The sequence below is a fragment of the Pseudomonas sp. RGM 3321 genome (assembly GCF_022836805.1).
In the GTDB taxonomy this organism is placed as follows: Bacteria; Pseudomonadota; Gammaproteobacteria; order Pseudomonadales; family Pseudomonadaceae; genus Aquipseudomonas.
The window spans coordinates 1-54005 of record NZ_JALHBH010000101.1 but is presented as its reverse complement, the minus strand read 5'-3'; the positions used below and the strand labels follow the sequence as shown (position 1 = coordinate 54005).

Here is a 54005-nt window from a genome sequence, read left to right as displayed (position 1 = left end):
CGGGGGCCGGATGGAACAGGACATCATCAGATTTTTCACAGACTCGCAATTTCTGGGCATTTCGCTCGCCAACTGGATACTGGCTATTTTTGCCTCGACCCTGAGTTTTATTCTGGTCAGGGGCGTGATCGGTTTTGTGCTCAGAAAGATGCGTTCGCGTGCCCAGGCACCCAGCACGCATATGCGATACATCGTGGTTCAGGTGCTGTCGGGCACCAGTAATACGTTATTGCTGCTGGCTTCCATTCTGATCGGCATCGGCATGCTCGATCTGCCGGAACGCTGGCTCGGGCGGGTCAGCAGTCTGTGGTTCGTAGTCGCGGCATTGCAGGTCGGGCTATGGGCGAACCGGGCGATCGCGCTCGCCTTGCAGCGCTATTTCGTGCGTCACAACGCCGGCGGCACCTTTCAGGGCAGTGCGCTGGCCACGTTGAGCCTCTGGGGCGCGAAAGTGTGGCTGTGGGCCACGGTGGTCATGGCGATGCTGTCGAACGTCGGGGTCAACATCACTGCGTTTGTGGCCAGCCTCGGGGTGGGCGGTATTGCGGTTGCGCTGGCGGTGCAGAACATTCTGGGTGATGTGTTTGCCTCACTCTCCATCGCAGTGGACAAGCCTTTCGAAGTCGGCGATTTCATTGTGGTCGGCGCGCTGTCCGGTACGGTCGAACATGTCGGTCTGAAGACCACGCGCATCCGCAGCCTGGGGGGCGAGCAGATCGTGATGGCCAACGCCGACATGATCAACAACACCATTCAGAACTACAAACGCTTGCAGGAGCGGCGCATTGTCTTCGAATTCAGGCTGACGTATGACTGCTCTGTCGATCAGATACGAGAAGTGCCAAAGAAAGTCGAGACGATCATCAACGCGCAGAAACTCGCCCGTTTCGACCGCTCGCATTTCCGTGGTTTTGGCGAAACGTCACTGGAGTTCGAGACCGTCTTTGTCGTTCTCGACCCCAGCTACAACGTCTATATGGATGTGCAGCAGGCGATCAATCTGGACATCATGGAAGCCTTCGCCGAACTGGATGTGCGTTTCGCGTTTCCGTCCCGCACGGTCTATGTGGCGTCCCTGCCACCGGTCAAGACGTCGCGTCCGACTGCACTGGAGGCAGCCGACGCGAGTACCTGAGCCCTATAGCACCGCAATCAGGCAGGAAAGTGCAATGCGTTGGTCAGGTCGCCCATGGGGGCCTGGCCGCGCGCGATCATGGCGTCGTCGCGGCGTTTCAGGCCGTCGAGTTTTTCCAGGTTATGCACACGGGTAATCAGGCGCAGGATCGAGGCCGTGTCGTAAACCGTGTGGTCCACCTTGCCTTTGCGGGCGAAGGGTGAGATGACCAGCGCCGGAATACGCGTGCCGGGGCCGAAGCGGTCGCCTTTGGGCGGTGCGACGTGGTCCCACCAGCCGCCGTTCTCGTCCACTGTCACGACAATTACCATGTTGTCCCATTGCGGGCTCTTGCGCAGCACCTTGATCACCCGGTCTATGTGCCGGTCACCCGCAGCCACGTCGGCATAACCGGCGTGCATGTTCAGGTTGCCCTGGGGTTTGTAGAAGGTCACGGCGGGCAACTTGCCCGCTTCGGCATCGGCGAGGAAGCGGTTGGTGCTCGACTCGTCACCCAAGCCGCCGTCACGCAGACGTTTTTTGCGTTCTTCAGGGTTTTGCGGACCCTGTTGCTTGAAGTAGTTGAACGGCTGGTGATGATATTGAAAGTTAGGGATTTTCGGGATTCCCGTGGAGTCCTTGAACTCGTCCAGCGTCACTTGCCAGGCCCCTGCGTACCAGGCCCAGTCGACGTTCCTTTTCGACAGTTTGTCGCCGATGTGTTCGTGGCTTTGCGGAACCAGCACGTTGGGCAGGTCCGGCTTGGAATAATCAGGGTTCTGCGGGTCGCGCAGCCAGGTTGGCCAGTAGGGCGGGGCCATGGTGTTGACGGCGTAGTTGTCCGGGGTAATGGCGCTGGGACCGAACTGCGGTGGCCCCTCCATTGCGCTGGCAGGCGATTTGTCCAGTGGCTTGAGGCGCGGGTCCTGCGGGTTGAAACTCTGCAGGGTTGCGATCTGGGATTTGGCCGGAGACTCGGCAGCGTTAGGGTAAATCGGCGCGGTGGCTGAAATCAGGTACTGGTGGTTGAGGAACGAGCCGCCGAATGCACCCTGAAAAAAGTTGTCGCACAGCACGAATTCCGAGGCAACGTCCCACAGGCGCAGCGAGTACTGAGTCTGTGCGTAGTTGCCCATAGTCAGTCCGCCAGCGTCGGCCCAAGCGACGAATCGATCATTGCGGCCGTCGTTGATCTGCATCTGATTCTGATAGAAAACGTGCCACAGGTCGCGAGTGACCAGACTCAGCGGCAGGTCTTCACCGTTCGGCCCCTTGAGCGGGAAGGGAGCGTTGGGCAGGTCTTTCTGAAACTGCTCGCCGGCCGGGTAGGTCACGCCGTCAACTGTTTGTGGCCCGACCTGCAATACACCACCCCAAGCTGGCGGCAGTTTGGACAATAGCGTGCCGTCGCGGTCGCGCTGTTCATAGTCGGAAGGTCTGAGCGACGAGAGTGGCTTCTGGACCCCGGGAAAATCGCCGAACAGGTTATTGAAGCTGCGGTTCTCGGCGTAGATCACCACAATGGTCTTCACGTTTTCGCGCAAGGCCCGGTCCAGCGCCGGCCCGGCAAGATGATGATGCTTGTCGTTGTCGGCGGGCTGTTTCTCGTGGGCCGACACGTAGCTGCTCAGCGTGACGCCTGCGCCCAGCGCAGCCATCCCGCCCAGAAAACGACGGCGGCTGGGGTTGTTGTTGGTGTCTTCGTCGTCTGGTCTGTCGCTCATCGCCAAATACTCGTGCTGGTTAATGTATTACCAAAGATTTCAGGCGAGCGTAACTATGGAATATGACGCTATTGCTACACCGCAGATGAAGGGTCACGGGGTCGTGGGCGCGGTGTAGTGATCGATGATTTGCTGAATCTCGCCCGACAGGCGCATTCGCACCAGCGTGCGCAAGATTTTACCTACCGGCAGATCAGGGTCGTTGCGCACCAGGCAGGCCGCAGGCTGCTCGGCGACCATCGATATGGGCTTCAGTCTTTTGCCGACAGGCAGGTTTCGATTGGTCCATTCGAGGATCAGCTGGTTGGTCACGGCGTAGTTGTAGCGTCCAGCCATCAGCTTGCCGAGCGTCTGGTCCTGCGTGCGCGCGTCTTCACGTATAAGTTGATGATTGTCGAAAAGATGCTGCAGGGCAGAGTAGTTGTAGCCAAGTACCGTGCCGACGGTTTCATTATCGAACTGCTCTGGGTATGGGCCCGCAGCCGTTTCGGCTGAAGCGACCAGCCAGTCGCGTTGATAGAGAATCGGCAGGCTCCAGAGGTAATCCCCGGACAGATCGGGATACCAGGCTTGTGAACTGTAGCAATGCATGTCTACTTCTCCGCGCTCAAGCGCCGACTGGATGCGCAGGCGCGGCATCACGTGGTACCTGGCTTCGAGGCCGACATGGTGCGCAACGCTTTGCATAATGTCGAACAGGATGCCGGATTCGGGCCGAAAGTCGGTGATATGCATCATCGGCATGGTCCAGCCTTCGTTGACCGCGAAGTCCAGAGTAGCTTTGGCCGCGCTGACGGTCTGCGTCGACAGCAATAGCATGCACGCCACGGCTGCACGAGGTAGCCGAGGCTCTGCAAACGTCCGTTTAAAGCGTGTCATTAGATTCATTTGCTCAGCTTAGCCACAATAGAGACGCACACCAGATGCAATTTTGCCCCTGCTCGGCTAGCATTGGCGGTCTTCCGCTTACCAGTTGCGACGGTTTTAAATGAGTTATCAGGTTCTTGCACGTAAATGGCGTCCGCGCTCGTTCCGCGAAATGGTCGGCCAGGCTCATGTGTTGAAGGCCCTGATCAACGTGCTGGACAGCCAACGCCTGCACCATGCCTATTTGTTCACCGGCACGCGGGGCGTCGGCAAGACGACTATCGCGCGGATCATCGCCAAGTGCCTGAACTGCGAAACCGGCATTACGTCTACGCCCTGCGGCACTTGCTCGGTGTGCAAAGAGATCGATGAAGGTCGTTTCGTCGACCTGATCGAGATCGACGCCGCCAGCCGCACCAAGGTCGAAGATACGCGGGAACTGCTGGATAACGTGCAGTACGCGCCAAGTCGCGGTCGCTTCAAGGTCTACCTGATCGATGAAGTGCACATGCTTTCCAGTCACTCGTTCAACGCCTTGCTCAAGACGCTTGAAGAGCCGCCGCCCTACGTCAAGTTCATCCTCGCCACCACCGATCCGCAGAAGCTGCCCGCGACCATTCTGTCGCGTTGCCTGCAGTTCTCGTTGAAAAACATGACGCCAGAACGTGTGGTCGAGCACCTGACCCACGTGCTGGGCGTCGAGAATGTGCCGTTCGAAGACGATGCGCTGTGGCTGCTCGGGCGCGCTGCCGACGGTTCGATGCGTGACGCGATGAGCCTGACCGATCAGGCCATTGCCTTTGGTGAAGGCAAGGTCCTGGCTGCCGATGTGCGCGCCATGCTCGGCACGCTGGATCACGGTCAGGTGTTCGATGTGCTGACTGCGTTGCTGGAAGGCGACGCTCGCGGTGTGCTGGAGGCGGTACGTCACTTGGCCGAGCAGGGGCCTGACTGGAATGGCGTGCTCTCGGAAATTCTCAATGTTCTGCACCGCGTGGCGATTGCCCAGGCGTTGCCGGAAGGCGTCGACAACGGGCATGGCGACCGCGACCGGGTGTTGGCGCTGGCCCAGGCATTGCCTGCCGAAGACGTGCAGTTTTATTACCAGATGGGCCTGATTGGTCGTCGTGACTTGCCGCTGGCCCCGGACCCGCGTGGCGGTTTCGAGATGGTTCTGCTGCGGATGCTGGCGTTCCGCCCGGCCGATAACGACGATGCGCCGAGGCAGCCGCTAAAGCCGGTGGGGATCAACCAGGCCACGGTTGATTCCCGAAAAGCAGTGGCCGATGCGACACCTGTTGCGTCGGTAGCTCCCGCAGTTTCAACAGCGCCGGTCATGGCTGCGCCCGATCCGGCCTTCGAAGCGCTGCCGCCCGCAGCTACCCCGATGCCGGCCGCTGCTGCACGAGCTAAGCCCGCTGTACAGCCAGAGTCACAGCCGCAAGCCCAGCCCGAGCCTGTCGAAGAAGTCGATCTGCCGTGGAATGAGCCAAAGGCACCGGTTGCCGAAAAAAACGCTGAACCCGCACCTGGCACTGGCACTGTTGCAAAACAGGTAGTCGAGCCGGTTCTGGAGACTGTCTCCGAACAGCCAGACCTGACGCCAATGCCGGCGCCTGCGCCCGCCAGCCCAGTGCCAGACGCGCCGGAGGCGGAACCTGCGCAGCCGGTTGCCGAGCAGCAGGTTACACCGGCGATGCTTGAAGCCATTCCTGATTCGGCCTATCTGTCCATGAATCCGGATTCGATGTCTTCGGATTCCGGCCCAATGGGGCGCGATGACGAGCCGCCAGCGGATGACGATTACGTCGAGCCGGATATCGACATCGACCCGGCCTCCTATAGCTATCTGGATGAACTGGCCCACGAGAGCGTCGTCGAGCTTGAAGCGGTCGAGCCCGAGCCCGCTCCGGCCGCCAAACCAGCCACCGGCCTTGCTGCCGACTGGCTGGAGGTATTCCCCAAACTGCCGATCTCCGGCATGACCGGCAGCATTGCGGCCAACTGCACCTTGATGGCGGTCGATGGCGATAACTGGCTGCTGCACCTGGACCCGGCGCACAGTGCCCTGTTCAACTCGACCCAGCAGCGCCGCCTGAACGATGCGTTGAACCAGTACCATGGGCGCACGATCAATCTGAGTATCGAGCTGATCAAACCCGAGCAGGAAACCCCTGCCCAGGCTGCTTCGCGACTGCGTGCCGAGCGTCAGCGTCAGGCCGAAGCCTCGATCCAGGCCGACCCGTATATCCAGCAGATGCTGCAGCAGTTTGGCGCTGTTATCCGGGAGGATACGATCCAGCCTGTGGACGCGCCTGCGGTGCAGACTCAATAACTGAAGACAGGGCGCCATTGGCGCCGCGTAAACGAACCATCCATTTTCGAGGAGATATCCCATGATGAAAGGTGGCATGGCTGGCCTGATGAAGCAGGCGCAGCAAATGCAGGAAAAAATGGCCAAGATGCAGGAAGAACTGGCCAACGCGGAAGTCACCGGTCAATCGGGCGCAGGCCTGGTGAGCGTTGTGATGACCGGTCGTCACGACGTCAAGCGCATCAATCTGGATGACAGCCTGATGCAGGAAGACAAGGAAGTGCTGGAAGACCTGATTGCCGCCGCCGTCAACGACGCTGTGCGCAAGATCGAGCAAGCCAGCCAGGACAAGACCGCTTCCATGACCGCAGGCATGCAATTGCCACCGGGCATGAAACTGCCGTTCTGACGGTCACCTGGGTCACGATCAATGCCAGGCCATGTGCCTGGCATTTTTCTGTCTGCTGTCTGGCCGCGCGCCGCCGTTGGGCTTCAGTACAACCATCAGTATTTGGCCTGACCGACTGAATTGAGCGACAATCGTCACCCGCCTCTGGAGTGCCCCATGTCTGAGCCCATTGAAAACCTCACCGTTGACGCCGTGCTGGACGCTGTCGGGCTGTTCTGCCCGGAACCGGTGATGATGCTGCATCAAAAGGTGCGTGACTTGCCTGCGGGTGGCCTGCTCAAGGTGATCGCGACCGATCCTTCCACGCGCCGTGATATTCCGAAATTCTGTGTTTTTCTTGGGCATGAGCTGGTTGCGGAGCAGGCCGAAGAGGGCACGTTCCTGTACTGGATACGCAAAAAGCCCGATTGATTGTTACATCGCTGCAACCCGCGCCGGTTCACGACGCACCTGTTCCCGCTGGGGACCGGTCCCTGTTCGCCAGACCCAGAGAGTCTTCCATGCGCATTGTTGCTGACGAAAATATTCCCCTGCTCGACGCTTTTTTCGCCCATTTCGGTGAGATTCATCGCTTGCCGGGGCGCGCCATAGATCGTGCTGCGGTGGTGAACGCCGACATCCTGCTGGTGCGCTCCGTGACCCCCGTGACCCGTGAGCTGCTCAAAGGCAGCTCGGTGCGGTTTGTCGGCACCTGTACCATTGGCACCGATCATCTGGATCTGGACGGGTTTCAGCAAGCCGGTATCCAGTGGGCCAGCGCACCGGGCTGCAATGCGCGCGGCGTGGTGGATTACGTGCTCGGCAGCCTGCTGACCCTGGCTGAAATCGAAGGCGTCGACCTCGCGCAACGTACTTACGGTGTGGTCGGTGCAGGGCAGGTGGGAGGGCGTCTGGTCGATGTCTTGAAGGCGCTTGGCTGGAACGTACTGGTCTGCGATCCGCCACGCGAATCTGCCGAAGGCGGTGACTTCGTCAGCCTTGACGAGATATTGCAGCGCTGTGACGTCATCAGCCTGCACACGCCGTTGAGCAAGACCGGGGCGTCAGCAACCTGGCACCTGCTCGACGAAACCCGTTTGCGCCAACTCAGGCAGGGCGCCTGGCTGATCAATGCCAGCCGTGGTGCCGTGGTGGACAACACTTCGCTGCACGACGTGCTGCTTGAGCGCGAAGACCTGCAAGCCGTGCTGGATGTGTGGGAAGGTGAGCCGCAGGTCAACGTGGCGCTGGCCGACCTGTGCGTTCTGGGTACGCCGCACATCGCCGGTTACAGCCTTGATGGCAGGCAGCGGGGCACTGCGCAGATCTATCAGGCGCTGTGTGCCTTTCTGGGTCAGCCTGCGGTGATAAAACTGCACGATCTGCTGCCCAAACCCTGGCTCGCGCAGGTCAGCCTCGATGCTGACAGCGATCCGGTCTGGGCACTTAACATGCTGTGCCGTGGCGTGTACGACCCGCGGCGTGATGATGCAGATTTTCGTCGCAGCCTGACCGGTGACACTGCCAGCCAGCGCCTGGCCTTCGATGCGTTGCGCAAGCATTACCCGCCACGTCGGGAAATCGAAGGTCTGAAGGTCCGCGTGGAAGGTGAGTCCGGGGAGCTGACGCAACTCGTGCGGGCGCTGGGGGCCGTACTGGTCTGATCGTCCGGTAAACGCGGGGCATAAAAAACCCGACTCAGGGTCGGGTTTCAAGGCATTTGGCACGGTTCGGTTTTATTTTTCCGGGGTTACCCAGTTCTTGTCGCATTCCTGGCAGGCAGCCTGAACCATTGCTTCAGTGATCAGGACTTCTTGCCCGTGCTCGTCGAGAATTGCACCGCCAACCGGCAGATTGGGCGTGGCTCGAACGACTGGAACTTCGTTGCTGCGCTCTTGCAGGCTCATGGTGTTTCTCCTTTCATCAGGTAACGGCGTTAAATTAACCGCGCTTGATGACCGGTCCGTGACAGGTGCTGTCAGCCGCTCAAACGCGTTCTCAGTGCAACAGAAATGATGCAAATCTGCCAGCAGGCGTTTAGATCGATGTCTTATAGCGGCCTCTGTAAAGCAGTTATAACCTGACCTTTGAAGCCGGGCGCAAGTTCATTCGAAATGATGCACAGCGAGCCGTGCATGACAGGTGTAGGCTTCGCCATTCAGAAAGATCGGGCAAACAGGCAGGCTTCATGATTTCACTGATCACGCGACGTCACCGCCAGGCCCTTCGCCTGGCTGCGAGCTTCATTGCGCCGTATCGCTGGCAAGCGTTCGGAGCATTGTTGGCACTGGTCATTACCGCGGGCATCACGTTGTCGATCGGCCAGGGCATCAAGCTGATGGTCGATCAGGGCTTCATGACCCGCTCGCCGCAGTTGCTCGAGCGCTCTATCGGCTTTTTCATGCTGCTGACGGTCGGCCTGGCCATCGGAACGTTCGCCCGCTTTTATCTGGTGTCATGGATCGGCGAGCGCGTGGTCGCCGACCTGCGCAAGAAAGTATTCGATCACCTGATAGAGCTGCATCCGGGCTTTTACGAGAACAATCGCAGTTCGGAAATCCAGTCGCGGCTGACCGCTGATACCACGTTGTTGCAGTCGGTGATCGGCTCGTCACTGTCGATGTTCCTGCGCAACGCACTGATGGTCATTGGCGGCATCGTGCTGTTGTTCATCACCAACCCCAAGCTCACCAGCATCGTGGTGGTGGCGTTGCCGCTGATCATCGCGCCCATCCTCATGTTCGGACGGCGGGTGCGAAACCTGTCGCGCGAGAGCCAGGACCGGGTCGCCAATGTGGGCAGCTACGTGGCCGAGGCGTTGGGGCAGATCAAGACGGTGCAGGCCTACAACCATCAGCAACAGGACAAGCAGCGTTTTTCGCATACGGTGGAGCAGGCGTTCGAGACCGCTCGCAAACGGATTTTGCAGCGCTCCTGGCTGATCACGCTGGTGATCGTTCTGGTGCTGGGTGCGGTGGCGGTGATGCTGTGGGTCGGCGGTATGGACGTGATCAGCGGCCGCATATCAAGCGGTGAGCTGGCAGCGTTCGTGTTCTACGCACTGATGGTCGGTATGGCGTTCGGCACGTTGAGCGAGGTGATTGGCGATTTGCAGCGCGCCGCCGGTGCCGCAGAGAGGATCGGCGAGCTGCTTCAGGCACGTAGCGAGATTAGCGTGCCTATCACTGACCTGCAGAGCCTGCCGCACCGCATCAGCGGGCGTCTGGCGCTGGAAAACGTCACTTTCGCCTACCCCTCGCGTCCCGAGCGCAATGCGCTGGATAACCTGACCCTGAACATCGAACCCGGTGAGACCCTGGCGCTGGTCGGGCCCTCCGGAGCAGGCAAGTCGACCATCCTCGACCTGCTGCTGCGTTTCTACGACCCGATTCAGGGGCGCATCCTGATCGAGGGCGTGCCGATCGCACAGCTCGATCCGCACGATCTGCGCCGCTGCTTCGCGCTGGTTTCACAATCACCCGCGCTGTTTTTCGGCAGTGTCGAGGACAACATTCGTTACGGTAACGCCACTGCGAGCCTTGAGCAGGTACAGGCGGCGGCGCGCATTGCCCATGCGCACGAGTTCATTCTCGACATGGCCGACGGCTATGGTACGCACCTGGGTGAGGGCGGAGTGGGATTGTCCGGCGGACAGCGGCAGCGTCTGGCGATTGCCCGCGCGTTACTGGTCGATGCGCCGATCCTGTTACTGGACGAGGCGACCAGTGCGCTGGATGCGCAAAGTGAGCACTTGATTCAGCAAGCCTTACCAAGCCTGATGCATGGCCGTACTACGCTGGTCATCGCTCATCGACTGGCCACTGTACAGAATGCCGACCGGATTGCCGTGATGGATCAGGGCCGGCTTGTGGCGGTCGGTACCCATCAGCAACTGATCGCCGGCAACCCGCTCTACGCACGTCTGGCGGCGTTGCAGTTCAATGCTGGCGTCGAATAGAACGGGGCGGGGTGGCAGGTGTGCGGGCAATGTGGGAGGTCAGGCCCCCCACGTGTTCAGTCTCAGCGGTATTCGCACAGGTAAGCGGTATCAACGCTGACCTTGAGCTGGAACTTGCTGTTGGCCGGGACATTGAACTGGCTGCCGGTGGAGAAAGTTTCCCAGTCGGTGCTGTCCGGGAGCTTCACGTTCAACTCACCGGAGATCACGTGCATGATTTCCCGTTGCGCTGTACCGAACTCATATTCGCCCGCCGCCATGACACCGATGGTTGCCTGACCGTCGACCTGGCTGAAGGCGATGGATTTGACGGTGCCGTCGAAGTACTCGTTGACCTTGAACATGGGCGATTCCTTTTGAAAGGGCTGGAAATGGCTCGCCAGTATGCCCAACACGGTAAAACTCGTCACGCCCCTTGCTAGTCGACGCTGAACAAACGACGACTCGCAGTAGCGTTTAGTTAGGCAGTATCAGCGGCAAAAGCCGGGCGGTATTGCGTGCATCAACCAGTGCGCGGTGTTGCTGACCTGTGAATTGCATGCCTGCCAGTTGCAGGGCGCTGTTCAACCCCATCGGCTTTTGCAACTGACGGGCCTGGGCGAATCGCTGTTTGAGATTGACGTGCGGCATGCTCGACAATGCGCTGTCGAGGCGGTGGTAGCGCCATTCCTCTTCCAGTTGCTGGCGGTCGTAATCCCCCCAACTGGCCCAACCCAGCACGCGGGCACGGTGATGGCTCAACCAGCGCTCGAACTGAGGCCACACGGCCGTCAGGGGCGCAGCACTGTCGATACTGCTTTGATTGATGTGGGTGAGCTCTCGGCAAAAATGAGTCAGCACGGGCCTGCGTGCGGGGCGTACGAACCGCTCGAAATGGTCCAGCTCGCGCCCGTCCTGATTGACCAGCGTCGCGCCTATTTCAATGACTTCCATTTCTGCGACCGGCCAGCCACCTTCTTCGGTGGTAGCCTCCAGATCAATCACCAGCCAATGCGGCATCATCAAGCTCCCTTACGATAGTCAATGGCTTCAGCGTAGCCAGATTAGCCTGTTGCGCCCACGCCTGAGGCTGCGCCGACAATATCGTTTTTATAACTGCCCTTACAGTGACCACTGCTAATTGCATTGGTGCCTCACGCGAGTTCATCGCAGCGGTGCACAATAGTAACCACAGTGAGCGACGCTGACGCCGTTGATTTGACAGTTGTTTAAATCATGGAAACCGCATAGCGTGGAGGGCTTTGATTGATGTCGTGTTTTATGAAAATATTTGCAGTATTAATTGATGGCGTCGCGCGGACGTTCGCCACAGGCCTTCTGTTCTTTGTGCCGTTCATGGCAACGTCCCACGTCTTTGCCGCGCAGGTGGTGCGCGTGGCCGCCGTGCATTTTCCTCCGTATATGGTGCGCCCTGAAAAGGGCCAAGACGCCGGTCTATTGCCCAAGCTGATCGATGCTCTGAATGCCGAGCAGGACGATTACGAGTTTGTGATGATTCCCACCTCCGTGCCCCGGCGTTTTCGAGACTTCACGGAAGGGCGTTTCGATGTTGCGATCTTCGAGAACCCTGACTGGGGCTGGAAAGATATTGCGCACGAAACCGTCGACCTGGGCCTTGAAGATGCCGAGGTTTATGTAGCACGGCGGGTCGAAGGGCGTGAGCAGAATTACTTCGATAGCCTGTCTGACAAACGTCTGGCGCTGTTCAGTGGTTACCATTACGGATTTGCCAACTTCAATACCGATCAGAAGTACCTGAGTGAACACTTCAATGTGACGTCCACCTATTCTCACGACAGTAATCTATTGATGGTGGTGCGCGACCGAGCGGATATCGCGCCTGTTACCCGTTCCTATCTGATTGATTTCATGGCGCATAACAAAGATGAAGCGGCGCAGTTAATGGTCTCCGAACGTGTTGATCAGATCTACCGTCAATACGCGTTGTTGCGTCCGAATGGCAACATCGATGTGCCACACTTCAAAGCGCTGTTGGAGAAGTTACGCTCGGACGGGGAGTTGGCGACGATCTTTCAGCCGCTTCACATCAAGGTGCTTCCGGTCAGCGCAGAGATCGGGAAATAGGCCGGGGCAGGTTTTCAGCCTGCCACCCGGACATATTTAACGGTCCTTGGCTTCCTTGGCGTCCATTTCTGCATTGCGCTCATGGACACGCTTGAGCTGTTCTTCGGTGAGGGGCAGTTTCTTGGCTGTATCGCGCAGCATCATCAGACCGCCGACGATCGAGCCGATGGCTACGAGCAGAATTAACCAGGCATACCAGGGCATAGTGCTCTCCTTGTTGTGATACCGGTTTGAGCAGCGAGGCTGCTCAATGGTTCAAGTGTATGCGCCTTGACAGGGTTGCGTGCAAAACGCTTTGCACGCAACCCCGGAAAGTCTCTGGGTTACTGCCCGGTCAGCATCGCGTCGGTCGGTGCATCGGCGCGCGATTTGGCAGTCAGGCTGAAGTAGATAAAACCGATGGCCATCAGCCCGAGGAAAATCAGGCCGATCAGCATGTTGAACCAGGCCATTGCCACCAGGCACACGACTGCCAGAGCCAGCGCAATACCGGGCACCACCGGGTAGCCTGGCGCGCGGAAGCTGCGCTCAAGGTCAGGCTCGGTCTTGCGCAGCTTGAACAGGCTGAGCATGCTCATGATGTACATGACGATAGCGCCGAATACAGCCATGGTGATCATTGCGGCGGTGAGTGTCATGCCGCTCAGGTTGATCAGGCCATCGCTGTAGATGGCCGCGATACCGATCAGGCCACCTGCGATGATCGCCCGGTGCGGTGTCTGAAAGCGTGACAGCCTGGCCAGCGAGGCAGGCAGGTAACCGGCACGGGCCAGGGCGAAGAACTGGCGCGAGTAACCCATGATGATGCCGTGGAAGCTGGCGACCAGACCGAACAGGCCGATCCAGACCAGCATGTGTAGCCAGCCGGAGCTGTTACCGACCACGGCTTTCATGGCTTGTGGCAGTGGGTCGTTGATGTTGGCCAGAGTGCGCCAGTCACCCACGCCACCGGCAAACAGCATGACGCCGATAGCGAGGAATACCAGGGTCAGAATGCCGCTGATGTAAGCCTTCGGAATGGTGCGTTTCGGGTCCTTGGCTTCTTCGGCGGCCATTGCAGCGCCTTCAATGGCCAGGAAGAACCAGATCGCAAAGGGGATGGCGGCGAACATGCCGGCAATCGCTTCCGGCCCGAAGGTCTGGGAACCGGCCCAGCCGTTGAGGGCGAAGTTGCTGAAGCTGAATGCAGGCGCGACCACCCCCATGAACACCAGCAGCTCGGCCACGGCGAGAATGCACACGACCAGCTCAAAGGTTGCTGCCAGCTTTACGCCGACGATGTTGAGCGCCATGAACACGATGTAAGCGCCGACCGCCGCATGTTTGGGGTCCAGCCCCGGGTATTGCACGTTAAGGTACGCACCGATTGCCATGGCAATGGCCGGTGGCGCGAATACGAATTCGATCAGGGTGGCCATACCGGCGATCAGTCCGCCTTTTTCGCCAAAGGCGCGGCGGCTATAGGCAAACGGGCCGCCCGCGTGCGGGATGGCCGTAGTGAGCTCGGTAAAGCTGAAGATGAAGCAGGTGTACATGGTCGCAACCATCAAGGCTGTTACCAAAAAGCCCAGTGTACCCGCCACGCCCCAGCCGTAGCTCCAGCCGAAGTATTCGCCGGAAATCACCAGCCCGACAGCGATCCCCCATAAATGAATCGTGCCCAGCGTTGGCTTGAGTTGCGTGCTCATGGTCATCTCCCTGAGATTCGGTAATCGTTGAAACATCCTGTTGCAGAGGCCGTGCCAGTGCACTGATCATTGTCGTGTTGCTTCAAAACGGGTCGTTTACAGAACGCTGCAGTGAACCGATTCATCGGGTTGTGCAGGTTTGGTGCAGGCCGCCGAAGCAATGGTCGCTGCGAGTGCAGGGGATCATGAGTTTTTACGACGGCGGCTGGCTAAATGCCGATCTACGGGTCCCGTCTGCTCGCCGGTTCGGCTACAATGCGCGCCGATTTCGACTTACCTGAGACCACGCTCATGTCCGCCTGCCAGACTCCTGTCATCGTCGCCCTGGATTTTCCGACCCGTGAAGCCGCCTTGCGGTTGGCTGATCAGCTCGATCCCAAGCTGTGCAGGGTCAAGGTCGGCAAGGAGCTGTTCACCAGTTGCGCGGCCGATATCGTCGAGACCCTGCGCAACAAGGGCTTCGAGGTGTTTCTTGATCTCAAATTCCACGATATCCCCAATACCACGGCGATGGCGGTCAAGGCCGCTGCCGAGATGGGCGTGTGGATGGTCAACGTGCACTGCTCAGGCGGACTGCGCATGATGACGGCGTGCCGCGAAGTGCTGGAGCGGCGCAGCGGTCCTCAGCCACTGCTGATTGGCGTGACCGTTCTGACCAGCATGGAGCGGGAAGACCTTGCCGGTATCGGCCTGGACATTGATCCGCAGGTGCAAGTGCTGCGCCTTGCAGCGCTGGCCGAGAAGGCCGGTATGGACGGTCTGGTCTGTTCGGCGCTGGAAGCGCAGGCCCTGAAAGCGGCTCACCCGTCGTTGCAATTGGTGACGCCCGGCATTCGTCCTGCGGGCAGTGCACAGGACGATCAGCGCCGCATCCTGACCCCACGCCAGGCCTTGGACGCCGGATCCGATTATCTCGTCATCGGCCGCCCGATCAGCCAGGCAGCTGACCCGGCAAAGGCCCTGGCTGCAGTGGTTGCCGAGCTGGCTTGAGTGGACGGACGCACAGCGTCACGCAAGGCACCCCACGCCGAAGCGTGAGGTGTCCGGCCCGCGGGCCTTACTCCACTTTCAAGATCAGCTTGCCCTGGTTCTCACCACTGAACAGCATCTGGAAGGTTTCCGGGAAAGTCTCGAGACCGTCGACGATATGCTCTTTGCTCTTGAGCTTGCCTTCCTTGATCCAGCCCGCCATAACCTGACCGGCTTCAGCGAAGCGCTCGGGGTGGTCGAGTACGATGAAGCCTTCCATGCGTGCACGGTTGACCAGTAGTGACATGTAGTTGGCCGGGCCTTTGATCGCCGTGGTGTTGTTGTACTGACTGATGGCACCGCAGATCACTACACGCGCGCCGACCGCCAACTGGCTGAGCGCCGCGTCCAGAATGTCGCCGCCAACGTTGTCGAAGTACACGTTCACGCCATCCGGACAATGGCGCTTCAAGCCATCCATAACGTCTTCAGACTTATAGTCGATGGCTGCATCGAAGCCCAGCTCCTCGGTCAGCAGACGACATTTTTCCGCGCCTCCTGCGATGCCGACAACCCGGCAGCCCTTGAGCTTGGCGATTTGCCCGGCTACGCTACCGACAGCACCCGCTGCACCGGAAATCACTACGGTGTCACCGCTTTTTGGCTGGCCGACATCCAGCAGCGCCAGGTAGGCAGTCATGCCGGTCATGCCCAGAGCAGACAGATAAAGCGGTAGCGGGGCAAGGCTGGTATCGACCTTGTAAAAACCTTTTGGCTCGCCCACAAAGTAATCCTGAACGCCAAGTGCGCCTTGCAGATGGTCGCCTACGGCAAATTTCGGGTTTTTCGATTCAAGCACTTCGCCCACGCCCAGGGCGCGCATCACTTCGCCCAGCTTTACGGCTGGAATATAGGATTTGCCCTCATTCATCCAGCCACGCATTGCCGGGTCCAGTGACAGGTATTTGTTCCTGACCAGTATCTGGCCTTCGGCAAGTGCGGTGACCGGAGCCTCCTGATAGGTGAAGTCTTCACGGCGCACATCGCCCGACGGACGTTTGGCGAGCAGGAACTGGCGGTTGGAAAGATCAGTCATGGCAGGGGCTCCAGAAAATGGCTCAAAGATGGATTCAAACGCTCGCCGCGTTGCTCAGGCAAGAAGCGATCATCAAGCGAATGCCGTTTGATCCATGTGATTGATAGGAGTCCTTTGCGGCTTTGGCGTTCAGACTGATCTGCGGATGACGCATGCTGACTGCCGATAGGGCTTGAGTCACTTACAGCAGTGCTCTAGATTCATCGCTCTATAAACGCATGGATGACCGTAATGCCAGCTACTTCTACACCGACGCTTCACCCTCAGGTTCTGCGTGCTGGCGACGCCGTGGCGTTGGTGTCGCCTGCCGGGCCGGTTGACTCTGGCAAAATCGACGCTGCGGTCGAAGTACTCAAGGGGTGGGGGCTGCGGCCGCGCGTCTATCCGCATGCACTGGGCAAATACTCATTCTATTCTGGGACCGACGAGGAGCGGCTTGCTGACCTCAACGCCGCGCTGGCTGATCCGGAGATCCGTGCGGTCATCTGCAACCGCGGCGGCTATGGCGTGCAGCGAATTGTCCAGCAGGTGGATATGGACGCTGTGCGTCGTGACCCCAAACTGGTGACCGGCTTTTCCGATATCACCGCGCTGCACGGGGCGCTGTGGAACCATGCGCGTCTAGCTACTGTTCATGGGCCGGTCGCCTCGCAACTGGAACGCGGTGGCCTGTTCGTCAGCGGCATGCACCATGTGCTGATGAGTACCGAGCCGGTATTGCTCAAGGCCGATCCTGGCTCGCCAACGGCGAAGGTCAGAACCGGCGGCATCGCACAGGGCCTGTTGCTGGGCGGCAATCTGTGCATCCTCGATACCTCGGTGGGGACGCCGTTCATGCCCGACATGACCGGTGCGATTTTGCTCATCGAAGAGGTCAACGAACCGGCCTATCGGGTTGACCGCATGCTGACCCATCTGGGTAACTGCGGCATCCTTGCGCGTCTGACGGGTGTCGCGGTGGGCGAGTTCACCCCGGCCGCGAACACCGGCGGCACCATCAGCCCTGCCGATGTGCTGCTGGAACGGCTGGGCAGTCTGGGCATTCCGGTGCTCGGCGGCTTGCCGGTAGGGCATGGAGATCTCAATCAGGCCGTGCCACTGGGAACGCAGGCAATACTTGATGCAGATGCCGGAACCCTGTTGGTATCGGCCACTGCCCGTAGTTGATCGCTCTTTTGCTGTGGGCTTGAGGCAGGCTTATCCAGGCTTGCGTGCATTGAGAATCAGCATGGTCAGCAGGCCCGCAACAATGCCCCAGAATGCCGAACCTATGGAAAACAGCGTCAGCCCCGAGGCCGTCACCATGAAGGTGATCAGGGCAGGTTCGCGTTCCCGGGGCTCGGCCATGGCCACGGTCAGGCCATTGGTGATCGAGCCGAGCAGCGCCAGTGCGGCAATCGAGAGCATCAGTTCCTTGGGGAACGCACTGAACAGACCTGCCAGCGTGGCGTCGAAAATCCCGGCGATTGCGTAGAAAATCCCGGCCCAGATCGCCGCTGTGTAGCGTTTGGACTTGTCTTCGTGGGCATGAGGGCTGGTACAGATAGCGGCGCTGATGGCGGCCAGGTTAATACCGTGGCAGCCGAACGGTGCGGTAAGCAAAGAGGCAAAGCCTGTTACCGATATCAGCGGTGAGGTAGGCGGGTAGTAACCGTCGGCTCGCAACACCGCCACACCGGGCATGTTCTGCGAGGTCATAGCCACCACAAAGAGCGGAATGGCGATGCTGACCGTCGCGGCCCAGGAAAACTCGGGAGTGGTCCAGACCGGCATGGCGACTTGCAGCGCCAGGTCGCTGAAGTTCATTAAGCCCAGCGCACCCGATATCCCGATGCCGACCAGCAGTGCGAGCAGCACCGAATAGCGTGGCGAAAGACGCTTCACCATCAGATACGTAAAAAACATACCCAATACCAGGCTGGTGCGGTGCTGGACGGCGATGAAGATTTCACTGCCGATTCTGAACAGGATTCCCGCCAGCAAGGCCGCAGCCAGCGAGGCTGGCAAACGCCGCACGATACGTTCGAAGCTGCCCGTCACGCCGCACAGAATAACCAGCAGCGCGCTGGTCATGAACGCGCCAATCGCCTGCGGGTATGCCACACCACCCAGACTGATGATCAGCAGTGCGGCACCGGGTGTGGACCACGCGACAGTAATCGGCATGCGGTAGCGCAACGAAAGGCCGATGCTGCACACCGCCATGCCCATGAACAAGGCCCACAGCCAGGAAGAAATCTGCAAGCTGCTCAGACCGGCCGCCTGTCCGGCCTGAAACATCAGCACCAGTGAGCTGGTGCAGCCAGTCATCATGGCAATGAAGCCGGCAACCACCGCAGACGGCGATGAGTCGGTCAGCGGGCGCAATGGTGCCTTGAGGGTTTCGTTCATGCAGGGCGTTCCTTGAAGCGGGCAGGTAGCAAAGGACGCCAAGCCTAAACGCATGACCGCTCGGCTTTACGATACAGCGATATGAGTAAATGCCAGCACAGTTGCGACAGTGGTGTTTATTCGACGTCAGTCCCGATTGGACACGCACCGGATTGCAGTGTCCGGCCCAGCGCCAGGTTGACTGTCATCCAGCCATCCACCGCTTCCTGACCCGCTTCGGCGAACACGCGTTGCAACAGCTTTACCTGTTCACGCCGCAACGCCTGCTCGAAACGTGCACCTTCATCGGTGAGCCCGAGCAGTCGCTTGCGTTTGTCGGTTTCCGGGGCGGTGCTGTGCACCAGGTCCATGCCGATCAGTTGGCGTAACGGGGCATTGAGCGCCTGCTTGCTCACGCCCAATACCGTGAGCAGTTCCTTGACGCTCAGTTCGGGATAGCGAGCGATGAAAAATACAATGCGCTGATGCACGCGACTGAAGCCGCGCTTGGCCAGCATTTCATCAGCCTTGGCAGTGAACGCCTGATAGCCGAAGAAGAAGGCTTCCATGGCCATTTGTTGATTGGCAGGTTTTTTTAAGTCAAGCATGTTGACGTATCCGGGCTGGGCGTCGTAATTTGAGTCAACAAGTTTGACTTATTTTTCTTCGTCTCGGCTACAGGTAAGTGCCATGGCTTTTTCCGAACGCGTTTCCCGTCTGAAAAGTTCTCTGATTCGCGAGATCCTCGCCGCCGCTCAGCGTCCGCAAGTGATGTCATTCGCCGGTGGTCTGCCTGCCGAGTCGATGCTGCCCAAAGTCGAGTGGGCTGACATGCCTGTTTCTCTGGGCCAGTACGGCATGAGCGAGGGCGAACCTGCGCTGCGCGAAGCGTTGGCTGCCGATGCTCGCGCCCTGGGTATTGCTTGCGATGCCAGTCAGGTCATGGTGGTCAGTGGTTCTCAACAGACGCTGGACCTGGCGGCCAAGCTCTACATCGACAAAGGCACCGAGATTCTGCTTGAAGCACCCACTTACCTGGCGGCGCTGCAGATATTTCAGCTATTTGGTGCCGACTGCATCACCGTGCCTCTGCAGGCCGAAGGCCCGGACCTGGTCGCCATGCGTCAGCGCCTGGAGCAGCGCAGGCCCGCTTTCGCCTACCTGATCCCGACCTTTCAGAACCCCTCGGCAGTGCGCTACAGCCAGGCCAGCCGCGATGCGGTTGCGGCGTTGCTTGACGAGTTCGGCGTCACGTTGATCGAGGATGAGCCGTACCGCGAGTTGAGTTTTGACGGTGGCAGTGCAAGGCCGATTGTCAGCGGCCTGAAGAAAGCCAGCTGGATCTATACCGGCACGGTCTCCAAAACGCTGTTGCCCGGCCTGCGTGTGGGTTATCTGATCGCCAGTCCCGATCTGTTTCCGCACTTGTTGCGCCTGAAGCAGTCCGCCGATCTGCATACCAATCGCCTCGGCCAATGGCAGGCCTTGCAGTGGATTGGCACTGAGCACTATCGTGAACATCTGCTGACGCTGTGCGAGTTCTACCGCAGTCGTCGGGATGCATTTGAGGATGCCTTGCAGACGCATTTTTCAGACCTGGCCGATTGGAACAGCCCGCAAGGTGGATTGTTCTTCTGGTTGACTCTGAAACAGCCGCTGGACACCCGTACCTTGCTGGATGCCGCGTTGGCGCAGGACGTCGCGTTCATGCCGGGCGAACCTTTTTTTGCTGACCCGGACGCCAATCACGGCCATCTGCGCCTCAATTTCAGTCATATCGACCCGGCGCGTCTGAATGAAGGCATAAAACGACTGGCGTCCGTGGTCCGTGCGGCACAGAATCTGAAAGCCGCCTGATTCGGTCCGGCAATGCAGGCACATCAAGGGAGCAGGGCGATGTACAAGGTTTATGGCGATTACAACTCGGGCAACTGCTACAAGGTCAAGCTGATGCTTAACCTGCTGGGCAGCGAGTACGAGTGGGTGCCGGTCGATATTCTCAATGGCGAAACCCAGACCCCGGCTTTTCTGGAAAAGAACCCAAACGGCAAGATCCCGGTACTGGAACTGGAAGACGGCACTTGTCTATGGGAGTCCAATGCGATTCTCAATTTTCTGGCTGATGGTTCCAGGTATCTTCCGAGCGAACCGCGCCTGCGCACCCAAGTACTTCAATGGCAGTTTTTCGAGCAGTACAGCCATGAGCCGTCGGTGGCGGTTGCCCGTTTCATCCAGTTCTATCTGGGCTTGCCGGCTGAACGCATGACCGAGTATCGCGCCATGCAGAAGTCCGGTTATCGAGCGCTGGCGGTCATGGAGCAGCAGCTTGATCGCACACCGTTTCTGGTCGGTGAGAATTTCTCCATCGCCGATATCGCCTTGTACGCCTACACCCACGTCGCTCATCAGGGCGGTTTCGATCTGGCACCTTACACCGGAATTCGGCGCTGGCTGGATCGGGTCAAGGCGCAACCGGGTTATGTCGGTATGCTGGATTGATGCACCCATTGGCTGAATAAAAGGAAATTTATGCGCGTTTCAATGGTACTTCTGGCCGCTTTCATCGCGCTGGGTATCGGCTGCTCGGCACAGGCTCAGGATTGTGATGCCAATCAGGCCAGTATGAATCAGTGTGCCGCCAATGAGCTGGCGGCGCTCGATGCCGATCTCAACAAGCAGTACAAGGCGCAGATGACGTGGCTGAAGACGCCGGCCAAAAAGCAGGCGTTCAAGGATGCACAACTGAAGTGGATAGTCCTGCGTGACGCCGATTGCCTGTATCAGGCTGGCAAGCCCGAGGATTCAGGCTCCATCTGGCCGTTGCTGCAGTCGCAATGCCTGGCTGACCAGACCCGCGTGCGCCTCAAGCAGTTGCAAGCCTATGTCGCCTGCCGCGAGGAAGGTTGCCCGCGTTGAGGTACGTTGGGCACGTAGTGTTCAGATCGCGCCGAACCGTTGGTTCAGGTAGTCGATAATCACCTTGGATTCGTACATCCACACGGTTTTGTCGCCTTCTTCGATTCGCAGGCAAGGCACTTTGATTTTACCGCCCTCGTTTAGCAGCGTCTGACGGTCAAGCTCGTTGTTCTTCGCATCGCGCAAAGCAACAGGAACATTGAGACGGTGCAGGGTGCGACGGGTTTTCACGCAGAACGGGCAGGCGTGGAACTGGTAAAGCGTCAGGCCTTGAGCCGCCTCAGCGACAGCCGCCTGGGCCTGCGGATCGCGCTTTTTCTTGCTCGGGCGGGTCAGGAAGTCGATACCAATGACGAGCTGGCCAAGGCCAACTCTTAACGCTTTCATGAACACGGTCATACCTCTTGCGAACAGTGGCGGAAATCGGCCGGGCGTTCAGCGTGCGCCAGGGCACGTGAACGCGGGCTGAACGAGTCACTTGATCAGGCTGAGAAACTCACTGCGAGTGGCAGCGTTTTCACGGAATTCGCCGAGCATCACCGAAGTGATCATGGCCGAGTTCTGCTTCTCGACACCGCGCATCATCATGCACATGTGCTTGGCTTCGATAACCACCGCCACACCCAGTGCACCGGTAACCTGCTGGATGGCCTCGGCGATCTGACGGCTGAGGTTTTCCTGGATCTGCAGGCGGCGGGCGTACATATCAACGATCCGCGCCACTTTCGACAGGCCTAGCACCTTGCCATTGGGAATGTAGGCGACATGTGCCTTGCCAATGAACGGCAGCAGATGATGCTCGCACAGCGAGTACAGCTCGATGTCCTTGACCATGACCATTTCACTGGCATCGGAGCTGAACAGCGCGCCGTTGGTGACTTCTTCCAGCGTTTGCGCGTAACCGCGACACAGGTACTGCATGGCCTTGGCGGCGCGCTTGGGGGTGTCCAGCAGACCTTCGCGCGAGACGTCCTCGCCCAATTGCCCGAGTATGGCGGTGTAATTCTGTTCCAGTGTCACAGGAGTGTGTTTCCGTGTGGGTTTCGATGGGTGCGAGGGCAGGCCCGTCGCCGACGGCGCACATAGTAACTTACGCAAGAGTGCGGGTGCACGGCAGCGCTGTAAATCAACCGGGCGTTATGCATTTTGTATCGTAACGCTTACACGTTGGCGACCAGATCGCTACCCACTTCCCCGGTGCGGCGCTGTCTGAATGTGCAGGTTATTAATCAATTGCCTGTCGAGAGAGTGAATCCGGATGTTGAGTCGAGTAGCAAAAATAGCGTTGTTCGCCATCGTACTGTCGTCGGTTTCCGGCTGCTGGCCGTTTTGGCCAGGCCCGGGCGGACATGGCGGCGGCGGTGGGCATCATGAAGGGGGTGGACCTGGTGGACCTGGTCCGCGCTGAGTAACAGCCGGGCAGCAGATCGCTGTCCGGCAAGAGGGGCGCGAGGAGGATTACTCGTCGCGTCCTTCCATCATGGTGCGTCTGAGTATCACGTACACCGCACCCGCACCGCCATGTTTGGCCAGGCATGAGCAAAAGCCCAGTACTTGCGAATGCTGACGCAGCCAGGTGTTGACGTGGCTTTTGATCATGGGGCGCTTGCCGTCCAGGCGTACCGCCTTGCCGTGGGTAACACGCACGCAGCGTATTTCCAGTCGGGTCGCTTCCGCCAGAAACTCCCACAGCGTCTCACGCGCCACTTCGACGCTCATGCCGTGTAAGTCCAGGCTGCCTTCGAAGCTGATCTGCCCGAGTTTGAGCTTGCGCATCTGGCCTTCCTGCACGCCGTCGCGCGACCAGCTCAGGACATCTTCCGGACCGACATCGATTACGAATTGATCCGACAAACCGTCGACGGTCACCGAATCGGTGCGCACGGTCGCCGACTGACGCAGGCGTGCCAGCATTTTTCGATCGGTCTTGGGTTTGCCGACATCGGCGTGTTCATGCTTGAGCGGCTTTACGCCGCGCGTTTCGCTTCTGAACAGGGAAAAATCGTCGTCTTGCATGGGGCCTCCGCGAAGGAAGCCATTCTAACCGTTCATACGCGAGGGTCAGTTGTGTTTTTTCATCAGGTGCGCAGAGATACTCAAGCCGCTGGCACTGCGCTGACGACGGCAGCGGCGCCATAGCCAGACGCCCACGTACAGCACCAGCAACCCGCCGACAGCGACAAATGCGGCGCCTCCCGGGCTGGCATTCAGCTCGCCAAGCATCTGCGGGTGAATGGTCAGGCTGGATACACCGGCAACGGTCAGCAACACGCCTGACGCCACAAGAAGCAGCGCAATCAGCGTGCCGATGCGTTTGCCCCAGTTGCCCTGACCCCTGGGGCGCAGGCGACGTGCATCGAAACCATCTGACGTTTTCATGCCTTTTCCTCAATAGGTATCGGCTCAATGGAGTATCGGCGCTCTGACCCGGAGAAGGAGGGGTGGTTCCCGCCTCCGGGATGATACGGGCCGGCAAGGGATGGGCGGTTATGTGAATACGCCCACACAACCACTCGTTCCGGCGCAGATCAGATCAGGTCTTTGGTCAGTGCCAGTGTGGCGAAGTTGTCGGCCATGATCGCCATCTCGGTTCTGTGCACCACCTGTGCGCTGACGACGCCGTGCGGGCTCGGCAAGTCGCGGGTTGCGCAGGCGTCGTCGACCAGTGTGCAGCGATAACCGTAGTCCTTGGTAGCGCGAACCGTGGTGCTGATGCTCGAGTGGCTCATGAAGCCGCAGACGATCAGGTCCAGATGACCCAGCTTTTGCAGAAGATCATGCAGGCCGGTGCCATTGAAAGCGTTGGGCAGGCGTTTTTCGACCAGATGTTCGTCGTCTTTTGGTAATAGCTCCGGCACCAGTTGACCGCGCTCGCCCTGTGGGTCGAACAGGCCGCCCACAGTGCCCAGATGGCGAATATGAACAATCGGGCACTTTACCGCACGTGCCTTCTCGACCAATTGGCAGATATTGGCCAGGGCTTCGTCGACGCCGGTCAGGGCCAGCGGGCCGCTGAGGTATTCTTTCTGGGCATCGATGATGATCAGCGTCGCATTGCTCAAATTGGCGGGCGCATGCACCCGGCCGCTGAGTTGGAACATGGTCTTTAAATCGGACATTCACGGGCTCCTTGGTGTGGGGCTTTTGTGACATTGTCCTCTGGCTGAGGCGTTCTGGGAATGGCAACCATCGCAGGCCACGGTTTTTATGGCCTGCAGGGCAGTTGGGGGAGGGTGTGGCTGGCGGTTTGCCTTGATGGCAGTACGCGAATCATGGAAACTTCCACGCCTATCGGGTACGAAGAATGTGCATTGTTCGGAACCAGACTTTTCACCGTGGCTCGTCTTACAGCAGCTCGTCGCCTTTTCAAGGAGTTTGTCCATGATCACTTCCCGTTTGCGTACCGTGCGCGACCATATACGGTGGGCCGTCAGCCGCTTTCACGAGGAAGACGTATTTTTCGGTCATGGCACCGACAATGCCTGGGATGAAGCGCGGCAGTTGGTGCTGGGCGCACTGCACCTGCCTTGGGAAATCGCCGACAGCTACCTGGACTGCCGCCTGGAAGTCGACGAAATATCCGAACTGCAACGCCTGATCAAACGCCGAATCGATGACCGTGTGCCGACTCCATATCTGCTGGGCGAAGCCTGGTTCTGTGGCATGTCGTTCATTGTCGATGACCGCGTCCTGATCCCGCGCTCGCCTATCGCCGAGCTGATCGAAGAGCGTTTCGCGCCCTGGCTGGCCAGCGAGCCAGCCCGGATTCTGGACCTTTGCACCGGCTCCGGTTGCATCGGTATCGCCTGTGCCGATGAGTTTCCGCAAGCTGAAGTGGCGCTGGCTGACCTGTCTTATGACGCGCTTGAGGTGGCTAACCAGAACATCGAACGTCATGGCATGGAGGACCGCGTCTATACCGTGCAGGGCGACGGGTTCGACGGTTTGCCGGGGCAGCGTTTCGACCTGATCGTGTCCAACCCGCCTTACGTGGATGCCGAAGACTTTGCCGACATGCCCGACGAGTATCAGCACGAGCCTGAGCTGGCGCTGGCCTGTGGCAGCGATGGTCTGAACCTGGTACGCCGTATGCTTGCCCAGGCAGCCGATCACCTGAACGAGAAAGGATTGCTGATCGTCGAAGTAGGCAACAGCCAGGTGCACGTGCAGGCGCTGTACCCGGAAGTCGATTTTGCCTGGCTGGACTTCCAGCGGGGTGGTCACGGTGTGTTCATGCTGACTGCAGAACAGTGCCGCAACCATCAGGCGTTGTTCCAGTCGAAGGTTTGATCCAGTCGAAGGTTTGATAGGGAAGACTGAGAGAAGGGGGAGCTGAGATCAGCCCCTTTTTTCATCGGTGGGTCGCGATCCAGATCAACAGTCCCGCCTGAAACACCGCGAAGGTCACCAGGCAGGCAATCGTGAAGCGCAGACCGGCGTCCTCGCGCTTGTACTTGCCGACCCGGTCTTCGTGCTGGCGAATGGTCACTTCCTGTTCGATCAGGTTCTTCTCGGCCTTCTCCAGCATTTGCGAAGCTTCAAGAATTTCGATGATCTGCACCTTGTCGTTGTTCCAGGTGCTGTGCAGGTTGCCGACGTGTACGTCCTTGATGGTGCCTTTCATGTGCTGGGCATCGGCGTACGCCACTTCAAAACCCAGGGTGCGCAGAAAGTGGTCACGGCGCAGGCGTGTGTCTTCGTTCAGGCCGTCCTTGCTCGCCAGCGCTACGCCTTCAATCTTGTAGGATGACCATCTTTTCTGCGCCCAATGCACGGCATGGGCAATCATGAAGCGACCGATGCCACGGTTCCACGGCTCGATCTGCAAGCCTGATTCGGGACCGAAGCGCACAGTACGCTTTTCGTGGTCGGCCCAGACATCCAGATTGTTCTGTTCCTTGCGAACCCGTTGGCCTGGCAGCTGCACATTGATGCGCAACAGGCTCAATTCCTTGCTGTGCCGCTCGGCACGGCCAAACTGCACAAAACGCAAGGGTCGCCCACCCGTGGCGCGGTCGGTGGGCTGTGGTGCCAGACGCAACATCTGAAAGTTCTCGGGCAGAACGTCTTCCCACGGCTGCGGCGGTGCCTGAACCTCGGCTTCTGCGCTTTCGGGTGCTGCAGTGGTTTCAGTCATGATATTCGCGTCAGTCATAATGGTGTCCTTTCCTGGGCCTTGCACCGGGATACTTGCAACGGAACAAAAAGCCAGCAAACTGCTATCGGCCAGATATCCCAAGACTGAAGGGCCTGCAATTATCTGGCGTCAGATTCTTTTTCCGGGTGGTGCAGGGCCTTGATGAAGGCCAGGATCCGCTTGGTCACTTCACTGGCCAGCGGCTGGGTCGGGTTGCGGTAGGACAATAACTGCTGCTGCAGATCGTCGGGCACGATACGCAGCACATGATTCATCCCGTCGATCAGGGCCAGTTCGGCATCCGGTCTGGCTTTTTGCAGCAGCAGGGCATCGCCCACGCCCACCTGAATGTCGTTGCGCCCTTGAACGATCAGCGCCGGAATGTGCACTGCGCCGAAGGCTGCGGCGGGGTCCTGGCGAAACAGCGAGATCAGATACGGCTGGACGCTGGGGCGAAATACCACTTCCAGCTCGGCGGGCACGTTGTCATCGGTCTTGCCTGCCTTGAGTTCATCGAGCAACTGATTGCTTCGTTGCAGCAGGTCCGGTGGCAAGCGCTCCTGAAACTGTTCGCGCAGCACCTGATCGACAGGCCGTCCGGTGCCCGCCACTGAAATCAGCGCCGCTGCACCCACTTTTTCAGCCGCCAGCGTCGCCACCAGCGCACCCTCGCTGTGGCCCAGAAGAATCAGCTGGCCAAGGCGCGGGTTGGCTTTGAGCGCTCTGGCCCAGAGTTGAACGTCGGCAACGTAGCGCTCGACGCTCAGATTGCGTTCATCCGGCGTGACGGCCTTGCTGGCTGCGACGCCGCGTTTGTCGTAGCGCACGCTGGCGATATTGTTTTTGGCCAGAATCACCGCCAGGCGTTTCATGCTGTCGTTGCGTCCACCCTCAGGGTTGTTGCCGTCGCGGTCGGTGGGGCCGGAACCGGCGATGATCAGCACCACCGGGACCGGTTTGTCCGAACGGGGCATCAGCAGCGTGCCGTACAGTTTGCCGTTTTCGGTATCCACCGTGATCGGCCGCTGCACCGCGCTGGGCGCCGCAGCGCTGGCTGTTCCGGCGATAAGGCTCAGGGTCAATGTTATCGGCAGGGCCAGCAGACGCAGCGCGTTTGATACTCGAAGCAGGGAATTACCGGATAACATCGCAAGGCCATCATAGGGAAAGTCTCGCTTGGACGCACGGCGTGACAGAAGGTTCGAGGATGAACTGAACCGCCAGCCTGCGTATACTGGCGCGCTTGGTTTAACGATCTGGTTTTTTGGCTGATTTTTCGGAGCGCCCGCATGTCCGGCAACACTTTCGGCAAGCTGTTCACTGTCACCACCGCCGGCGAAAGCCACGGCCCGGCGCTGGTCGCTATCGTCGACGGCTGCCCGCCGGGGCTGGAGCTGGACCTGCAAGACCTGCAGCGCGATCTGGACCGGCGCAAGCCGGGCACCAGCCGTCACACCACGCAGCGTCAGGAGGCCGATGAGGTCGAGATCCTCTCCGGCGTCTTCGAGGGCAAAACCACCGGTGCCTCCATAGGCCTGCTGATCCGCAACACTGACCAGAAGTCCAAGGACTACTCGGCCATCAAGGACCTGTTCCGTCCGGCCCATGCCGATTACACCTACCACCACAAGTACGGGATCCGCGATTACCGCGGTGGCGGACGCAGTTCGGCACGGGAAACCGCCATGCGTGTGGCAGCAGGAGCGATTGCCAAGAAATACCTGGCAACCCAGGGCATCGTCATTCGCGGCTACATGAGCCAGCTGGGCCCGATCCAGATCCCGTTCAAGACTTGGGATTGTGTCGAAGACAACGCGTTTTTCTGCCCCGACCCTGACAAGGTGCCGGAACTGGAGGCCTACATGGATCAGTTGCGTCGTGATCAGGACTCGGTCGGTGCGAAAATAACGGTGGTGGCCGAAGGCGTAATGCCCGGCCTCGGCGAGCCGATTTTTGATCGTCTGGACGCCGAGCTGGCCCATGCGCTGATGAGCATCAACGCGGTCAAGGGCGTGGAGATCGGTGCCGGTTTCGACTGCGTTGCACAACGCGGCACCGAACACCGCGACGAGATGACCCCACAGGGTTTCCTGTCCAATCAGGCGGGCGGCATTCTCGGCGGCATTTCCTCCGGTCAGCCGATCATTGCGCATCTGGCGCTCAAGCCAACCTCCAGCATCACCACGCCGGGGCGTTCGATCGATACCGATGGCAACGCGGCCGACGTCATCACCAAAGGCCGGCACGACCCGTGTGTCGGTATCCGCGCCACACCGATTGCCGAGGCGATGATGGCCATCGTTTTGCTCGATCATCTGCTGCGTCATCGCGGTCAGAACGCCGATGTGAGCGTCAATACGCCTGTGCTGGGGCAGTTGTAATGCACACTGTCACGGTCGCGGACTGCTAGCGTGACGCAAACATCCGGCGGACAGCTTCCTTACTGGCGGTTGTCCGGCTTTTACGTGTGCTATTTCGCCTTGCTCGGCCTGTCTGCGCCGTTCATGGCCCTTTATCTTCATCACCTGGGGTTTTCCAGCTCACGCATAGGCGAACTGATCGCCATCCCCATGCTGATGCGCTGCGTTGCGCCCAATCTCTGGGGGTGGCTGGGTGATCGCACCGGTTGGCGTCTGACCATTGTGCGTTCTGGCGCCATTTGCACGTTGTTGGCGTTTTCGTTGATTCTGGTCGAAAAAAGCTATACCTGGTTGGCGATGGTCATGGCGCTCTATGCGTTCTTCTGGCACGCCGTCCTTCCGCAGTTCGAAGTCATCACCCTCGCGCACCTGCAAGGCCAGACCTCGCGCTACAGCCAGATCCGGCTGTGGGGCTCGATCGGTTTCATTCTGGCGGTCGTGGTGCTGGGACGGGTGTTCGAATGGTTCAGCCTGGATCTGTTTCCTTACATCGCGCTGGCGGTCATGGCCGGTATCGTCGTCAGCAGCTGGTGGGTGCCGAATGCGCATCCCTCACCGTCGAGCCGTGAAACCGTGTCGGGCGGCTTTCTCAGGCAACTGGCGCGTCCCGGTGTATTGGCGTTCTACCTCAGTGTCGCGCTGATGGTGCTCAGCCATGGGCCGTATTACACCTTTTTGACCCTGCACCTCGAAGCGCTCGGTTACAGCCGTGGCCTGATCGGCCTGCTATGGGCGGTCGGCGTGGTGGCTGAAGTACTGATGTTCATGGTCATGAGCCGGATTCTGCAGCGTTTCTCCGTGCGCCAGGTGCTGTTCGTCAGCTTTCTCCTGGCTGCATTGCGCTGGCTGCTGCTGGGCCTGTTTGCCGATTACCTAACCGCGCTGCTGATTGCCCAGGTGATGCACGCCGCCACGTTCGGCAGCTTTCACGCCGCTGCCATTCATTTCGTGCAAAGTAGCTTTGGCCCGCGTCAGCAAGGACAGGGGCAGGCGCTGTATGCCGCACTGTCAGGCGTGGGTGGCGCGTTGGGTGCTCTGTATTCCGGTTACAGCTGGAACGCGCTGGGGCCAGCCTGGACGTTTGCCATTGCCAGCCTTGCAGCCTTTGCCGCAGCCATCATGATTATCACACCCAAGAAAGAGGAAGGTGTATGAGCCGCGAACAACTTAGCGTGGAAATAATCGAGGCCGGACGCTTCCTGTATGGCCGCGGCTGGTCGCCTGCCACCAGCAGCAATTACTCCGCGCGTCTTTCAGCCACAGAAGCGCTGCTGACCGTATCCGGCAAGCACAAGGGCCAGTTGGGTCCTGACGATGTGCTGGCTACCGATATGGCAGGCAACAGCCTGGAACCCGGCAAAAAACCGTCTGCCGAAACCTTGCTGCATACCCAGTTGTACAGCAGCAGGCCGCAGGTTGGCGCCGTGCTGCACACCCACTCGGTGAATGCGACGGTGCTGTCCAGGCTGACTGCCGCCGATCAGTTGGTGTTCGAGGATTACGAGCTGCAAAAAGCCCTTCATGGCGTGGTCACTCATCAGTCGCAGGTCGTGGTGCCGATTTTCGACAACGATCAGGATATTGCCCGTCTTGCCGCAAAAGTGCAGCCTTGGCTGGACGCCCATCCCGAGTGCGCTGGCTACCTGATCCGCGGTCACGGTCTCTACACCTGGGGGGCAAAAATGAGCGACGCCTTGCGCCAGATCGAAGCGTTCGAGTTTCTGTTCGAATGCGAGCTTAAAATGCGCGCGGTGTTGAACCGTTGAAAACGTCGTATTAAAACCAGCCTGTAAGCCTGACCTGCCTGTAAAAGCCGGAAGGTGGTGCCCCAAACCGAGGATTCATGCCATGAGCAGCCTGTCCGTTTATCACGTTTCAAGCCCTGACACGCCCAACAAGGTGCTGACCCATCTGGAAGATATTGCTTCGACGCTGGCCGAGCACGGCGTGGCGTTCGACCGCTGGGAAGCGGCAGCGCCGATTACTCCCGGTGCCAGCCAGGAAGAAGTGATCAGCGCCTATCGCACCCAGATCGACAAGCTGATGACCGAGCATGGTTATGTCACCGTAGACGTCATCAGCCTTAACAGTGACCACCCGCAAAAAGCCGAATTGCGCGCCAAATTTCTTGAAGAGCATCGGCATGGTGAGGACGAAGTACGCTTTTTCGTCGCCGGGCGGGGCTTGTTCACATTGCACATCGACGACTATGTGTACGCCGTGCTGTGTGAAAAGAACGACCTGATTTCCGTACCGGCCGGCACCCGGCACTGGTTCGATATGGGCGAGAACCCGCATTTCGTTGCCATCCGCCTGTTCAATAATCCGGAAGGCTGGGTGGCGAATTTTACCGGTGAAGACATTGCTGGCCGTTTTCCACGGCTGGAAGACTGACAGGAGCCCGATTCTGATGCCCATCAAAGCTATCCTCACGGATATTGAAGGCACCACCAGTGCAGTGAGTTTCGTTTTCGACGTGCTGTTTCCGTTTGCCAAAAAGCACCTGCCCGGGTTCGTTCGACAAAACGCCGTACAACCGGAAGTGGCGTCGCAGCTGCAAGCAGTACGCACCGAGGCCGGCGAGCCTGATGCCGATGTCGAGCGGGTTATTGCAATACTGCTGGAATGGATTGCCGAAGACCGCAAGGCCACGCCGCTCAAGGCGTTGCAGGGCATGATCTGGGAGCAGGGCTATAGCGCCGGACAGCTCAAGGGCCATGTTTATCCGGATGCTGTCGATGCCTTGAAACACTGGCATCAACAGGGCTACAGGCTTTACGTTTATTCCTCGGGCTCAATTCAGGCTCAGCAATTGATTTTCGGCTGTTCCGAGGCGGGCGATCTGTCCGGTCTGTTCAGTGGTTACTTTGATACGACGTCCGGCCCCAAACGCGAAGAGCAGTCCTACCGGACGATTGCGCAGGCAATCGAGTGTCCTGCCGAGGACATTCTGTTCCTCTCGGATATTGTCGAAGAGCTCGATGCAGCGAAGGCGGCCGGCATGGTCACCTGCGGTCTGGCGCGTGACGGCGGGGTGCTTGCGGGCCACAAATACGTAGGCAGTTTCGCGCTCATCGACCCTGCTTCTTTCTAAACGACGTCAGCCTGTCGTGCGCGGTATTGTCCTGATGCCGCAGCATGCAAATCTGCCTGCCGCAAGGCTTGCACGCTATTTTCTGTAGGGAGCGTCCCGCTTTTGAGTGGGACGTTGCCTGCCTGAAAGTGCGTTGAATCTGTTTGTTCTGCTCGTCATTCTTCAACACGATTATTCGTGTAAGTTCTGCGCCCATCGCCCCCTGAGTCACGGACAACACCTGTACCGATTCACGGGCGCATAAGGAGCGGCAGCGGATGTGCAGTGCCATTACAGAAAGCGCAAGCAGGGACTTATTGATACAGCAGATGGTAAGTACGATCAGCGAACTCGACGGCCAGACAGCCATCGAGAATGCCCTTGAATGGCTAAGACGCGAATGCAGCAGTGAGCGGGCGATGTTCTATCAGTTCAAGGGCCCGATGCTGCTGACGTTTATTACATGCAATGTCGATGATGCCTGGGGCCAGGCTTATCGCCAGCGCGAGTTGATCACCCAGGACCCGGTCATCCGCTGTTATCGCAATCAGTTGGGGTTTGTAAACTGGCAGGATGCATTCAGACAGTATCCGGTGTCAGCGTGTTACAACGAAATCGTTGATACGTGCGAACTGCTTCCGGCCATTTCCTATGGCTACACGAACCATTGCCGTGGCGCCGACAGTGTCACTTCGGTTTGTACGCTGGGTGAAGTGGGGCGAGCGATCTCCGCTGAACAAAAATACCTCATGAGCAGTCTCATGCCAGTGCTGCACAGCGTTGCGCGAGGTTTGAAGTTCTGTTCTCGTGGTTTGACCCATCGGGAGCTGGAGGTACTGCAGTGGGCCAGGGATGGAAAAACTGCCTGGGAGATCTCAATGATCCGCGACGTGTCGGAGTCAACGGTGAAGTATCACCTCAAGACCATCTATTCCAAGCTGGGTGTTGCCAATAGGGCGCAGGCGGTAGGCGAAGCGCTTTGCCGGGGGCTGATCAGGTAGTCAACACCTGAAAATGCGCTCAAAAAATGCGAGCAAAAAAAGCCGCGAGAACAAAGTGTAATCGCGGCAAACAAGGGATGAGAGAGCGTACAGCGGGTGCCACCTGTCAAGGTGGCGGGAAAATCAACGAGTGTGGTAAGTCGGCAGGTCAAAACGATGCTGACTTTGCAGCATCGAAATAGCCGGCAATTCGCTGGCTTGTGCAGCCAGGTCGCGGCGGATAGCGCTGATTACCCATTCCAGTTGGACCGGAGTGTGCAACTGAGCATAAGACACGGAGCGACGGATCTGCTTGCCATCGTGAGTACGCAGTGACAACAGAACACCACCATCAGGACGTGGCTGAGTGGTAACGGTGTAGTCGGAGAATACAGAAGCAAATTTTTCTTGAATAAAAGTCATGTCAGGCGGCTCCATTGCTCATGGGATAATAAGCTTGGAAGTACTATTGCAGTGTCTGTGCCAGTCTTTGCACTTGAATTAAATCCTTTAAAATCAATAGCTTGAAATATTCTCTATTTTAAGCCTTCGTGCATTTTGCATGAACACCCCTCGTGCACCCTGCATTTTGCCGTTTCCTGCACGATGGGTATCGGGCAGAAGAGGGATTGCATGGATTGCAGTGATCAGGAGCAGGCATTGCGCATCCGCATCGATGCTGATCGAACAGCTTGCGAGACTTGAGGTCAGTGTGTGTATCGACGCCGGGTCAACGCATGCCCGGAGTACCGTACGCCAAGGAGTAGTTAATGACCGATACAGATATCAGCGCTTCGAAAACCATGACTGAAGACGAAGCTGCCGAGTTCGCCGAGCAGGTATTCGATGTGGCTCGCCAGGGAAATGCAGTCATGTTGGAGCGTCTGCTTGAAAAGGGCCTGCCCGCAGACTTGCGCAACCACAAGGGCGACACGCTGCTGATGCTGGCCAGTTATCACTGTCATGCGGATGCGGTCCGGGTGCTGCTGAACCACAAGGCTGACCCTGAAATTCGTAACGATAACGGCCAGAGCCCCATCGCTGGCGCAGCGTTCAAGGGGGATCTGGCGGTGGTCAGGTTGCTGGTCGAGGCGGGTGCCGATATAGACGGCGCTTCTGCCGATGGCCGTACCGCATTGATGATGGCGGCGATGTTCAATCGCAACGAAATAGTCGATTACCTGATCAGCCAGGGCGCGGACCCGCATGCCACTGATGCCAAGGGCATCACTGCACTGGGCGCCGCTCAGGCAATGGGCGCAACCGTCACCATCGAGCAGTTGAGCAAAATGGGCGTGCAGCCAGTCCGGTCCTGACAGCAAGGCATGAACACATAGAGGCGCGATGGATTTACCGTTATCTGTAACTGTTCGGGAATGCTCATCTGCGCAAAACAAAGCTCTGGCGTCCTCCACGTTCGCATGGAACCGAATCCGGCCCAGAGTCCACCCAAGCTCCGTACTAGAAACATACCGTCGGAGTGCAATCAGCATGAATAGAGTTTCCGGTAGCTCGTCAGCGACCTGGCAGGCAGTCAACAATCTTGTGGAGCAAGTGAGCGAGAGAACCACGTTGTCCACGACAGGTTATCAGACCGCAATGGGCCGCTTGAACAAACCTGAAAAATCGGATGCGGATGCGCTAATGACTGTGAGGAGGGCGCAACAGTACACGGACAGCGCGAAGCGAACTTATATTTCGGAAACGCTGATGAATCTGGCAAATTTGCAGCAAGGGAAAATCTATCGCACCAACAGTGGAAACTTGCGTGGCGCGATTGAGATGACGCCTACGCAACTCACCGATTGCGTACGGAAGTGTCGCGAAGAGGGGTTCTCCAATTGTGACATACAGGCGCTGGAAATCGGCTTGCACCTTCGCCATAAGCTAGGGATCTCAGATTTCACCATCTACAGCAACCGCAAGTTAAGCCACAATTATGTGGTGATTCACCCGAGCAATGAATTTCCGAAAGGCGCGATTGTAGACTCTTGGACGGGACAGGGCGTGGTGGAGCTGGACTTCAAGACTCGGTTGAAATTCAAGCACCGGGAAGAGAACTATTCAGTAAATGCCAATATGCATGAGTGGATAGAGAGATACGGCCAAGCGCATGTGATTGACTAAATCCTGAATCCACGACATCCCGAGCACTCATGCCGCGAAGTCGTGTGCACGTTGAACTGAACAAGGGTGAGGCATGTAACGCTCGTCTGGCCAAGGTGGTGTTCTCCAGCCGCCTTTGTGCTGTGAGATACGGGCTTCGGGGAGCAGTGAAGCAGAAAGTGCACTTAAGCCCTAAGCCCCGTTCCTGTCCGTAAACCTTTGTGCTGCTTGCTCGGCTCGACAAAACCACCGTTTGATGGACGCTAAAATCATCGGTTTTTCAGTCCAATTTAATCTTGGCCGGTCGCGCTCGATTGCAGGTCGAAGCGCATAGATTCGGGTTAGTTTACAGTCAATGCTGGTTCGCGGGGCCGGATAGACTCAATTAATGCCTGTCGAAAAACTCGATAATTGCAGGTCGAGGCCATTTCGATTGCAGGTCGTTACCGTTATCCTTCGCGCCTCTTTTTTTGCCCGTTATCAGGATCGCTCCCATGAAAGACTCACTGGTCGAATTAATCAGCAAAGTCAGCTCCGGCTGCATGGGCGATGACGAAATCGTGCGTATTGCCGATGAAGCCGCGCAGGCGTATGCCGACCCGCAGGCTTTTCTGGCCGCCAACCCTGAGATCAACTACGACGACACCTTTCCGATTCCGTTGGGCGAATGGGTGGTGGTGGGCAGTCTGCCGGAAACCGTGCTGTTCCAGGCCGACAGCTATATGGACCTGTTCGAGCAGATCGTGCAGTCATTTGGCAAGGACGTGACGTTCAACATCAAGTCGAAACAACTGGCCAAGGTAGAACCACTGGTAGCGCTCAACCGGATTCAGATTCAATTGAGCAGCATGAACAAGGATATGGGCGGCTATGTGCTGATGAACTTCAGCCAGCCGCTGGATGACGAACTGCAAGCGGTGCTGGTATATGGCCGTGACGAGGCGCGGGTGCTTGAACTGGCAGCGTTGGCCGGCATCCATGCCGCACCCGCGCTACAGGCATTGCGCGGTTAACCCAGCGCCGTGTCGAGAAACATCATTACCGCGAAGCCGCCCATCAGGCCGAGCGTCGCCGAGGTCTGATGGCCGTTGCGGTGGGTTTCCGGGATGACCTCATGGGACACCACGAAGATCATCGCACCTGCCGCCAGCCCCATGCTCAGCGGGTAGGCGATGGCAAACCCGCTGGAAATACCCAGGCCCACCAGCGCGCCCAGCGGCTCCATGAGTCCGGAACCGATGGCCACCAGCATCGCCTTGAAGGCTGACAGGCCGGTTGCGCGCAGGGCCAGCGCAATGGCCAGACCTTCGGGAATGTCCTGAATGGCGATGGCGGTGGTCAATGGCAGGCCGACATTCATGTCGCCGCTGGCGAAACTGACGCCAATCGCCATGCCCTCAGGCAGGTTATGCAGGGTGATCGCCAGCACGAACAGCCAGACCCGACTGATTCGTTCTGAATGAGGGCCCTGACGGCCCACGCTTTCATGCTCGTGCGGGGTGAACTTGTCCAGCCCGAGCATTAACAGCACACCCAGGCCTAGACCGGTCACTACCGTCGCAGCTGCCCAGGGGCCGCTGTCGGTTATGCCCCTAGCGGCCTCCAGCCCTGGCAGTATCAGCGAGAACGAGCTGGCAGCCAGCATCATGCCAGCGGCAAAACCGAGCATGATGTCCTGAGCGCGTTGCGAAACGTTGCGCAGGGCGACCGCCATGACTGCACCCAGCGCCGTTGCCAGGAAACCGGCCGTGCCGCCCAGCAATGCATGATTGAAGTTGACCTGGCTGGTGCCATAAAAGGCATTGTAAAGACTGATGCCGCCGAGGCCGACGACGATCAGCAGAGCAAGGGCGAAACCCAGGCTCACCAGCGGGCTGCCCTGAAGATGGTTGAACCATGTCACCCAAGGCGTTCGGGGTTGTGCGGGCGTTGGCATGAAGACGGCTACCTGTGTGAGGGTTGAACGCGATAATGAATGAAAAGCAAAGTCGACCCCGGTTGGGAGCCCGAGAATATAAGGTTGGTTCAACGGAACCCCCGAACGGCGCAACTATCCTAGGAAGGTAAGCATTCAATTAGGGGCAACACCATGGGTTCTAGCTTCAACGGCCTGGTCGGCTTGATCATTCTGGCGCTCGATATCTGGGCCATCATCAATGTCTTGAAAAGCGGTGCCGAGACCGGCAAGAAAATTCTCTGGGTATTGTTGATCGTACTGTTGCCTGTTGTGGGCCTGATCATCTGGGCAATCCTTGGACCGCGTGGCAACGTGCGAATCTGATACGCCGCCAGGTTGTCAACGAACGCTTGATTACCGTGGGTAATCAGGCGTTTTTCGTTCATGGGCCAAGGCATTTGCAAGCAAGACGCTGCACAGAGGTTCGACCTGTCATGTTCCTCGACGTAGAATGCGCGCCTTTGTTGTGGGCGGTCGGCCGTCCTGTCATCAGTACCCAGCGGGAGCTTACCCATGAGCGATTATCAGGAAACGTTATACGAAGGCTACGGCCAGCGCTTTCGTATGGAAAAAATGCTTCACGAAGTGCGTACCGAACACCAGCACCTGGTGATCTTCCAGAATCCGCGCATGGGCCGCGTCATGGCTCTGGACGGCGTCATCCAGACCACTGAAGCTGACGAGTTCATCTACCACGAAATGCTAACCCATGTGCCGATTCTGGCTCACGGCGCAGCCAAGCGTGTGCTGATCATCGGCGGCGGCGACGGCGGCATGTTGCGTGAAGTCGCCAAGCACATGAGCGTCGAACACATCACCATGGTCGAGATCGATGCGACCGTGGTCGAGATGTGCAAGGAATATCTGCCCAATCATTCCAGCGGTGCCTTTGACGATTCACGTCTGAACCTGGTCATCGACGACGGCATGCGCTTTGTCGCGACCACCGAAGAGAAATTCGACGTGATCATCTCTGACTCCACCGATCCGATCGGCCCGGGTGAAGTGCTGTTTTCAGAGAACTTCTACCAGGCCTGCCATCGCTGCCTGAAAGAAGGCGGCATTCTGGTTACCCAGAACGGTACGCCTTTCATGCAGTTGAGCGGTGTACAGACCACGGCCGGGCGTATGAACGGTCTGTTTGCCGACTGGCATTTCTATCACGCAGCCATCCCGACCTACATCGGCGGTGCAATGACCTTTGCCTGGGGCTCGACCGACAAGAGCTATCGCAAACTGCCGCTGGAAACCCTGCGTCAGCGTTTCTCGGGCAGCGGTATTGTTACGCGTTATTACAACCCGGAAGTCCACATCGGTGCGTTCGCCTTGCCGCAGTACGTTCTGCAGGCCGTGGGCAAGGCCAGCAACGACTGATCAATCGATCCGGCGTCACCGGCCGGGTCGCCCTGAACGCTGCCTGAGAGGCGTTCAAGCGCGCAACCGGCGACAGAAATTTCACACTTTTTGTCCCAGAATTGCGCGCGAAGCTGAACAGGCAGGCGTATTCATGGGCCGCCCCGGCCCCTGGCGACCTGCAATCAAGTAATATCTGCGCCCTGTCGTACGCCGCCCGCCCTCGGGGAGGGCGGTGCTGCACCCTGAACCTACCCCTGAATCCACCGGATCCTGACAACCATGGCTAAAACGGACGCCCAGATTCATCGGCAAGCCCGCCTGCTAAACCCGACTGTCAAGTCGCATCTGGCTTATATCCTGCTCAGCGGTTTCGCTTTGATGGTGATGTACACGCTGTTGCGTATCGGTCTGCTGGTCTACAACCGCGAGATGATTGGCGACACGCCAGCCTCGACATTCCTTGAAGCACTCTTCAACGGCACGCGTTTCGACCTGCGCCTGACCGTGTATCTGCTCATTCCGCTGGTGCTTTCGCTGTTCAGCGCCCGGGCCATGGCGGCACGCGGGTTCTTCCGGTTCTGGCTGACCCTGGTCGGCAGCATCACGCTGTTCTTCGGCTTGATGGAAATGGACTTCTACCGCGAGTTTCACCAGCGCCTGAACGGCCTGGTGTTTCAATACGTCAAGGAAGACCCAAAGACTGTCCTGAGCATGCTCTGGTACGGTTTTCCGGTGGTTCGCTACCTGCTCGCCTGGGCAATCGTGACTTGGCTGTTGAGCCTGGTGTTCAAGGGCATCGACCGCCTGACGCGGCCACGCCTCGTGACGACGAAGGGCACCCAGACGGTCAGCACAATTGCGCCGTGGTACATGCGCGTTGGCGTTTTCGTGCTGGTATTGCTGGTTATGGTGGTGTGCATCCGTGGCACCCTGCGCCAGGGCCCGCCGCTGCGTTGGGGTGACGCTTACACCACCGATTCCAACTTCGCCAATCAGCTGGGCCTGAACGGCACACTGACCCTGATTACGGCGGCCAAGAGCCGTATGTCCGAAGATCGCGACAACATCTGGAAAGCCACGCTGCCACAGGCCGAGGCGCAACAGACTGTGCGCGACATGCTGCTGACCCCGCATGACAAACTGGTCGAACCGGATATTGCGGCTGTGCGTCGTGACTTCACGCCACCGGCAGAGAACACCTTGCCGATCCGCAACGTGGTCGTGATCCTGATGGAAAGCTTCGCCGGTCACTCGGTAGGCGCGCTGGGCAACGATGCCAACATCACGCCGTACTTCGACAAGCTGTCCAAGGAAGGCCTGTTGTTCGATCACTTCTTCTCCAACGGTACCCACACCCACCAGGGCATGTTCGCCACTATGGCGTGCTTCCCGAACCTGCCGGGCTTTGAGTACCTTATGCAGACGCCAGAGGGCAGCCATAAGCTGTCGGGCCTTCCGCAATTGCTGAGCGCGGGTCGCAACTACGATGACGTCTATGTCTATAACGGCAACTTCGCCTGGGACAACCAGTCGGGTTTCTTCAGCAACCAGGGCATGACCAACTTCGTCGGTCGCGAGGACTTCGTCAATCCGGTGTTCTCCGATCCGACCTGGGGTGTTTCCGACCAGGACATGTTCGACCGTGGCGCCCAGGAGCTCAAAGCCCGTCAGGACGGCAAGCCGTTCTATGCGCTGCTGCAGACCCTGTCCAACCACACGCCGTATGCGTTGCCGGACCCGCTGCCGGTCGAGCGCGTGACCGGGCACGGCTCGCTGGATGAGCATTTGACCGCCATGCGTTATGCCGACTGGGCGCTGGGTCAGTTCTTCGAGAAGGCCAAAAAAGAGCCTTACTACAAGAACACCCTGTTCGTGGTGCTGGGCGATCATGGTTTCGGCAATGACAAGCAACTGACTGAAATGGACCTGGGTCGTTTCAACGTGCCATTGCTGCTCATCGGGCCTGGTGTACAGGAGAAATTCGGCCAACGCAGCAGCATTGTCGGCACACAGGTCGACGTGGTGCCAACCATCATGGGCCGTCTGGGTGGCCTGAACCGCAACCAGTGCTGGGGCCGCGATCTGCTGAACCTGCCGGAAGGCGACAAGGGTTTTGGCGTGATCAAGCCGTCGGGCAGTGAGCAGGTGGTCGCGATCATCAGCGGCAACCGCATTCTGATCGAGCCGACAGAAATGCCGGCCAAGCTGTTGACCTACACGCTGGGTGCCAAGCCGTCTGCCGAAGAAGTGCCTGACGCACCTGACACGCAGGAGCTCAAACGCAAGCTGGAAAGCTTCCTGCAGACCGCCACCAAGAGCCTTCTGGACAACACGGCCGGTGTCGAGGCCAGCAAGAACCGTAACTGACCATGACTGACTTGTCCGGGTAACCGGCAAGTCGGATCAGCAGCACACAAAAGGCCCTAGGCATCCATTGCGAGGGCCTTTTGTTTTGCCCGTCATCGTGGGCTTTCCGGCGTAATCCGTTGGAACGAATGCGTGAGCCAAAAGGTCCAGATCACATAAGCCAGAGTGCCTGGCTTCGTTCTGGAGGCATTGATGAAACAGTGGGCCATTTCGTATCTGGACAAGGATGGTGTGCAGCAACTCCGTGAGGCTGGTTTTGACGAGCGTCCCAGTGAGGAGGAGGCCGCGCGTTTCCTGCGCAAGGACCTGTATCCAGTCACCGATGAGCTGGATCTCAATGATCTTGACGGGCGCACCGACGAGCCTACGGTGAAAACGCTCAAAGACCATAACAGTGTGCGGATCATTTCCATTACAGAAGTTGCCTGACCTGCGGTGATTCAAAAAGCTTTTCGTGGCAACCACTTGGCATTCGGCCCACGATGGGTCTACTCTGCAGACGAGGCTGTTCAAACGGCCTCTGACATCTCGATACCGACCTGTGCCAAGCCTGGTCTGGTCAGCTACATGCTTGATTTCCCACGCCGGATTATCTGTCGTGCGGCGGCCCCCGATGTTTCGGCGGTCGCTGTGGAAGAGTTGAAACTCTATCTATCGTTGTATAGGAGGATGTTTCATGAGCACAGCCTATCAAGAGGACATCAGCAGTAACGTACTGCGCCGCATGAAAGAAGGCGGTTTTGATTTCGCACGAATCTATCCCATCGAGTTTTACGCCATCTTCCCGGACGAGGAGCGGGCACGGCAGGCCGCAGAGCAATTTCGCGGTGAATCCCTCAATACTCAGGTAAACGTACGTGATGACGGTAACTGGCACTTGCAATTGAGCAAAGTGATGTATGCCACTTATGACGGTATCGGTGATTTCGAGCAGGACTTTCAGATGGTGATTTCACCCATGGACGGTGAGGTCGAAGGTTGGGGTGTCACTCAGGAGATCAGAAGACTGCACGCTTGATGGCTTTTGATTGCCAGGTAACACATTACCGGCTGATTCGGGATACGTTCTGGATCGGCCGGTTCTGTTTTCGGTTCACGCTCATAAACAGTGGTCAAAAAAAAGCCACTCAAACGAGTGGCTCAAAGGGAAGTCTGTTTAAAATCCGCACGCGTTCTTCGCCGCTGGACAAAATAACGGTTAGCGCAAAAACGGCGTTTGGTGCCCTGTTTGCTCGGTTGCTGTGGAGTGTGGCGAACTAATGTTGTTGGCGGAAATCAACTCTGACTATGCTGATCATAGATTTCACGGTTGAATGACGCTTCCGAATGAGGCGCGAAATAATCGGCTTGGGCGTTTAGTGCACAGGAATGGTGCGTAGAACGTCGAGTGTTTACCTAACCTTTTGAAATCAAAGCGTTTATGCCGGTGGCACGGGCTTTGCGATGGTCTTGGTGTCCATGGTGACAAGGAGTACGGCATGATCCGCACCTTTTATGACGAGATGTACGATGCTGGCGGTGTAGTCCGCCCGCACTATCGGGAGTTCGCCCGCTGGCTGGGTGATACGCCTCCCGAGCTTTTGGCTCAACGCAGGCGCGAAGCCGATCTGCTGTTTCACCGTGCCGGTATCACGTTCACGCTCTATGGTGATGAGCAGGGCACCGAGCGGCTTATTCCTTTCGACACCATCCCGCGCAGCATTCCCGCCAGCGAATGGCGCGTTGTCGAGCGTGGCTGTATTCAGCGCGTCAAGGCGCTGAACATGTTTCTGGCGGATCTTTATCACGACCAGCGGATTATCAAGGCCGGGATTATTCCTGCCGAACAGGTGCTGGCCAATGAGCAATATCAGTTGGCGATGCAAGGCCTGAACCTGCACCGCGATCTGTATTCGCATATTTCCGGCGTCGATCTGGTCCGCGACGGTGATGGCACGTATTACGTGCTGGAGGACAACCTGCGAACCCCGAGCGGCGTGAGCTACATGCTCGAAGACCGCAAGATGATGATGCGTTTGTTCCCGGAGCTGTTCTCGGCCCAGCGCATTGCACCGATCGATCACTATCCGAATCTGTTGCTCGACACACTCAAGAGTTCCAGCCATCTGGACAACCCGAGTGTCGTGGTGCTGACGCCTGGGCGTTTCAATAGCGCCTTTTTCGAGCATGCGTTTCTGGCTCGCGAGATGGGGGTCGAGCTGGTTGAAGGTGCCGATCTGTTTGTCCGCGATGACCGTGTGTTCATGCGTACCACCGACGGCCCGAAAGCCGTTGACGTGATCTACCGTCGGCTTGACGATGCATTCCTTGATCCGCTGGCGTTCAACCCTGATTCCATGCTGGGCGTTCCCGGACTTCTGGCAGCGTATCGCTCCGGCAATGTGGTTCTGGCCAATGCAATTGGTACCGGCGTTGCCGATGACAAGTCGGTTTATCCGTATGTCACCGACATGATTCGCTTCTATCTGGACGAAGAGCCGATTCTCAAGAACGTACCGACCTGGCAGTGCCGCAAGCCGGAAGAGCTGTCACATGTGCTGGCCAACCTGGGCGATCTGGTCGTCAAGGAAACCCAGGGCTCCGGGGGCTACGGCATGCTGGTCGGCCCTGCAGCGACCGCCGCCGAGATCGAAGCCTTCCGGGCGCGTCTCAAGGCCAAGCCACACGCGTACATCGCCCAACCCACCTTGTGCCTGTCGACCTGTCCGACCTTTGTCGAAAATGGCATAGCCCCGCGACATATCGATCTGCGCCCGTTTGTTCTGTCCGGTCGCGAAACCCGCGTCGTACCTGGCGGGCTTACCCGAGTGGCCTTGCGTGAAGGCTCACTGGTGGTCAATTCGTCACAGGGTGGCGGAACCAAAGACACCTGGGTGGTCGAGGATTAAGGATGCCTGCCAATGTTAAGTAGAACTGCCTCTGATCTTTTCTGGATGTCGCGTTACCTGGAGCGAGCGGAGAACCTCGCCCGAATGCTGGACGTGAGCTATTCACTGTCGTTGATGCCGCAGGACGGGCGGGGCGACGGGCTGGATGAAATAGCCATGCCGTTGCTGATTACCGGAACGCTGGAAACCTACATCGAGCGTCATGGTGAACTGCATGCCGAGCGCATGCTGCATTTCTTTGCCCTGGACGCGACCAACCCGGCCAGCATCTATAGCTGCCTGGGTGCCGCAAGGTCCAGCGCGCATGCCGTGCGCGGGCGTATTACTGCCGACATGTGGGAGAACACCAACTCCACCTGGCTGGAAATTCGCGGCATTGCTCAACAGGGCCTGACCCGTTACGGCATGAGTCGCTTTTGCGAGTGGGTCAAGGAACGTTCGCACCTGTTTCGTGGTGCGACCTACGGCACTATCATGCGTAACGATGCGTTCCGGTTCATTCGTCTGGGAACGTTCATCGAGCGCGCTGACAACACCATGCGCATGCTCGATGCCCGCTACGAGATGCTTGAACTGCGTGGGCCACAGGCCAATGCCGCAGCGGACAACTCGGCTGCCGGGTACTACCAGTGGAGCGCCTTGTTGCGCGCACTGTCCTCGTTCGAGGCTTACACTGAAGTCTATCGGGATGCGCCAGGTGCGCGTCAGGTTGCCGAATTGTTGCTGCTGCGTGCCGACATTCCGCGCTCGTTGCGCGCCTGTCTGGAAGAGATGGACGTCATTCTGGCCAGTCTGCCCGGCGTCAATGGCCGACCTGCGCAGCGCATGGCCGCCGAGATGGACGCAAGATTGCGCTACACCAGTATCGACGAGATTCTGGACGAGGGCCTGCATGAGTGGTTGAACGAATTCATTCCAATGCTGGCCCAACTGGGTGATGCCATCCACACTTCGTACCTGGAGGCTGCATGAGACTTTCCATAAGCCATGAGACCACCTATCACTACGATGATCAGGTGCGTTCAAGTATCCAGTATCTGCGCCTGACGCCTCACGACAGTGAGCGCCAGCAGGTGCTCAGCTGGCAATTGACGTTGCCGCGCCCGGTGCGCGCGCAGATCGATCCTTTCGGCAATATTCTGCATGTCCTGAGCCTGGAAGAGCCGCACGAGGCGATCATCATCGGCGCGCGCGGGCAGGTGGAAATCGACGAAACCCGCGAAGCCGAGCACGAAAGCCAGTCGGCGTTGCCGTTTTTGCGCGTTACCCGGCTGACCGAGCCTGACGAAGCGATTCGCAGTTTCGCGGCCAGGGAATGTCGCAAGCGCGCTGACCGTAGCGCATTGATCGACCTGATGCAGGCGCTCAACCAGCACATGACCTACACGCAGGGGGCGACCGAAGTCGACACCAGTGCCGCTCAAGCCTTCGCCGGACGCTCGGGAGTCTGTCAGGACCACACCCACGCCTTCCTGGCCTGCGCCCGCAGTCTTGGGGTGCCGGCACGTTATGTGTCCGGTTATCTGTGCAGCGAAGACAGCGAACATTTGTCCAGTCACGCCTGGGCCGAAGCCTGGATAGACGACGCCTGGTACAGCTTCGATGTCACTAACCAGCTGGCCATTCCCGAACGTCATTTGAAGCTGGCGGTAGGGCTGGACTATCTGGATGCTTGTCCGGTGCGCGGCATGCGCCGTGGTGGCGGGTCTGAACAGATGCACGCCAAGGTCGTGGTTTCACCCATGACCGGTACGCCAAAAGTGAAAACCCGAGTGCAGGTCCAGGCGCAGCATCAGTAGCGCGTAAGCACTGATCTGCGCGTCACTGAAATGGCCGGAATTGAATCTCCGGCCATTGCTTATTCAGCGGGGTCGTCGGTGATGCTGTAGAGCGCGTTGTGCAGCTCTTCGTAATTACCGCCATTGATGACGCTGAAATAGCCCGCCGCCCTGAGCTTTTCCTGAGCCTTGTCGGCTTTGCTGTCGGTGCTGCTGAAAATAACGAATACCGCATTGCGGTCGTTGAGCACCTGCTTCATCTGATTAACCAGCCGCCGGTCATCGACCCGTACTGCATTCAATACTGTGCCGGCGTCATAGTCGGTCTGGCTGCGTACATCCATCGCCAGTTTGCCTTCCTTGAGCGCAGCCACCGCTGCAGCCTGATCTACCATGCCCGCGTGGGCTGCGAAGCTGCTGACAAATGCAAAAACAGCAATCCATTGGCGCATAGGCGCATCTCCTTCAGTCGAGTGGAAAGAGTGGCACAGTTACACACTGACCGAAAGCGTGTCAGATCAGCCGAACAACCTGTTCAGGTTAGGCACGATCAATAACAGCGCAGTGGTAAAGAGGATTAATCCCGCCTGACGTACTTTGGAGTGTTTGAACTTGAACATGGCTGACCGCCTTTTGTTGTTATTCCTGTGCGACAGAAGCAGGTCGATTCTGCAACGTAGAGAGTCGACTGCTGGCAAGGTTGCGCGTTGAACAGGTGGGCCCGGTCATTTGACCGCTGGCCCGTGCGCTGAAAGGATTTTGCGCGCTTCCTGTTACAGATTTAACAATAGAGCCGAGGTGCCCCACGCCTTAGAACGGTTGGGAATTTAAACGTCTACTTATCCAACTTAATGTTATCAATCAACCGCTCGCCAGAGGCACAGGCCTTTGCTAGACGCTTCATTCACATCGGTCAGCTTTGCACCGTTCGTCTGGGTCAGACTTTTCCTACGCGCATTAAACCTCCGACAGGGCGCGGGGTGCTGCTTGATTTGCCGAAGCCTTCAAGGCAGGCTCTGCCCGTGCGCTATTGCCTCATCATTGCTTCAGGGCCTCTTTTATGTCTTTACGCATCTGTATTCTGGAAACCGACAACCTGCGACCGGAACTGGTCGGGCAATATCAGGGGTACGGGCGGATGTTCGAATTGCTCTTCGCTCGCCAGCCGATTGCTGCAGTATTGACCGTTTACAACGTGGTGCAAGGGGACTATCCACCTACAGACGAGCAGTTCGATGCTTATCTGGTGACCGGCAGCAAGGCAGACTCATTTGGCACCGACCCGTGGATTCAGACCTTGAAAGCCTATCTGCTGGGGCTGTATCAGCGCGGCGAAAAACTGCTCGGTATCTGCTTCGGCCACCAGTTGCTGGCCTTGCTGCTGGGCGGCAGGACCGAGCGTGCCGTACAGGGTTGGGGTGTCGGTATTCATCACTATCAATTGGCACCCGCCAGACCGTGGATGACGCCAGCAATGGACAAGCTCACGTTGCTGATCAGCCATCAGGATCAGGTGACCTCGCTGCCCGAGAACGCAACAGTGATTGCGTCCAGCGAGTTCTGTCCATTTGCGGCCTACCATATAAATGATCAGGTACTGTGTTTCCAGGGCCATCCCGAGTTCATTCACGAGTTTTCCCGGACCTTGCTTGATCTTCGTCAGGAAGCGCTGGGCGAACAGGTTTACCGGCAGGGTGTTGCCAGCCTGGATCACGAGCATCATGGGGCGACGGTGGCAGAATGGATTATGCGCTTTGTGGCGCACAAGCCGGAAAAACAGTCTGTCTGACCCGGCGCATGGCTGTTTGAACGGTAATGCAGTGGCGGTGCTATAGCCAGCCGGAGCGCTTGAAGCTGGCGAACAGCGCCGTACACCCGCCCAGAATGACGCCCAGCACGATGAAGTAGCCGTATTCCCACTTGAGCTCCGGCATGTTCTCGAAGTTCATGCCATAGATGCCGGCAATTGCGGTTGGAAAGGCCAGAATCGCTGCCCAGCCAGCAAACTTGCGCTGCACGATGCTTTGCCGCGAGGACTCCAGCAACAGGCCGATTTCGATTGTCTGGCTGGCGATGTCACACAGGTTGCCCAGGTCTTCCATCTGCCGCTTGACGTGGATTTCCACGTCGCGAAAGTAGGGGCGCATGTTCTTGTCGATGAACGGGAAACTGAGTCTCTGTAGTTCTTCACCCACTTCCACCATCGGCGCTACATAACGGCGCATGCGTAACAGGTCGCGGCGCAGGGCATGAATGTGCTGGATGTCGGACTCGCGCAACGAACCACCAATGACGCTCTGCTCCAGTTGCTCAAGCTCGGCGTGGATGGCTTCGGTCACCGGCTGATAGTTCTCGGTCACGAAGTCCAGAAGCGCGTAGAGCACGAAGTCTTCGCCGTGTTCCAGCAGCAGTGGCCGTGCTTCGCAGCGCTGACGCACCAGCCCGTAGGACTTGGAGTGGCCGTTGCGCGAGGTGATGACGTAGCCTTTGCCGGCGAAGATATGGGTTTCGATGAACAGCAGCTTGCCATTGTCGCGTACTGGCGCGTAGGTCACGATGAACAGCGCATCGCCAAAGGTTTCCAGCTTCGGACGGCTGTGAACCTCCATGGCATCTTCAAGGGCCAGTTCATGCAGGTTGAACTGCTCTTTCAGGCTGGTCAGTTCCTCGTTGCTGGGCTGTTCCAGACCGATCCAGACGAAATGATCGGGTTTGGCGGCCCAGGCGGCACCCTCATCAAGGGTAATATCGCGGACTTTCTTGCCTTTGCTGTACACCGCTGCTGCAACAACTCGACCCATGGCGCTATCGCTTCTTCAATATGTCAGTGGCGCAAAAAACATGCGCGGTAGCTGATCAGATTGATCAAATGCGTATGAGTTCGCCGGTAAACAAAAGCCCGCACGCGCGGGCTTCGGTTGGGTATCACAGCATGTGTTGCCGATCCTGCTCGATAGCTGCAGCCAGTGTATCGAGCAAGGCTTTTCTGACCTTGAGTTTGGTCTTCTTGTGCGCGCTCATGTTGATCTTCTTCAGCTGTGCAGCGACCGCAAGTGCGGTGCCTTGCAGTTCTTCGACGCTGACCACCTTGTCCAGAAAACCAGCGGCCATCGCTCCTTCAGGGTCGAACATTTCGGCGTTGATCACCGAGCGATTAAAGGCTGATTTACGTAACCGGTCACGCGCCAGTTCGATGCCCGCGTGGTGCATGGTCATGCCGATCTGTACTTCGTTCAATCCGATACTGAATGGCCCTGCGACACCGATTCGATAATCGGCGGACAGCAGCAAAAAGGCACCCTTGGCAACGGCGTGGCCGGGGCAGGCGACAATGATCGGGTAGGGGTGCGACAGCATTCTGCGCGCCAGGGTAGAGCCCTGAGCAACCAGATTGATCGCCGCTTCGGCGCTCGAGGTCATCACCTTGAGATCGTAGCCGCCCGAGAGAATTCCGGGCTGCCCTGTGACGATCACGATTGCCCGGTCCTGTTCGGCCTGATTCAGCGCAGCATTGAACGCAACGATCACGTCCGGGGAAATGGCATTGACCTTGCCGTTGTTCAGGGTCAGCGTGGCGACACCGTCGTCCAGATGGTACGAGACCAGATCACTCATGACGTGATTCCTTTATTGAAGTGAGCAGACGTTACTCACCCATAAGGAACAGGTAAAGCGCTGACTGCTGAGTCAGTCGGTAGATCGCCAATCAATGGCCGATTTACCCTCAAAGGCGGCTCGGGTCACGGCTGGATATCATTGAAGCCGCAATATTCTTCCCAGTCCATGCCCAGCGCCTCGGCGACCTGGCGGTGTGCTTCAAGGCGCATGCTTTGCAACTGCTCGGGCGACTCGGCAATCAGTTCCAGCGCCAGTTCCCAGGTCTCGATGCCCTGGCTCTCGGCTTCGTCTTCAAAAGCCCACTGTAATTGCTGCTTTTGCTCTTTCGGGCTCAACGCGCTGATTTCGTCCTTCAGGGTCGGATGGGTCGCGAGGTATTTCGCCAGCGCGGCCTCGTTCCACTCAAGTGTATTCATGCGGGGTTCCTCAAAACGGTTCGATAGCCCGGCCGCTTTTCAGGGCAGGGGGCAAGACGGCGTGATTGTGAGGGAGCACGTCATTGATGTCAGCACCCGGCCGCAATAATCGCTAGAGTGCTCAGACGAATGTATTGATCCTTCACTCAGGAGCCTATCGAGATGATTAAAGTCAGTGTGCTGTATGCGTATGAAGAGGGTGCCCGTTTCGACCACGATTACTATCGCGACAAACACTTGCCGCTGGTGCAAGAGCTGATGGGCAGTTACTGCAAAGGCTACAGCGTTGACAGAGGTATTGGCGGAGCAACGCCGGGCTCGGCGCCTCGGTACATCGGCATGTGCCACATCTATTGCGATTCCATTGAAGACTTTGAAGCCGGCATGGGGCCGCATTCAAAGCAGATCAATGCCGACATCATCAACTACACCGACCTGATCCCGGAGATACAGATCAGCGAAGTGCGCGCCGATGTGAAAACCGCGCCATAGGTTATCGAGCGGCGTCCTGGCGAGCCGCTTGTTTTTTTGAAGACATGCCACCCGACGGATCAAAGCACTGGCTGTCGTAACGTGGGCTCTGGCACTGCGAAGGGATGTTCGGCGGTGGCGGGCGGTTTCGTTGATACGCCTTGTAGCGTTCCGTCTCGTATACAGTCACATGGGTGCGGCCGCTGATCTTCAGGTATTCAGTGGCCTTGAGATTGGTCTGGTGAACATAATCGAGAGGCTCATCCTCGCGCCGCATGTTTGGCGGGCCCTGGCGCTGCAGCGCGCTCTGTGCAGCGTTGTCACAGGGGATCGACGCATAGCTCACCTGTCCCTGCGGTGATGTGCATTTGAAGATCTCGCCGTACGCCGTGCCTGCACCCAGTAGCGCTGCCACTGCCAGCGTGATTGAAAGCCTTTTCATGGTTCTCTCCTTGCATGGCGCAAGGCTACCATTTGCCTCTGAACGCCGCCATATCCTCTTGCTGCAAGGCCCCGTTCGTCAGACATATCGCACGGCTATGTTGATCCGCTTTCTGACTATCAGGTTCTGAATTTAACCAGTGGAGGCTCATATGACCGGCATCAAGCCAGGCAGCAGCAACGACGACAAGAATGATCCGGGTTTTGACGAAGAGTCACCGAAAACCCAGGACCCGCAAATCGATCCGACCGAGCCCGCCAAGACTCCAGCCAGTGACAAGGGCAGCAAGGATGATTACCCGCCGTACACCCCAGACAAGTAACTGAGCGACTGCCCTCGGTAAACACCGAGGGCGGTTTATCTACCTGTCTGTATTATTTGTTTGCGTCCAGGTATTCGAGCAGGTCTTCCATTCGCTCATCGTTACCCATCCACCACAGTTTCATCCGCGTGCCAGGCACCACTTCGCCTGGGTCCTTGATATACGTGCGCAACTCTTCACGCGTCCAGACCAGTCCCGAGTTTTTCATTGCGTCGGTATAAACGTAGCCTTCCTGTTGCCCTGCCTGACGGCCAATGATGCCGTTAAGGGGTGGGCCAAACGCGCTGCGTGCAGAAGGGCCGATCTTGTGACAGCCGGAGCAGAGGCGGGTAAAGACTGCTTTTCCGGCCTCTGCATCACCTGCGCCGTAAGCCAGCGGTTGCAGTGCCAGCGCCACTATGAATAAGGCAGTTTTTATCATCGATATCCCACAGCGCGTGCGGCCGCCTGGTCAAAAGCGACGAATGTTAGCGCAATTATCGGAGGTTCACTTGCTGGCCGGGATCTGGCTCGACAGTTCGTCGAAGTCACGCTTGTAACTCGCCATCTCTGCGGCACTGACGAAGCTCTGTTCAAGAACCAGTTTCCTCGCTCCTGTTTCGATGGTGTCCAACTGGTGAAGGAAGCGCTTCTTCTTTCTCGCCTCCATCCGTGCGCCAGCCTCATCGATAGCCGTGCGTAGCTCAGTTGCTCGCTGGTTTACGAAATCCTGGCCTCGACGATCAACGGTGAGCCCGTCGTTTTCGACATAGCCCTCCAGCCCGGTTTTCTTCAACACCAGCCAAAGTGCCTGATCCGGCGTGAACGTACCCTTGAATTTCTTGACCTTTCTGCTGCTGTCAGCGCCCAGGTCGACGGTAACCGGGCAGCCGGATCTATGCGCCAGTTGTTGCAGCGCCTCATCCAGGCGTTGTGAAGGCATGTCATACGCCACTGGCGTCATCTGACACGCAGCGAACGCGGGAGCAGCCGCCAGACACGCAACGGCGATGAGCAGTTTTTTCAGGGTATTTTTCATGATTGCAGGGTTTCATCCGGGAGGTAGGGCTTGGAAATCGTTTTCTGTATGATGTTCCCTGTCTGCCCGACGCTTGCTTGAGCAGTCGTGTCCCTGATGTCTCTTGACCCATGCCAGACGCTGCATGCTCAAATCGCAGACAAAGAAAAGCCCGCGATGGGGGGTAGCGGGCTTAAGGTCTTGCTGGGAATTGAGTTAACAATAAACCCGCGAACGTGAAAAAAGCGTGAACTGCCGGATACAATTTACAAACAATTCAAATCAGGGCTCGCCGTCCCAGTAATCGAGGTTTTCCGTGGTCCGCTGGTTGGCAGTGAACACTCGGGTTCCCTGCACTGAAACCATCGCCTGATACTTCCCCGAGTCCGGGTATTCACAGACCTCCGGCGTTTCCCGGGTGCTGATCGACAGGTACTTCAGCGGCGCCTGCGAGGTGTTGATTATCTGATGAGGGTATTCGGAGCCAGCCGGGATAAACACGATGTCACCCGTCCTGATCAACAGCATCTCGCCCGCAACACGCAAACTGCCTTCGCCCTCGATGATCACGAACATCTCTTCCTGCACATGATGAAAGTGATAAGGGCAGGAGCGCTTGCCCGGCGCCACCACGTCAATCGACGCCCCCAGCTTTTGCGCTGCCGTGCCTGTGCCCAGGCGGGCTGCCGAGCTTTCATAGAGAGGTTCACGAACTTCATGTTCGAGTGGAGCCTCATTGAAATTGCGAATCAGACGAGACGCCAGCTCACGTGCGCGTTCATTCATGTCGGTTGAGGCTCGGGGAGTTCAGGAGAGGGTACTTTAGACCAGACGGCGTGATGCGTTGCAGGCAGTTGCCTTGATCAGTAAAAACAGTCCCAGACATTAGCTACAAAAAGCCCCCCGCGCCGCGTGCATCCGTTGCGCAGCTCGGAAACCTATTCGCCTGAAACTCGTCTACACTTCACATCACGATTTGGCCCTTTGCAGAGGACGCACCATGTTTTCAAAACCCGATATTCAACGCGTTCTTGAAACGGCCTTTCTACCGTCAAAGTGCGAGTGCGTCGTCGCGTCGGACGAAACCTTTTCCGTGAAGCTCCTCCACCCCGAGTCAGGTGATATCCAGCTGTATGTAAAGGGGCTGTCCTTGTCCGAGGTAGAGAGCAGCCGATCCATCGCGCGTCTGGTGCTTTCGCTGAGGGAACAGAGAGATCTGATGGGGCTGATGGATTTGTCCATGAGGCGGATGGCGTAGGGGGTGGGGGCGGATTTTGATTGCGATTGTTTGATTGCATTCAGATAGTCGTATCGTTTCCAGGCTTATCGTGGGCATCCGGCCATGTGGCGTCTGATAGCTGCTTTTTTAAACGTCAGAAAACGCAAAGCCCCTGAATTCTGTTCAGAGTTCGGGGGCTTTGCGTTTTATCGAGATGGCGGTGAAGGAGGGGGTTCAAGTAGCCGTAAATGGCGTGGTGCGATCCCAAAGTGTCTATCCTAGGTGGTCCATCACCAAGACAACGACTCAATGCTTTCCTGAGAAACGAACCATGAGACGGGCTTGAGGTTGGATTCCCTCACATAACGAAAGCCGCGGTGCTCGCGGTTTGAATAAACAACATGATGCATAACCATCGGCGCCCGATGACAGGAGTCGCATGTGCGAATGGGTCCTCAAAAATGATGGAAACTGCAATCACGGCACCAGCAGTAATGCCCGTCTTTACCTCAGTTCATACAGCCGCAGAGGCGTTGCCGTTTAGTGAACTATGCTGGAAGAGGTTCGAAAAGCTCACCAGCATGGATTTAGAAAAGGCCTGTACGGCGTTCCTCGCCGGAGGCTGGTGGGCGAGGATTGATATGTTCTAAATCGCCTTTGCAATGTCGGCTGGATTGCGTCGAGTCGCAGGCGTCTCCGCTTGGGCTTGAATCTGCCGGTGGCGCCCGACCGCTATCGGCCAGAAGTAGTCGTTCGAATTCGTCCGTTTCACTCCTTGCCTCGTGAACAAAGACCGTCGTAAAACTCAGAAGGTAGCGCGACAGCTAGCCGGTGACAGGCTACGGCGTTTCTCAAGGTAGTTGTCGCGTCCACCGCGTGCTACGCGACCTTTACCACCACAGTCAGCTCCCTTTCAGGATTCAGATACACCGTCCCTATCGGGTTCCAGTTGCGTGTTTCTCCCGTCCA

The 54005-nt window shown here is 58.1% G+C and carries 61 protein-coding genes; 34 read left to right on the top strand and 27 right to left on the bottom strand.

Translation table 11 applies throughout. The features are described 5' to 3' along the window. The first annotated feature begins 10 nt into the window (after positions 1–10). On the top strand, positions 11–1135 hold the full coding sequence (locus RGM3321_RS08745) for a mechanosensitive ion channel family protein (protein WP_244392639.1): 1125 nt from the start codon (positions 11–13) through the stop codon (positions 1133–1135). A gap of 17 nt (positions 1136–1152) precedes the next feature. Here the strand turns inward: RGM3321_RS08745 and acpA are convergent, their stop codons facing one another. Further along, complete coding sequence (acpA, locus tag RGM3321_RS08740; protein WP_244392637.1) at positions 1153–2838, bottom strand: acid phosphatase; 1686 nt, start codon at positions 2836–2838, stop codon at positions 1153–1155. 93 nt (positions 2839–2931) lie between these two features. Next, the gene (locus RGM3321_RS08735; RefSeq protein WP_244392635.1) at positions 2932–3717 is read right to left on the bottom strand and encodes an ABC transporter substrate-binding protein; all 786 of its coding nucleotides are present in this window, start codon (positions 3715–3717) and stop codon (positions 2932–2934) included. A gap of 109 nt (positions 3718–3826) precedes the next feature. On the opposite strand from RGM3321_RS08735, the gene dnaX reads away from it, so the two are divergent. The 4 genes from dnaX (at position 3827) to pdxB (ending at position 8071) form a co-directional block, all read left to right on the top strand. Continuing rightward, complete coding sequence (dnaX, locus tag RGM3321_RS08730) at positions 3827–6040, top strand: DNA polymerase III subunit gamma/tau (RefSeq protein ID WP_244392634.1); 2214 nt, start codon at positions 3827–3829, stop codon at positions 6038–6040. Positions 6041–6101: 61 nt separating this feature from the next. After that, complete coding sequence (locus tag RGM3321_RS08725) at positions 6102–6428, top strand: YbaB/EbfC family nucleoid-associated protein (RefSeq protein WP_002552818.1); 327 nt, start codon at positions 6102–6104, stop codon at positions 6426–6428. Between the two features lie 156 nt (positions 6429–6584). Further along, the gene (gene tusA, locus RGM3321_RS08720; RefSeq protein WP_002552819.1) at positions 6585–6839 is read left to right on the top strand and encodes a sulfurtransferase TusA; all 255 of its coding nucleotides are present in this window, start codon (positions 6585–6587) and stop codon (positions 6837–6839) included. An 89-nt stretch (positions 6840–6928) separates the two neighbouring features. After that, complete coding sequence (gene pdxB, locus RGM3321_RS08715) at positions 6929–8071, top strand: 4-phosphoerythronate dehydrogenase PdxB (protein ID WP_244392632.1); 1143 nt, start codon at positions 6929–6931, stop codon at positions 8069–8071. 72 nt (positions 8072–8143) lie between these two features. On the opposite strand, the gene RGM3321_RS08710 is transcribed toward pdxB, so the two are convergent. Continuing rightward, the gene (locus tag RGM3321_RS08710; protein WP_002552821.1) at positions 8144–8314 is read right to left on the bottom strand and encodes a PA1571 family protein; all 171 of its coding nucleotides are present in this window, start codon (positions 8312–8314) and stop codon (positions 8144–8146) included. A gap of 281 nt (positions 8315–8595) precedes the next feature. Between RGM3321_RS08710 and RGM3321_RS08705 the strand changes: the two genes are divergently transcribed. Continuing rightward, complete coding sequence (locus tag RGM3321_RS08705) at positions 8596–10365, top strand: ABC transporter transmembrane domain-containing protein (protein ID WP_244392631.1); 1770 nt, start codon at positions 8596–8598, stop codon at positions 10363–10365. A 62-nt stretch (positions 10366–10427) separates the two neighbouring features. On the opposite strand, the gene RGM3321_RS08700 is transcribed toward RGM3321_RS08705, so the two are convergent. Beyond that, on the bottom strand, positions 10428–10709 hold the full coding sequence (locus tag RGM3321_RS08700) for a pyrimidine/purine nucleoside phosphorylase (protein ID WP_004658419.1): 282 nt from the start codon (positions 10707–10709) through the stop codon (positions 10428–10430). 112 nt (positions 10710–10821) lie between these two features. Continuing rightward, positions 10822–11364 (bottom strand): exonuclease domain-containing protein, encoded by a 543-nt coding sequence (locus RGM3321_RS08695; protein ID WP_002552824.1) that lies wholly within the window; start codon positions 11362–11364, stop codon positions 10822–10824. A 249-nt stretch (positions 11365–11613) separates the two neighbouring features. Here RGM3321_RS08695 and RGM3321_RS08690 point away from each other — a divergent pair, with 249 nt between their 5' ends. Further along, positions 11614–12450, top strand: coding sequence for a transporter substrate-binding domain-containing protein (locus tag RGM3321_RS08690; protein WP_244392629.1), 837 nt, complete (start codon positions 11614–11616; stop codon positions 12448–12450). A 36-nt stretch (positions 12451–12486) separates the two neighbouring features. Here the strand turns inward: RGM3321_RS08690 and RGM3321_RS08685 are convergent, their stop codons facing one another. Both RGM3321_RS08685 and eat read right to left on the bottom strand, forming a co-directional pair. Further along, positions 12487–12654, bottom strand: a complete 168-nt coding sequence (locus tag RGM3321_RS08685; RefSeq protein WP_002552826.1) for a DUF2897 family protein — start codon at positions 12652–12654, stop codon at positions 12487–12489. Between the two features lie 119 nt (positions 12655–12773). Next, positions 12774–14138 (bottom strand): ethanolamine permease, encoded by a 1365-nt coding sequence (gene eat, locus RGM3321_RS08680; RefSeq protein WP_244392627.1) that lies wholly within the window; start codon positions 14136–14138, stop codon positions 12774–12776. Positions 14139–14429: 291 nt separating this feature from the next. Here eat and pyrF point away from each other — a divergent pair, with 291 nt between their 5' ends. Next, positions 14430–15128, top strand: a complete 699-nt coding sequence (pyrF, locus tag RGM3321_RS08675; RefSeq protein WP_058402064.1) for an orotidine-5'-phosphate decarboxylase — start codon at positions 14430–14432, stop codon at positions 15126–15128. A gap of 67 nt (positions 15129–15195) precedes the next feature. Here pyrF and RGM3321_RS08670 read toward each other — a convergent pair whose 3' ends face one another. After that, complete coding sequence (locus RGM3321_RS08670; RefSeq protein ID WP_244392626.1) at positions 15196–16203, bottom strand: NADP-dependent oxidoreductase; 1008 nt, start codon at positions 16201–16203, stop codon at positions 15196–15198. A gap of 222 nt (positions 16204–16425) precedes the next feature. Between RGM3321_RS08670 and RGM3321_RS08665 the strand changes: the two genes are divergently transcribed. Further along, positions 16426–17370: an LD-carboxypeptidase gene (locus tag RGM3321_RS08665; protein WP_244392624.1), complete on the top strand. Its 945-nt coding sequence runs from the start codon at positions 16426–16428 to the stop codon at positions 17368–17370. Between the two features lie 30 nt (positions 17371–17400). Here RGM3321_RS08665 and RGM3321_RS08660 read toward each other — a convergent pair whose 3' ends face one another. After that, positions 17401–18594, bottom strand: coding sequence for a benzoate/H(+) symporter BenE family transporter (locus tag RGM3321_RS08660; RefSeq protein WP_244392622.1), 1194 nt, complete (start codon positions 18592–18594; stop codon positions 17401–17403). Positions 18595–18710: 116 nt separating this feature from the next. After that, on the bottom strand, positions 18711–19181 hold the full coding sequence (locus RGM3321_RS08655) for a MarR family transcriptional regulator (RefSeq protein ID WP_244392621.1): 471 nt from the start codon (positions 19179–19181) through the stop codon (positions 18711–18713). 82 nt (positions 19182–19263) lie between these two features. Between RGM3321_RS08655 and RGM3321_RS08650 the strand changes: the two genes are divergently transcribed. The 3 genes from RGM3321_RS08650 to RGM3321_RS08640 are packed head-to-tail and all read left to right on the top strand — an operon-like array spanning position 19264 to position 21489. Beyond that, a complete protein-coding gene (locus RGM3321_RS08650; RefSeq protein WP_244392620.1) occupies positions 19264–20430 on the top strand; it encodes a PLP-dependent aminotransferase family protein in 1167 nt (388 codons plus the stop codon). A 39-nt stretch (positions 20431–20469) separates the two neighbouring features. Then, positions 20470–21072 carry a glutathione S-transferase family protein gene (locus tag RGM3321_RS08645; RefSeq protein ID WP_002552833.1) on the top strand — a complete coding sequence of 201 codons (603 nt, stop codon included), beginning with the start codon at positions 20470–20472 and terminating at the stop codon, positions 21070–21072. A gap of 30 nt (positions 21073–21102) precedes the next feature. Next, complete coding sequence (locus RGM3321_RS08640; RefSeq protein ID WP_244392618.1) at positions 21103–21489, top strand: lysozyme inhibitor LprI family protein; 387 nt, start codon at positions 21103–21105, stop codon at positions 21487–21489. Between the two features lie 21 nt (positions 21490–21510). Here RGM3321_RS08640 and RGM3321_RS08635 read toward each other — a convergent pair whose 3' ends face one another. The 5 genes from RGM3321_RS08635 to RGM3321_RS08615 form a co-directional block, all read right to left on the bottom strand. Continuing rightward, the gene (locus RGM3321_RS08635) at positions 21511–21888 is read right to left on the bottom strand and encodes a glutathione S-transferase N-terminal domain-containing protein (RefSeq protein ID WP_244392617.1); all 378 of its coding nucleotides are present in this window, start codon (positions 21886–21888) and stop codon (positions 21511–21513) included. A 75-nt stretch (positions 21889–21963) separates the two neighbouring features. Continuing rightward, positions 21964–22509 carry a GTP cyclohydrolase I FolE gene (gene folE, locus RGM3321_RS08630; RefSeq protein ID WP_002552836.1) on the bottom strand — a complete coding sequence of 182 codons (546 nt, stop codon included), beginning with the start codon at positions 22507–22509 and terminating at the stop codon, positions 21964–21966. Positions 22510–22947: 438 nt separating this feature from the next. Continuing rightward, the gene (locus tag RGM3321_RS08625; RefSeq protein ID WP_002552837.1) at positions 22948–23505 is read right to left on the bottom strand and encodes a Smr/MutS family protein; all 558 of its coding nucleotides are present in this window, start codon (positions 23503–23505) and stop codon (positions 22948–22950) included. Positions 23506–23550: 45 nt separating this feature from the next. Further along, the gene (locus tag RGM3321_RS08620) at positions 23551–23868 is read right to left on the bottom strand and encodes a hypothetical protein (RefSeq protein ID WP_058401994.1); all 318 of its coding nucleotides are present in this window, start codon (positions 23866–23868) and stop codon (positions 23551–23553) included. 149 nt (positions 23869–24017) lie between these two features. Beyond that, the gene (locus RGM3321_RS08615; RefSeq protein WP_002552839.1) at positions 24018–24608 is read right to left on the bottom strand and encodes a cysteine hydrolase family protein; all 591 of its coding nucleotides are present in this window, start codon (positions 24606–24608) and stop codon (positions 24018–24020) included. A gap of 262 nt (positions 24609–24870) precedes the next feature. Here RGM3321_RS08615 and prmB point away from each other — a divergent pair, with 262 nt between their 5' ends. Next, positions 24871–25779 (top strand): 50S ribosomal protein L3 N(5)-glutamine methyltransferase, encoded by a 909-nt coding sequence (gene prmB / locus RGM3321_RS08610; protein WP_244392616.1) that lies wholly within the window; start codon positions 24871–24873, stop codon positions 25777–25779. Positions 25780–25840: 61 nt separating this feature from the next. Here prmB and RGM3321_RS08605 read toward each other — a convergent pair whose 3' ends face one another. Beyond that, entirely contained in the window at positions 25841–26644 is an 804-nt protein-coding gene (locus RGM3321_RS08605) for a hypothetical protein (RefSeq protein ID WP_080395078.1), read from the bottom strand. Between the two features lie 101 nt (positions 26645–26745). Continuing rightward, entirely contained in the window at positions 26746–27774 is a 1029-nt protein-coding gene (locus RGM3321_RS08600; RefSeq protein WP_244392615.1) for an alpha/beta fold hydrolase, read from the bottom strand. 141 nt (positions 27775–27915) lie between these two features. Between RGM3321_RS08600 and aroC the strand changes: the two genes are divergently transcribed. The 6 genes from aroC to RGM3321_RS08570 all read left to right on the top strand — a co-directional run bounded on the left by aroC (position 27916) and on the right by RGM3321_RS08570 (position 33120). Then, entirely contained in the window at positions 27916–29007 is a 1092-nt protein-coding gene (gene aroC, locus RGM3321_RS08595) for a chorismate synthase (RefSeq protein ID WP_244392614.1), read from the top strand. 30 nt (positions 29008–29037) lie between these two features. Continuing rightward, positions 29038–30201 carry an MFS transporter gene (locus RGM3321_RS08590; protein WP_244392613.1) on the top strand — a complete coding sequence of 388 codons (1164 nt, stop codon included), beginning with the start codon at positions 29038–29040 and terminating at the stop codon, positions 30199–30201. Continuing rightward, on the top strand, positions 30198–30812 hold the full coding sequence (locus tag RGM3321_RS08585; protein ID WP_244392612.1) for a methylthioribulose 1-phosphate dehydratase: 615 nt from the start codon (positions 30198–30200) through the stop codon (positions 30810–30812). Before RGM3321_RS08590 ends, RGM3321_RS08585 begins: the two co-directional genes overlap by 4 nt. A gap of 82 nt (positions 30813–30894) precedes the next feature. Further along, the gene (locus RGM3321_RS08580; RefSeq protein WP_054076416.1) at positions 30895–31440 is read left to right on the top strand and encodes an acireductone dioxygenase; all 546 of its coding nucleotides are present in this window, start codon (positions 30895–30897) and stop codon (positions 31438–31440) included. 16 nt (positions 31441–31456) lie between these two features. Further along, positions 31457–32140: an acireductone synthase gene (mtnC, locus tag RGM3321_RS08575; RefSeq protein WP_244392611.1), complete on the top strand. Its 684-nt coding sequence runs from the start codon at positions 31457–31459 to the stop codon at positions 32138–32140. Positions 32141–32397: 257 nt separating this feature from the next. After that, positions 32398–33120: a helix-turn-helix transcriptional regulator gene (locus RGM3321_RS08570; RefSeq protein ID WP_244392610.1), complete on the top strand. Its 723-nt coding sequence runs from the start codon at positions 32398–32400 to the stop codon at positions 33118–33120. A 123-nt stretch (positions 33121–33243) separates the two neighbouring features. On the opposite strand, the gene RGM3321_RS08565 is transcribed toward RGM3321_RS08570, so the two are convergent. Beyond that, the gene (locus tag RGM3321_RS08565; protein ID WP_002552849.1) at positions 33244–33522 is read right to left on the bottom strand and encodes a DUF3509 domain-containing protein; all 279 of its coding nucleotides are present in this window, start codon (positions 33520–33522) and stop codon (positions 33244–33246) included. 347 nt (positions 33523–33869) lie between these two features. Between RGM3321_RS08565 and RGM3321_RS08560 the strand changes: the two genes are divergently transcribed. From RGM3321_RS08560 to RGM3321_RS08550, 3 genes are all read left to right on the top strand, one after another. Next, positions 33870–34415, top strand: coding sequence for an ankyrin repeat domain-containing protein (locus RGM3321_RS08560; protein ID WP_244392608.1), 546 nt, complete (start codon positions 33870–33872; stop codon positions 34413–34415). Between the two features lie 175 nt (positions 34416–34590). Then, positions 34591–35226, top strand: a complete 636-nt coding sequence (locus tag RGM3321_RS08555; RefSeq protein WP_244392605.1) for a type III effector — start codon at positions 34591–34593, stop codon at positions 35224–35226. Positions 35227–35699: 473 nt separating this feature from the next. Then, positions 35700–36218 carry a hypothetical protein gene (locus tag RGM3321_RS08550; RefSeq protein WP_244392603.1) on the top strand — a complete coding sequence of 173 codons (519 nt, stop codon included), beginning with the start codon at positions 35700–35702 and terminating at the stop codon, positions 36216–36218. On the opposite strand, the gene RGM3321_RS08545 is transcribed toward RGM3321_RS08550, so the two are convergent. After that, the gene (locus RGM3321_RS08545) at positions 36215–37141 is read right to left on the bottom strand and encodes a ZIP family metal transporter (RefSeq protein WP_244392601.1); all 927 of its coding nucleotides are present in this window, start codon (positions 37139–37141) and stop codon (positions 36215–36217) included. The two genes, RGM3321_RS08550 and RGM3321_RS08545, sit on opposite strands and share 4 nt — an antisense overlap. A gap of 153 nt (positions 37142–37294) precedes the next feature. Between RGM3321_RS08545 and RGM3321_RS08540 the strand changes: the two genes are divergently transcribed. The 8 genes from RGM3321_RS08540 (at position 37295) to RGM3321_RS08505 (ending at position 45572) form a co-directional block, all read left to right on the top strand. Continuing rightward, positions 37295–37486 carry a PLDc N-terminal domain-containing protein gene (locus tag RGM3321_RS08540; RefSeq protein ID WP_002552853.1) on the top strand — a complete coding sequence of 64 codons (192 nt, stop codon included), beginning with the start codon at positions 37295–37297 and terminating at the stop codon, positions 37484–37486. A 189-nt stretch (positions 37487–37675) separates the two neighbouring features. Further along, the gene (speE, locus tag RGM3321_RS08535) at positions 37676–38536 is read left to right on the top strand and encodes a polyamine aminopropyltransferase (RefSeq protein ID WP_244392599.1); all 861 of its coding nucleotides are present in this window, start codon (positions 37676–37678) and stop codon (positions 38534–38536) included. 261 nt (positions 38537–38797) lie between these two features. Further along, positions 38798–40885 (top strand): LTA synthase family protein, encoded by a 2088-nt coding sequence (locus RGM3321_RS08530; RefSeq protein ID WP_244392597.1) that lies wholly within the window; start codon positions 38798–38800, stop codon positions 40883–40885. Positions 40886–41077: 192 nt separating this feature from the next. Then, positions 41078–41314 carry a hypothetical protein gene (locus RGM3321_RS08525; RefSeq protein ID WP_002552856.1) on the top strand — a complete coding sequence of 79 codons (237 nt, stop codon included), beginning with the start codon at positions 41078–41080 and terminating at the stop codon, positions 41312–41314. 247 nt (positions 41315–41561) lie between these two features. Then, positions 41562–41903, top strand: coding sequence for a ribonuclease E inhibitor RraB (locus tag RGM3321_RS08520; RefSeq protein WP_002552857.1), 342 nt, complete (start codon positions 41562–41564; stop codon positions 41901–41903). Between the two features lie 460 nt (positions 41904–42363). Continuing rightward, the gene (locus RGM3321_RS08515) at positions 42364–43773 is read left to right on the top strand and encodes a circularly permuted type 2 ATP-grasp protein (RefSeq protein WP_002552858.1); all 1410 of its coding nucleotides are present in this window, start codon (positions 42364–42366) and stop codon (positions 43771–43773) included. A 12-nt stretch (positions 43774–43785) separates the two neighbouring features. Beyond that, positions 43786–44745: an alpha-E domain-containing protein gene (locus tag RGM3321_RS08510; RefSeq protein WP_244392594.1), complete on the top strand. Its 960-nt coding sequence runs from the start codon at positions 43786–43788 to the stop codon at positions 44743–44745. Beyond that, positions 44742–45572 (top strand): transglutaminase family protein, encoded by an 831-nt coding sequence (locus RGM3321_RS08505; protein WP_002552860.1) that lies wholly within the window; start codon positions 44742–44744, stop codon positions 45570–45572. The genes RGM3321_RS08510 and RGM3321_RS08505 overlap by 4 nt, the downstream gene beginning before the upstream one ends. 59 nt (positions 45573–45631) lie before the next feature. Here RGM3321_RS08505 and RGM3321_RS08500 read toward each other — a convergent pair whose 3' ends face one another. Next, positions 45632–46003 (bottom strand): rhodanese-like domain-containing protein, encoded by a 372-nt coding sequence (locus tag RGM3321_RS08500; RefSeq protein ID WP_244392592.1) that lies wholly within the window; start codon positions 46001–46003, stop codon positions 45632–45634. A 608-nt stretch (positions 46004–46611) separates the two neighbouring features. Between RGM3321_RS08500 and RGM3321_RS08495 the strand changes: the two genes are divergently transcribed. Then, positions 46612–47340 carry an amidotransferase gene (locus RGM3321_RS08495; protein ID WP_244392590.1) on the top strand — a complete coding sequence of 243 codons (729 nt, stop codon included), beginning with the start codon at positions 46612–46614 and terminating at the stop codon, positions 47338–47340. Positions 47341–47380: 40 nt separating this feature from the next. On the opposite strand, the gene RGM3321_RS08490 is transcribed toward RGM3321_RS08495, so the two are convergent. The 3 genes from RGM3321_RS08490 to RGM3321_RS08480 form a co-directional block, all read right to left on the bottom strand. Next, complete coding sequence (locus RGM3321_RS08490) at positions 47381–48352, bottom strand: magnesium and cobalt transport protein CorA (protein WP_244392588.1); 972 nt, start codon at positions 48350–48352, stop codon at positions 47381–47383. 124 nt (positions 48353–48476) lie between these two features. After that, on the bottom strand, positions 48477–49166 hold the full coding sequence (locus RGM3321_RS08485) for a crotonase/enoyl-CoA hydratase family protein (RefSeq protein WP_244392585.1): 690 nt from the start codon (positions 49164–49166) through the stop codon (positions 48477–48479). 125 nt (positions 49167–49291) lie between these two features. Then, positions 49292–49585, bottom strand: coding sequence for a DUF6388 family protein (locus RGM3321_RS08480; RefSeq protein WP_004664517.1), 294 nt, complete (start codon positions 49583–49585; stop codon positions 49292–49294). Between the two features lie 162 nt (positions 49586–49747). Between RGM3321_RS08480 and RGM3321_RS08475 the strand changes: the two genes are divergently transcribed. Then, on the top strand, positions 49748–50077 hold the full coding sequence (locus RGM3321_RS08475; protein WP_244392583.1) for an EthD family reductase: 330 nt from the start codon (positions 49748–49750) through the stop codon (positions 50075–50077). Between the two features lies 1 nt (position 50078). On the opposite strand, the gene RGM3321_RS08470 is transcribed toward RGM3321_RS08475, so the two are convergent. After that, entirely contained in the window at positions 50079–50498 is a 420-nt protein-coding gene (locus RGM3321_RS08470; RefSeq protein ID WP_244392581.1) for a DUF4124 domain-containing protein, read from the bottom strand. 151 nt (positions 50499–50649) lie between these two features. Here RGM3321_RS08470 and RGM3321_RS08465 point away from each other — a divergent pair, with 151 nt between their 5' ends. After that, positions 50650–50820, top strand: coding sequence for a DUF6021 family protein (locus RGM3321_RS08465; protein ID WP_244392579.1), 171 nt, complete (start codon positions 50650–50652; stop codon positions 50818–50820). Positions 50821–50872: 52 nt separating this feature from the next. On the opposite strand, the gene RGM3321_RS08460 is transcribed toward RGM3321_RS08465, so the two are convergent. From RGM3321_RS08460 to RGM3321_RS08450, 3 genes are all read right to left on the bottom strand, one after another. Next, entirely contained in the window at positions 50873–51241 is a 369-nt protein-coding gene (locus tag RGM3321_RS08460; protein WP_244392577.1) for a c-type cytochrome, read from the bottom strand. A gap of 66 nt (positions 51242–51307) precedes the next feature. Next, entirely contained in the window at positions 51308–51838 is a 531-nt protein-coding gene (locus RGM3321_RS08455; RefSeq protein ID WP_244392575.1) for a hypothetical protein, read from the bottom strand. Positions 51839–52099: 261 nt separating this feature from the next. Continuing rightward, on the bottom strand, positions 52100–52603 hold the full coding sequence (locus tag RGM3321_RS08450) for a cupin domain-containing protein (RefSeq protein ID WP_244392573.1): 504 nt from the start codon (positions 52601–52603) through the stop codon (positions 52100–52102). 214 nt (positions 52604–52817) lie between these two features. Between RGM3321_RS08450 and RGM3321_RS08445 the strand changes: the two genes are divergently transcribed. Next, on the top strand, positions 52818–53075 hold the full coding sequence (locus RGM3321_RS08445) for a DUF1652 domain-containing protein (RefSeq protein ID WP_244392571.1): 258 nt from the start codon (positions 52818–52820) through the stop codon (positions 53073–53075). Positions 53076–54005 lie beyond the last annotated feature (930 nt).

Coding starts and splice junctions, on each gene's coding strand:
- RGM3321_RS08665 (WP_244392624.1), top strand. CDS start 16,426: ATGACCGTAATGCCAGCTACTTCTACACCGACGCTTCACCCTCAGGTT.
- RGM3321_RS08540 (WP_002552853.1), top strand. CDS start 37,295: ATGGGTTCTAGCTTCAACGGCCTGGTCGGCTTGATCATTCTGGCGCTC.
- RGM3321_RS08530 (WP_244392597.1), top strand. CDS start 38,798: ATGGCTAAAACGGACGCCCAGATTCATCGGCAAGCCCGCCTGCTAAAC.
- RGM3321_RS08670 (WP_244392626.1), bottom strand. CDS start 16,203: ATGACTGATCTTTCCAACCGCCAGTTCCTGCTCGCCAAACGTCCGTCG.
- RGM3321_RS08455 (WP_244392575.1), bottom strand. CDS start 51,838: ATGAAAAATACCCTGAAAAAACTGCTCATCGCCGTTGCGTGTCTGGCG.
- RGM3321_RS08505 (WP_002552860.1), top strand. CDS start 44,742: ATGAGACTTTCCATAAGCCATGAGACCACCTATCACTACGATGATCAG.
- RGM3321_RS08625 (WP_002552837.1), bottom strand. CDS start 23,505: ATGCAAGACGACGATTTTTCCCTGTTCAGAAGCGAAACGCGCGGCGTA.
- RGM3321_RS08450 (WP_244392573.1), bottom strand. CDS start 52,603: ATGAATGAACGCGCACGTGAGCTGGCGTCTCGTCTGATTCGCAATTTC.
- RGM3321_RS08605 (WP_080395078.1), bottom strand. CDS start 26,644: ATGACTGACGCGAATATCATGACTGAAACCACTGCAGCACCCGAAAGC.
- RGM3321_RS08640 (WP_244392618.1), top strand. CDS start 21,103: ATGCGCGTTTCAATGGTACTTCTGGCCGCTTTCATCGCGCTGGGTATC.
- eat (WP_244392627.1), bottom strand. CDS start 14,138: ATGAGCACGCAACTCAAGCCAACGCTGGGCACGATTCATTTATGGGGG.
- prmB (WP_244392616.1), top strand. CDS start 24,871: ATGATCACTTCCCGTTTGCGTACCGTGCGCGACCATATACGGTGGGCC.
- RGM3321_RS08490 (WP_244392588.1), bottom strand. CDS start 48,352: ATGGGTCGAGTTGTTGCAGCAGCGGTGTACAGCAAAGGCAAGAAAGTC.
- RGM3321_RS08615 (WP_002552839.1), bottom strand. CDS start 24,608: ATGTCCGATTTAAAGACCATGTTCCAACTCAGCGGCCGGGTGCATGCG.
- RGM3321_RS08725 (WP_002552818.1), top strand. CDS start 6,102: ATGATGAAAGGTGGCATGGCTGGCCTGATGAAGCAGGCGCAGCAAATG.
- acpA (WP_244392637.1), bottom strand. CDS start 2,838: ATGAGCGACAGACCAGACGACGAAGACACCAACAACAACCCCAGCCGC.
- RGM3321_RS08445 (WP_244392571.1), top strand. CDS start 52,818: ATGTTTTCAAAACCCGATATTCAACGCGTTCTTGAAACGGCCTTTCTA.
- pdxB (WP_244392632.1), top strand. CDS start 6,929: ATGCGCATTGTTGCTGACGAAAATATTCCCCTGCTCGACGCTTTTTTC.
- mtnC (WP_244392611.1), top strand. CDS start 31,457: ATGCCCATCAAAGCTATCCTCACGGATATTGAAGGCACCACCAGTGCA.
- RGM3321_RS08460 (WP_244392577.1), bottom strand. CDS start 51,241: ATGATAAAAACTGCCTTATTCATAGTGGCGCTGGCACTGCAACCGCTG.
- RGM3321_RS08550 (WP_244392603.1), top strand. CDS start 35,700: ATGAAAGACTCACTGGTCGAATTAATCAGCAAAGTCAGCTCCGGCTGC.
- RGM3321_RS08660 (WP_244392622.1), bottom strand. CDS start 18,594: ATGAACGAAACCCTCAAGGCACCATTGCGCCCGCTGACCGACTCATCG.
- RGM3321_RS08645 (WP_002552833.1), top strand. CDS start 20,470: ATGTACAAGGTTTATGGCGATTACAACTCGGGCAACTGCTACAAGGTC.
- RGM3321_RS08710 (WP_002552821.1), bottom strand. CDS start 8,314: ATGAGCCTGCAAGAGCGCAGCAACGAAGTTCCAGTCGTTCGAGCCACG.
- pyrF (WP_058402064.1), top strand. CDS start 14,430: ATGTCCGCCTGCCAGACTCCTGTCATCGTCGCCCTGGATTTTCCGACC.
- RGM3321_RS08705 (WP_244392631.1), top strand. CDS start 8,596: ATGATTTCACTGATCACGCGACGTCACCGCCAGGCCCTTCGCCTGGCT.
- RGM3321_RS08745 (WP_244392639.1), top strand. CDS start 11: ATGGAACAGGACATCATCAGATTTTTCACAGACTCGCAATTTCTGGGC.
- RGM3321_RS08635 (WP_244392617.1), bottom strand. CDS start 21,888: ATGACCGTGTTCATGAAAGCGTTAAGAGTTGGCCTTGGCCAGCTCGTC.
- RGM3321_RS08500 (WP_244392592.1), bottom strand. CDS start 46,003: ATGCGCCAATGGATTGCTGTTTTTGCATTTGTCAGCAGCTTCGCAGCC.
- RGM3321_RS08690 (WP_244392629.1), top strand. CDS start 11,614: ATGTCGTGTTTTATGAAAATATTTGCAGTATTAATTGATGGCGTCGCG.
- RGM3321_RS08570 (WP_244392610.1), top strand. CDS start 32,398: ATGTGCAGTGCCATTACAGAAAGCGCAAGCAGGGACTTATTGATACAG.
- RGM3321_RS08480 (WP_004664517.1), bottom strand. CDS start 49,585: ATGAATACACTTGAGTGGAACGAGGCCGCGCTGGCGAAATACCTCGCG.
- RGM3321_RS08695 (WP_002552824.1), bottom strand. CDS start 11,364: ATGCCGCATTGGCTGGTGATTGATCTGGAGGCTACCACCGAAGAAGGT.
- RGM3321_RS08525 (WP_002552856.1), top strand. CDS start 41,078: ATGAAACAGTGGGCCATTTCGTATCTGGACAAGGATGGTGTGCAGCAA.
- speE (WP_244392599.1), top strand. CDS start 37,676: ATGAGCGATTATCAGGAAACGTTATACGAAGGCTACGGCCAGCGCTTT.
- RGM3321_RS08655 (WP_244392621.1), bottom strand. CDS start 19,181: ATGCTTGACTTAAAAAAACCTGCCAATCAACAAATGGCCATGGAAGCC.
- RGM3321_RS08685 (WP_002552826.1), bottom strand. CDS start 12,654: ATGCCCTGGTATGCCTGGTTAATTCTGCTCGTAGCCATCGGCTCGATC.
- tusA (WP_002552819.1), top strand. CDS start 6,585: ATGTCTGAGCCCATTGAAAACCTCACCGTTGACGCCGTGCTGGACGCT.
- aroC (WP_244392614.1), top strand. CDS start 27,916: ATGTCCGGCAACACTTTCGGCAAGCTGTTCACTGTCACCACCGCCGGC.
- RGM3321_RS08470 (WP_244392581.1), bottom strand. CDS start 50,498: ATGAAAAGGCTTTCAATCACGCTGGCAGTGGCAGCGCTACTGGGTGCA.
- RGM3321_RS08600 (WP_244392615.1), bottom strand. CDS start 27,774: ATGTTATCCGGTAATTCCCTGCTTCGAGTATCAAACGCGCTGCGTCTG.
- RGM3321_RS08555 (WP_244392605.1), top strand. CDS start 34,591: ATGAATAGAGTTTCCGGTAGCTCGTCAGCGACCTGGCAGGCAGTCAAC.
- RGM3321_RS08520 (WP_002552857.1), top strand. CDS start 41,562: ATGAGCACAGCCTATCAAGAGGACATCAGCAGTAACGTACTGCGCCGC.
- RGM3321_RS08515 (WP_002552858.1), top strand. CDS start 42,364: ATGATCCGCACCTTTTATGACGAGATGTACGATGCTGGCGGTGTAGTC.
- RGM3321_RS08560 (WP_244392608.1), top strand. CDS start 33,870: ATGACCGATACAGATATCAGCGCTTCGAAAACCATGACTGAAGACGAA.
- RGM3321_RS08565 (WP_002552849.1), bottom strand. CDS start 33,522: ATGACTTTTATTCAAGAAAAATTTGCTTCTGTATTCTCCGACTACACC.
- RGM3321_RS08465 (WP_244392579.1), top strand. CDS start 50,650: ATGACCGGCATCAAGCCAGGCAGCAGCAACGACGACAAGAATGATCCG.
- RGM3321_RS08580 (WP_054076416.1), top strand. CDS start 30,895: ATGAGCAGCCTGTCCGTTTATCACGTTTCAAGCCCTGACACGCCCAAC.
- dnaX (WP_244392634.1), top strand. CDS start 3,827: ATGAGTTATCAGGTTCTTGCACGTAAATGGCGTCCGCGCTCGTTCCGC.
- RGM3321_RS08735 (WP_244392635.1), bottom strand. CDS start 3,717: ATGACACGCTTTAAACGGACGTTTGCAGAGCCTCGGCTACCTCGTGCA.
- RGM3321_RS08485 (WP_244392585.1), bottom strand. CDS start 49,166: ATGAGTGATCTGGTCTCGTACCATCTGGACGACGGTGTCGCCACGCTG.
- RGM3321_RS08510 (WP_244392594.1), top strand. CDS start 43,786: ATGTTAAGTAGAACTGCCTCTGATCTTTTCTGGATGTCGCGTTACCTG.
- RGM3321_RS08495 (WP_244392590.1), top strand. CDS start 46,612: ATGTCTTTACGCATCTGTATTCTGGAAACCGACAACCTGCGACCGGAA.
- RGM3321_RS08475 (WP_244392583.1), top strand. CDS start 49,748: ATGATTAAAGTCAGTGTGCTGTATGCGTATGAAGAGGGTGCCCGTTTC.
- RGM3321_RS08545 (WP_244392601.1), bottom strand. CDS start 37,141: ATGCCAACGCCCGCACAACCCCGAACGCCTTGGGTGACATGGTTCAAC.
- RGM3321_RS08620 (WP_058401994.1), bottom strand. CDS start 23,868: ATGAAAACGTCAGATGGTTTCGATGCACGTCGCCTGCGCCCCAGGGGT.
- RGM3321_RS08700 (WP_004658419.1), bottom strand. CDS start 10,709: ATGTTCAAGGTCAACGAGTACTTCGACGGCACCGTCAAATCCATCGCC.
- RGM3321_RS08650 (WP_244392620.1), top strand. CDS start 19,264: ATGGCTTTTTCCGAACGCGTTTCCCGTCTGAAAAGTTCTCTGATTCGC.
- RGM3321_RS08585 (WP_244392612.1), top strand. CDS start 30,198: ATGAGCCGCGAACAACTTAGCGTGGAAATAATCGAGGCCGGACGCTTC.